The 57671-nt window shown below is 66.8% G+C and carries 47 protein-coding genes (1 of these 47 cut by a window edge); 11 read left to right on the top strand and 36 right to left on the bottom strand.

Annotated features, from left to right (window positions below; translation table 11 throughout):
• Positions 1 to 307: the end of a hypothetical protein gene (locus TX88_RS16895; protein ID WP_044518358.1), read on the top strand. 428 nt of this gene lie to the left of the window's left edge; 307 of the gene's 735 nt are visible here — the last part of the coding sequence; the start codon falls outside the window, past its left edge; the stop codon is at positions 305 to 307.
• A 9-nt stretch (positions 308 to 316) separates the two neighbouring features.
• Here the strand turns inward: TX88_RS16895 and TX88_RS16890 are convergent, their stop codons facing one another.
• A complete protein-coding gene (locus TX88_RS16890) occupies positions 317 to 3499 on the bottom strand; it encodes an MMPL/RND family transporter (RefSeq protein ID WP_084622018.1) in 3183 nt (1060 codons plus the stop codon).
• 283 nt (positions 3500 to 3782) lie between these two features.
• Here TX88_RS16890 and TX88_RS16885 point away from each other — a divergent pair, with 283 nt between their 5' ends.
• Together TX88_RS16885 and TX88_RS16880 are read left to right on the top strand one after the other, a co-directional pair.
• Entirely contained in the window at positions 3783 to 5027 is a 1245-nt protein-coding gene (locus tag TX88_RS16885) for a glycosyltransferase (RefSeq protein ID WP_044519492.1), read from the top strand.
• An 11-nt stretch (positions 5028 to 5038) separates the two neighbouring features.
• The gene (locus TX88_RS16880; protein ID WP_044518356.1) at positions 5039 to 5746 is read left to right on the top strand and encodes a GAP family protein; all 708 of its coding nucleotides are present in this window, start codon (positions 5039 to 5041) and stop codon (positions 5744 to 5746) included.
• 3 nt (positions 5747 to 5749) lie between these two features.
• Here the strand turns inward: TX88_RS16880 and TX88_RS16875 are convergent, their stop codons facing one another.
• The 11 genes from TX88_RS16875 to mutA form a co-directional block, all read right to left on the bottom strand.
• Positions 5750 to 7078 carry a hypothetical protein gene (locus TX88_RS16875; RefSeq protein ID WP_044518353.1) on the bottom strand — a complete coding sequence of 443 codons (1329 nt, stop codon included), beginning with the start codon at positions 7076 to 7078 and terminating at the stop codon, positions 5750 to 5752.
• A 19-nt stretch (positions 7079 to 7097) separates the two neighbouring features.
• Positions 7098 to 8849 carry an AMP-binding protein gene (locus TX88_RS16870; RefSeq protein WP_044518351.1) on the bottom strand — a complete coding sequence of 584 codons (1752 nt, stop codon included), beginning with the start codon at positions 8847 to 8849 and terminating at the stop codon, positions 7098 to 7100.
• Between the two features lie 14 nt (positions 8850 to 8863).
• Positions 8864 to 10255, bottom strand: a complete 1392-nt coding sequence (locus TX88_RS16865) for a WS/DGAT/MGAT family O-acyltransferase (RefSeq protein WP_044518348.1) — start codon at positions 10253 to 10255, stop codon at positions 8864 to 8866.
• A 6-nt stretch (positions 10256 to 10261) separates the two neighbouring features.
• Positions 10262 to 11305, bottom strand: a complete 1044-nt coding sequence (locus tag TX88_RS16860) for a hypothetical protein (protein WP_049925020.1) — start codon at positions 11303 to 11305, stop codon at positions 10262 to 10264.
• Positions 11251 to 12105, bottom strand: a complete 855-nt coding sequence (locus TX88_RS16855) for a condensation domain-containing protein (RefSeq protein WP_110918084.1) — start codon at positions 12103 to 12105, stop codon at positions 11251 to 11253. Before TX88_RS16855 ends, TX88_RS16860 begins: the two co-directional genes overlap by 55 nt.
• Before the next feature lie 91 nt (positions 12106 to 12196).
• Positions 12197 to 18499: a sulfolipid-1 biosynthesis phthioceranic/hydroxyphthioceranic acid synthase gene (gene pks2, locus TX88_RS16850; protein ID WP_044518346.1), complete on the bottom strand. Its 6303-nt coding sequence runs from the start codon at positions 18497 to 18499 to the stop codon at positions 12197 to 12199.
• 971 nt (positions 18500 to 19470) lie between these two features.
• Complete coding sequence (lipL, locus tag TX88_RS16845) at positions 19471 to 20736, bottom strand: esterase/beta-lactamase LipL (protein WP_044518344.1); 1266 nt, start codon at positions 20734 to 20736, stop codon at positions 19471 to 19473.
• Between the two features lie 75 nt (positions 20737 to 20811).
• Positions 20812 to 21153: a DUF4333 domain-containing protein gene (locus TX88_RS16840; RefSeq protein WP_044518342.1), complete on the bottom strand. Its 342-nt coding sequence runs from the start codon at positions 21151 to 21153 to the stop codon at positions 20812 to 20814.
• Positions 21154 to 21219: 66 nt separating this feature from the next.
• Positions 21220 to 22191: a methylmalonyl Co-A mutase-associated GTPase MeaB gene (gene meaB / locus TX88_RS16835; protein WP_044518339.1), complete on the bottom strand. Its 972-nt coding sequence runs from the start codon at positions 22189 to 22191 to the stop codon at positions 21220 to 21222.
• 40 nt (positions 22192 to 22231) lie between these two features.
• A complete protein-coding gene (gene scpA, locus TX88_RS16830; protein WP_044518338.1) occupies positions 22232 to 24499 on the bottom strand; it encodes a methylmalonyl-CoA mutase in 2268 nt (755 codons plus the stop codon).
• Between the two features lies 1 nt (position 24500).
• On the bottom strand, positions 24501 to 26372 hold the full coding sequence (gene mutA / locus TX88_RS16825) for a methylmalonyl-CoA mutase small subunit (RefSeq protein ID WP_167333296.1): 1872 nt from the start codon (positions 26370 to 26372) through the stop codon (positions 24501 to 24503).
• A 138-nt stretch (positions 26373 to 26510) separates the two neighbouring features.
• Here mutA and TX88_RS16820 point away from each other — a divergent pair, with 138 nt between their 5' ends.
• Together TX88_RS16820 and TX88_RS16815 are read left to right on the top strand one after the other, a co-directional pair.
• Positions 26511 to 27266: a TVP38/TMEM64 family protein gene (locus TX88_RS16820; protein WP_044518336.1), complete on the top strand. Its 756-nt coding sequence runs from the start codon at positions 26511 to 26513 to the stop codon at positions 27264 to 27266.
• 22 nt (positions 27267 to 27288) lie between these two features.
• Positions 27289 to 27765, top strand: coding sequence for a nitroreductase family deazaflavin-dependent oxidoreductase (locus TX88_RS16815; RefSeq protein ID WP_044518334.1), 477 nt, complete (start codon positions 27289 to 27291; stop codon positions 27763 to 27765).
• Between the two features lie 10 nt (positions 27766 to 27775).
• Here the strand turns inward: TX88_RS16815 and TX88_RS16810 are convergent, their stop codons facing one another.
• Both TX88_RS16810 and TX88_RS16805 read right to left on the bottom strand, forming a co-directional pair.
• Positions 27776 to 28975, bottom strand: a complete 1200-nt coding sequence (locus TX88_RS16810; RefSeq protein ID WP_044518332.1) for an SPFH domain-containing protein — start codon at positions 28973 to 28975, stop codon at positions 27776 to 27778.
• Positions 28976 to 28993: 18 nt separating this feature from the next.
• Complete coding sequence (locus TX88_RS16805; protein WP_044518330.1) at positions 28994 to 29428, bottom strand: NfeD family protein; 435 nt, start codon at positions 29426 to 29428, stop codon at positions 28994 to 28996.
• A gap of 57 nt (positions 29429 to 29485) precedes the next feature.
• Between TX88_RS16805 and TX88_RS16800 the strand changes: the two genes are divergently transcribed.
• Positions 29486 to 30343, top strand: a complete 858-nt coding sequence (locus tag TX88_RS16800; RefSeq protein ID WP_044518328.1) for an Rv1486c family protein — start codon at positions 29486 to 29488, stop codon at positions 30341 to 30343.
• A 28-nt stretch (positions 30344 to 30371) separates the two neighbouring features.
• On the opposite strand, the gene TX88_RS16795 is transcribed toward TX88_RS16800, so the two are convergent.
• From TX88_RS16795 to TX88_RS16755, 9 genes are all read right to left on the bottom strand, one after another.
• Positions 30372 to 31424 (bottom strand): ferrochelatase, encoded by a 1053-nt coding sequence (locus TX88_RS16795; protein ID WP_044518326.1) that lies wholly within the window; start codon positions 31422 to 31424, stop codon positions 30372 to 30374.
• Positions 31425 to 31549: 125 nt separating this feature from the next.
• The gene (gene inhA / locus TX88_RS16790) at positions 31550 to 32359 is read right to left on the bottom strand and encodes an NADH-dependent enoyl-ACP reductase InhA (protein ID WP_044518324.1); all 810 of its coding nucleotides are present in this window, start codon (positions 32357 to 32359) and stop codon (positions 31550 to 31552) included.
• Positions 32360 to 32421: 62 nt separating this feature from the next.
• The gene (gene fabG1, locus TX88_RS16785) at positions 32422 to 33198 is read right to left on the bottom strand and encodes a 3-oxoacyl-ACP reductase FabG1 (RefSeq protein WP_044518320.1); all 777 of its coding nucleotides are present in this window, start codon (positions 33196 to 33198) and stop codon (positions 32422 to 32424) included.
• Between the two features lie 84 nt (positions 33199 to 33282).
• Positions 33283 to 34290, bottom strand: a complete 1008-nt coding sequence (locus TX88_RS16780; protein ID WP_044518318.1) for a VWA domain-containing protein — start codon at positions 34288 to 34290, stop codon at positions 33283 to 33285.
• A 73-nt stretch (positions 34291 to 34363) separates the two neighbouring features.
• Positions 34364 to 35308 (bottom strand): DUF58 domain-containing protein, encoded by a 945-nt coding sequence (locus TX88_RS16775; RefSeq protein ID WP_044518315.1) that lies wholly within the window; start codon positions 35306 to 35308, stop codon positions 34364 to 34366.
• On the bottom strand, positions 35305 to 36468 hold the full coding sequence (gene moxR1 / locus TX88_RS16770; protein WP_044518312.1) for a chaperone MoxR1: 1164 nt from the start codon (positions 36466 to 36468) through the stop codon (positions 35305 to 35307). Before moxR1 ends, TX88_RS16775 begins: the two co-directional genes overlap by 4 nt.
• Before the next feature lie 136 nt (positions 36469 to 36604).
• Entirely contained in the window at positions 36605 to 37300 is a 696-nt protein-coding gene (gene ripB, locus TX88_RS16765) for an NlpC/P60 family peptidoglycan endopeptidase RipB (protein WP_044518310.1), read from the bottom strand.
• Between the two features lie 10 nt (positions 37301 to 37310).
• On the bottom strand, positions 37311 to 38756 hold the full coding sequence (gene ripA / locus TX88_RS16760; protein ID WP_044518309.1) for an NlpC/P60 family peptidoglycan endopeptidase RipA: 1446 nt from the start codon (positions 38754 to 38756) through the stop codon (positions 37311 to 37313).
• Positions 38757 to 38979: 223 nt separating this feature from the next.
• Positions 38980 to 39564 (bottom strand): Rv1476 family membrane protein, encoded by a 585-nt coding sequence (locus TX88_RS16755; RefSeq protein WP_044519488.1) that lies wholly within the window; start codon positions 39562 to 39564, stop codon positions 38980 to 38982.
• 275 nt (positions 39565 to 39839) lie between these two features.
• Here TX88_RS16755 and acnA point away from each other — a divergent pair, with 275 nt between their 5' ends.
• The gene (gene acnA, locus TX88_RS16750) at positions 39840 to 42668 is read left to right on the top strand and encodes an aconitate hydratase AcnA (RefSeq protein ID WP_044518307.1); all 2829 of its coding nucleotides are present in this window, start codon (positions 39840 to 39842) and stop codon (positions 42666 to 42668) included.
• Between the two features lie 67 nt (positions 42669 to 42735).
• A complete protein-coding gene (locus TX88_RS16745) occupies positions 42736 to 43314 on the top strand; it encodes a TetR/AcrR family transcriptional regulator (protein WP_044518305.1) in 579 nt (192 codons plus the stop codon).
• A 29-nt stretch (positions 43315 to 43343) separates the two neighbouring features.
• On the opposite strand, the gene TX88_RS16740 is transcribed toward TX88_RS16745, so the two are convergent.
• The 13 genes from TX88_RS16740 to TX88_RS16680 form a co-directional block, all read right to left on the bottom strand.
• A complete protein-coding gene (locus TX88_RS16740) occupies positions 43344 to 43538 on the bottom strand; it encodes a helix-turn-helix domain-containing protein (RefSeq protein WP_044519487.1) in 195 nt (64 codons plus the stop codon).
• Between the two features lie 129 nt (positions 43539 to 43667).
• On the bottom strand, positions 43668 to 45296 hold the full coding sequence (locus tag TX88_RS16735; RefSeq protein ID WP_044518303.1) for an ABC-F family ATP-binding cassette domain-containing protein: 1629 nt from the start codon (positions 45294 to 45296) through the stop codon (positions 43668 to 43670).
• A gap of 24 nt (positions 45297 to 45320) precedes the next feature.
• Positions 45321 to 46151 (bottom strand): enoyl-CoA hydratase, encoded by an 831-nt coding sequence (locus tag TX88_RS16730; RefSeq protein WP_044518302.1) that lies wholly within the window; start codon positions 46149 to 46151, stop codon positions 45321 to 45323.
• 18 nt (positions 46152 to 46169) lie between these two features.
• Complete coding sequence (gene trxA / locus TX88_RS16725) at positions 46170 to 46544, bottom strand: thioredoxin (RefSeq protein ID WP_044518301.1); 375 nt, start codon at positions 46542 to 46544, stop codon at positions 46170 to 46172.
• A gap of 123 nt (positions 46545 to 46667) precedes the next feature.
• Positions 46668 to 47354 carry a DUF8548 family protein gene (locus TX88_RS16720; protein WP_044518299.1) on the bottom strand — a complete coding sequence of 229 codons (687 nt, stop codon included), beginning with the start codon at positions 47352 to 47354 and terminating at the stop codon, positions 46668 to 46670.
• A gap of 126 nt (positions 47355 to 47480) precedes the next feature.
• Positions 47481 to 48008, bottom strand: a complete 528-nt coding sequence (locus tag TX88_RS16715) for a hypothetical protein (RefSeq protein ID WP_044518297.1) — start codon at positions 48006 to 48008, stop codon at positions 47481 to 47483.
• 28 nt (positions 48009 to 48036) lie between these two features.
• Complete coding sequence (locus TX88_RS16710; RefSeq protein ID WP_044518296.1) at positions 48037 to 48378, bottom strand: metal-sulfur cluster assembly factor; 342 nt, start codon at positions 48376 to 48378, stop codon at positions 48037 to 48039.
• Positions 48375 to 48827 (bottom strand): Fe-S cluster assembly sulfur transfer protein SufU, encoded by a 453-nt coding sequence (gene sufU, locus TX88_RS16705; RefSeq protein WP_210741441.1) that lies wholly within the window; start codon positions 48825 to 48827, stop codon positions 48375 to 48377. Before sufU ends, TX88_RS16710 begins: the two co-directional genes overlap by 4 nt.
• A gap of 2 nt (positions 48828 to 48829) precedes the next feature.
• Positions 48830 to 50086: a cysteine desulfurase gene (locus tag TX88_RS16700; RefSeq protein WP_044518292.1), complete on the bottom strand. Its 1257-nt coding sequence runs from the start codon at positions 50084 to 50086 to the stop codon at positions 48830 to 48832.
• 1 nt (position 50087) lies between these two features.
• Complete coding sequence (gene sufC, locus TX88_RS16695; RefSeq protein ID WP_044518290.1) at positions 50088 to 50861, bottom strand: Fe-S cluster assembly ATPase SufC; 774 nt, start codon at positions 50859 to 50861, stop codon at positions 50088 to 50090.
• Positions 50861 to 52042, bottom strand: a complete 1182-nt coding sequence (sufD, locus tag TX88_RS16690) for a Fe-S cluster assembly protein SufD (protein ID WP_044518287.1) — start codon at positions 52040 to 52042, stop codon at positions 50861 to 50863. Before sufD ends, sufC begins: the two co-directional genes overlap by 1 nt.
• Positions 52043 to 53473 carry a Fe-S cluster assembly protein SufB gene (gene sufB / locus TX88_RS16685; RefSeq protein WP_044518285.1) on the bottom strand — a complete coding sequence of 477 codons (1431 nt, stop codon included), beginning with the start codon at positions 53471 to 53473 and terminating at the stop codon, positions 52043 to 52045. It abuts the gene before it with no gap.
• Positions 53470 to 54294, bottom strand: coding sequence for a helix-turn-helix transcriptional regulator (locus TX88_RS16680; RefSeq protein ID WP_110917961.1), 825 nt, complete (start codon positions 54292 to 54294; stop codon positions 53470 to 53472). Before TX88_RS16680 ends, sufB begins: the two co-directional genes overlap by 4 nt.
• Positions 54295 to 54410: 116 nt before the next feature.
• On the opposite strand from TX88_RS16680, the gene mptB reads away from it, so the two are divergent.
• From mptB to TX88_RS16665, 3 genes are all read left to right on the top strand, one after another.
• Positions 54411 to 56087 (top strand): polyprenol phosphomannose-dependent alpha 1,6 mannosyltransferase MptB, encoded by a 1677-nt coding sequence (gene mptB, locus TX88_RS16675; protein ID WP_044518283.1) that lies wholly within the window; start codon positions 54411 to 54413, stop codon positions 56085 to 56087.
• Entirely contained in the window at positions 56084 to 57016 is a 933-nt protein-coding gene (locus tag TX88_RS16670) for an ABC transporter ATP-binding protein (RefSeq protein WP_044518281.1), read from the top strand. Before mptB ends, TX88_RS16670 begins: the two co-directional genes overlap by 4 nt.
• The coding region (locus TX88_RS16665) for an ABC transporter permease (protein ID WP_044518279.1) at positions 57013 to 57671 on the top strand (659 nt) is incomplete at its 3' end. The genes TX88_RS16670 and TX88_RS16665, both read left to right, overlap by 4 nt.

Genomic DNA, 57671 nt, shown 5'->3' with positions numbered 1-57671 from the left:
GAGCGCCTACTGGATCCTGCTCTGCGGCACATTGCTCTACCTGTTGGGTTACGGCGCCCGAGCCATGCTGGTGCTGCGCCGGGACCCGAAGTCCCGCCGGATCGCCAACATCTACCTGTTCGCATCGGTCAGCGGGATGCTGGCGTGCACGACCCGGATCATCACGTCCCTGGTACCGGCGCTGCAGCCGATCGAGAACGGTCGCCTGGTGTGGGTTTTCGCCTGTGCCTGCGGCGCCATCTTCGCGCTCGCCTCTGCGCACTCCTGGCGGATAAAGACACGGTGGCTGGCCCCGAGCAATCGGTGACCGGCCGCGTCATCGACCGCGGACACCTGCTGAATCGGTCAGCGGCAGTTCAGAATCGGTGAGGTCGCCGGATGCACAGTCCGGCTTCCTTTCTGCGGCGGCATCGGGTAGATCGGCAGTCTCCGTGTCGTCGGAATGGTCATGACGGTCGCCGCCGGCTTCCCGTCCACCGTGGTCGGACGAGGCGCGCCGGGCATCCGGCGGTTTCAACGGCCACCAGTTGAGCTTCCCGATCAGAACGGCCGCTGCGGGAACGGTGATCGTGCGAACCAGGAACGTGTCGAGCAGTAGTCCGACGCCGATGATGAAACCGATTTCGACGATGCTGGCGATGCTGCTCACCGTCAGCGCCAGCATCGAAGCGGCGAAGATCAGACCGGCCGAGGTGATGACCCCGCCCGTGGCCCCCACCGTCTTGATGACGCCTGACCTGATACCCAGCCGCGATTCGTCCCGGATCCGCGATATGAGCAGCAGGTTGTAATCGGCACCCACGGCGACCAGAACCAGGAAAGCCATTCCCGGCACACTCCACGACAGTTCTCGCCCCAGGATGATCTGGAACAGCAGAACTCCGATTCCGAGCGCGGACAGGTAGGACAACACAACCGAGAGCACCAGATACAGCGGCGCCACCACCGCCCGCAACAGGGTCACCAGGATCAGGAACACCACGATCAACGTGATGCACACGATGTAGCGGATGTCCGCGTTGTAAAAACCGCGGATGTCGCGATTCACCGCCGAGAACCCGACCATCGAGATCTCCGCGTCCGACAACGTCGTGTTCGGCTTCGCACTGTTGGCGGTCGCGATGATCTGATCGATCTGATCCATCGCCTCGCTGCCGAAGGGGTTCAGTGCAGTCTGGACGAGGTAACGCACAGTGTGCCCGTCATCCGAAACGAACAGCTTCGCCGCCTTCTCGAACTCCGTCTGGGTGAGCACTTCCGGTGGAATGTAGAAGCCCGACATCGGCGGATTCGCCGCGTCCCGCTTCATCCCGAGCAGGAAACCTGATGCCTGGTCGAGGCCGCCCCCCATCGTCCGGGTCTGGTCGACGAGCAACTGCACGCCGTCAGCGAGTTGGCGACTCGAATCCGCCAGGAGGTTCGCCCCCTCGACCGCCGTGTTGATCTGCCGCTGCAGTCCCTGCGGATCGTCCATGCCCAACTGCTGAAGTGCGTTGGTTGCCGTGCTCATCGTCGACTCGAGCTGGCGAACCGTGTCGTCGAGGGTGGAGCTGGCGTCCGTCGACTCCAGCTGCCTGCTGAGGTCGGCGATCGTGTTGACCGTGCCGTCGTCATAGGCAGCGACGACGCGCTGGAGATCTGCGCGCGACGACACGCAGGCCGGATCGATGTTGCAGGCGGGACTGACGTTGAGGGCATCGACGGCGGGCTTGGCCCAGTCGTGGATGGCCTTTGCCTGGCTCACGTTCTTCCTCAGCGCATCCCCGAGTGCACGCATGTTGCCGACCAGGCTCGACGTCGAATCGACGTCCGTGAGTTTCTTGGAGCCACCGAAGCGCTTCTGCATCTCCGTCAACGCACCCACAAGCCCGCGAACCGAACCGATCGCCGAGACAACCTGGGTGCGTACCTGGCCCAAAACGTCGGCGAGTTGATGCGCGCCGCCACTCAGCTTGTCGAGGTTGGCGTTGTTGTCCTCGATGAGGTTGGACGCGTCCCGGAGTTTGCCGCCCACCTCGCCGGCCTGATAGGTGGCTTTCGCCTGCTCGAGCACCTCCCCGGTCGGCCTGGTGATGCCACGCACCACGTCGATGTCGGGGAGCTGGCTGACTCGCTGGGCCATCTGCTCCATGTCTGCGAGCGCCTTCGGCGTACGCAGATCCTGCGGAGATTCGATGAGAATGAACTGCTGCAGCGTCTGGCTGATGGGGAAATGCTTGTCCATCGCCTCGTAACCGCGGTTACTGGAGGAATCGGCCGGCAGCGCCTTACGGTCGTCGTAGTTGAACTTCACCATCGCCGCACACCCGGCGAGCGCGACCAGGATCACCAGACTGCCTGCCAGGTGTGCGAACGGCCGCCGCACCACGTGGATGCCCGACCGCCGCCAGAACCTTCCGGTCACGTCACGGCGGGGCTTGATCCAGCCGCGTCGACCAACGAGCGTGATCAGCGACGGAAGCAGCGTGACCGAGGCCAGGAATCCGATGAAGACCGTGACCGCCAGCGCCGGCCCGACCGTCGAGAAGGCCCCCAGCTTGGTGAACATCAAGCCGAGGAACGTGAGCGCGACAGTCGCCGCCGATCCGGCTATCACCTCACCGATCGAGGTCAGCGCGCTGACGATGGCCACGTCGGACTTCATCCCGGCGCGCACCAACTCCTGATAGCGGCTGAAGAGGAACACCGCGTAGTCCGTCCCGGCGCCCATCAGCATGCCGGTCATCAGCACGATCGTCTGCGGCCCGAGCCCGAGTCCCAATTCGCCAAGGGCCGCCACCACCTGTTGGGCGACGACCATTGATATGCCGATGGTGATCAGCGGGATCAGCATCGCGGCCAGGTTCCGGTACACGATGATCAAGATCGTCAGCACCATGACCACGGTGGCGATCTCGATGATGTGCTGATCACGCGCACCGATCTTGTCGATGTCGTCGAACGTTGCCGCAGCGCCGACCACATTCACCGCGAGGGCCGAATTCTGGGTGGCCTCGTTGACGGTTTTGATCGCGCTGCGATAGGCCTCCTGACCCGGTCCGGTCCCCATGGTTCCGGACAGGCTCATCGGCAAGGTCCAGGCTTTCTGGTCCTTGCTCGTCATCGCCTCGCGCAGCTCGGGAATGTCGACGAAGTTCTGCGTGGAGGTCACGCCGCTGTTGGTCTTCAACTGCGCGACCAGGTTCCGGTATGTGTCCTCGTCGGCCGTGGTCAAGCCGTTCTCGTTGCTCAGCACGACAACGGCGAAGTTCCCCGCGTCAGCCTCGTGAAATGCGTCCTTCATCTTCTGGCCCGCCACCAGCACCGGCGCATCGGCCGGCAGGAAATCGGGTGGGTTCCTCTGGGCCACTTCCATCAAGGAGGGAACAGCCAGCCACAATGACAGGGCGAGCAGCACCCAGCTGACGATGATCGTCAACGGACGCCGGACCACCAGCTGACCAAGACCTGCAAATCCCACGCGAGCAAACGCGCCGCGGATCTTGGCGCGGCTCAACATCCCCATAGGCTACACGGCAGATCCACGCAAACAACGGCTACGAACTGCGGTGATGCCGTGCGCCCGTCGAATACTGCGGCGATGGGCAACGGCGCCAAAGCTCAACGCGCCTGTGGCTAAGTCGACAACAGATGTGTTCACCGAGCAACCGGGTGCCCCGGCCTGCGAGCCGCGTTGAGCACGCCGCCAGATGATCTGGGCCTGGCAGGCCACGAACACCGTACAACCGCTAGCGTGTAGCGGAATCAGGGTGTTCGGCGCCCGATCCGACAGCGGGGTGGCAGTGAAGTTTGTCGTGGCAGTCCATGGGACTCGAGGCGATATCGAGCCATGCGCGGCGGTCGGTCTCGCCCTGCGGGAACGTGGCCATGAAGTCCGGATGGCCGTTCCGCCCAATCTGATCGAGTTCGTCGAGAAGGTCGGACTGGCCCCCGCGACCGCCTACGGAGTCGATTCCCAGAAACAACTCGACAACGACGTGTTCCGCAACTTCTGGAAGCCGCAGAACCCGGTGCGAGCCCTGCGAGAGGGCATCGCGTACATCGCCGAGGGCTGGGCGGACATGAACGACGCGCTGGCGCCACTGGCCCGCGGGGCCGATCTGATCCTGACCGGCACCACCTACCAGGAAGTCGCCGCCAATGTCGCCGAACACCACGGCATTCCGTTGGCCGCGCTGCACTACTTCCCTGCCCGCCCCAACAGCCAGATCGTGCCGGCACCGGCGCCGAGATGGGCGATCCGGTCAGGGTTCGCCGGCCTCGAATGGGCGCTGTGGCGACTGTCCAAGAAGGCCGAAGACGCTCAGCGGCGAGAACTGAACCTCCCGCCCGCTCGAGTCCGATCGGTACGGCGCATCGTGGAGAGCGGCGCATTGGAGATTCAGGCCTACGACGAACTCCTCTTCCCCGGCTTGTCAGCGGAGTGGGGCGGCACCCGACCGCTCGTCGGGGCGATCACGATGGGGTTGGGCACCGACAACGATGACGAGGTGGCCGCCTGGATCGCCGCCGGCAAGCCACCGATCTACTTCGGATTCGGCAGCATGCCGGTCGAGAACCCTGCCGCCGCAATCCAATTGATCTCCGAGACGTGCGCCGAACTCGGGCAGCGGGCGTTGATCAGTTCGGGTGTGTGGGACCTGGCCGACAACCGCCACGCCGACCACGTCAAGGTGGTCGGAGCAGTCAACCACGCCGCGGTTTTCCCGCGCTGCCGTGCCGTTGTCCATCACGGCGGCGCGGGCACCACCGCGGCCGGCCTACGGGCCGGGGTGCCCACCCTGATCCTGTGGGTCGCCGCCGATCAACCGATCTTCGCCCGGCAGATCAAGCGGCTCGAAGTCGGTACCTCGCAGCCCTTCTCCAGTGTCACCCCGAAATCGCTCCGAGCGGCGCTACAGACCGTGCTCAGGCCGGAAATCGCCACGCGCGCGGCCGCGATGGGCGCCGCCATGACAACGCCGGACATCAGTGTCTCGACGGCTGCACGCCTGCTCGAAGAGGCCGCCGCCGCGGGACACCGGTAGGGTCGCCTGCTATGTGGACCACCGTTCTGGCACTTGCCATCGCGGTGAATTTCGATCCGACGCGAATCGGTTTCATCCTCGTCGTGCTGAGCCGGCCCCGGCCGATTCTCCAGCTGGCGGCCTACCTGGCCGGCGGTGTCGCGATGAGCTCGGCGGTCGCCGTCCTCGTGGTGTTCGTGGTCCACCGTGGGTTGTTCAGCGTCCCGGAGATCAACGGTGCGACGGTACAGCTCGCGGTCGGGATATTGGCATTGCTGCTCGCGGCAGCCCTGGCCAGCAACATTTCCGTCGGCAGCCGGTCCCGCAGCAAGGTCGCCGCCGGCGGTGTGGATCCTCCTCCCGGGGACGAGGGCACAGGCACCGTCGCCAGGAAAACCGGTTGGTTCCAACGCAAATCGTTCGGCACCGCTCCGTGGGTGTCGGGGGTGATGGGGGTCAGCACCGCCTTGCCGTCGGTCGAATACATGGCGTTGCTGGTCGTGATCGGCGCATCGAGTGTGTCCGCATGGGGGAAGGCCCTGACCCTCGGCATCTATCTTCTGGTCGCCAACATCGTGTCGGCGGTGCCACTGGTCAGCTACGCCCTGGCCCCGGACCGCACGCGCTCGTCGCTCGCCTCGTTCCAGCTCTGGATCCGCGCCCGGCGCCGTCGCGATTTCGCGATGGTGCTCGCCATCGCGGGATGCGTGCTGATCAGTATCGGAATCGCCGGGCGCTGACCGCTATTCGACGATTCCGGACAGCCCGAAATCGGCCAGGCCTGCAGTCACGACCTCACGCAGGGCGTCTTTGGTGTTCGCGGCCCCAACCGTCCATGCGCCAACGCTGATGAAGATCCGCCCGTGCACACGTCCTGACACCAGCGAGAGGTATCCGCCGATCCGGTTCAGCACGCGCGTGGTGATCTGAGGCTCGAGCAGCCGCAGCGAGACGAGATCCGCGTCCGTTCCGTCGGGACGGTTCATCGCCGGGTCGAGTTCGCCGATGTTGGAGCAGCCGATCGGGTTGTCCACAGACACCACCATCGCCTCCAGGCGACGTACCAAGGCCTTCGGGGTGAAGGGCGTGAGCGGCAGCGGAGCCATCAGCCGCGCCGACAGTTCGCCGGACTCCGCAAGCGCCGACTTCATCGCGCTGCGAACCGAATTCAGGTCACTGATCACGATGTCCGGATCGGCCCGCATCTTCGCGGCGATCAGCGCATTGGCGCGGGTGTCGCCGTCGGCGCGATCACTGACCGGCCACGACAGGGTCAGCGACCCGTCGCCGCCGCCGCGGCCCAGCTTCTGCCCCAGTCGGGTGGCCAGCCCCGCGAACAACGAGTTGCTGGTGCCGCCAAGCTGTCTGGCGCGATCGTCCCACTGGTCCAGATCGATGAACACCGCCACCGTCGGCGCCAGCACCGGTATGTCGTCGCCGGTCGGTGGTACCTCGGCCGCCGTCTTGAACGACGTTGCCAGATCCTCACGTTCGGCCCGGGCCACCCGCACCGCCGACACCACGGCCCTGCCGAGCTCGGGCACCGAACGGACCGCGGCTCTGACGTCTTCGGCCAGCACCTGACTGCGCGACCGCGATCCCGGCTCGGGATAACCCAATTCACGGTTGACACCGTTCACCGCGTCGACGATCGCGAGCGTCATGCCCTGGCCGTCGACCACCGAGTGCGAGGCCACCAGGGACACCGCTGCGCCGCCGTCGGTGAACGGCTGCACGCCGAGATGCCATGCCGGGCCATGTTCGGGATCGATCGGCAACCGGATCCGTTCATCGGCCCACCGCCCCACCTCGGCGCGGGCGCACTGCGTGGCGGAGACGGCGACGTCAGCCGGTCCCGACGAGGCCACCCAACGGTCTCGCCCGAACGGCAACGGTGACCGCTCGATCCGGCGACCGAGCAGGCCGTCGGCCAGATTGCGCTGGAATCGGCGGATTCCGTCGAGGTCGACTCCTCGATCGTAGATCCAGGTGTACTGCATCAGCGGCCCGCGCCCCAGCGCCCGGAAGCTGAGAAACGATGCCTGGTCGATATAGGCGAGTCGAGAGTCCACGTGCGTCGGTTACCGAGCGCTACGCCGACTGTAGGCAGTCGTCGAGCCGGTTGAACTCACCGTTGCGATACTGCTCCACGCACGAAGCACGTCGGATCTTGCCGCTGGTGGTGATCGGGATGGCGCCCCGGGGTACCAGCACGAGATCTGCGGCACTGAGCCCGTAAGCCTGCGAGATCGCGGCCGCCACATCACGTTTGATGGTCAGTAGATTCTCGGCAGCCGCTTCTTCGGTATCGCCGCGCTTCTTGACCTCGATGATCGCGACGAGCTGCTCGGTGCGGTCCTCTTCCACCCCGATCGCCGCGACGCGGCCGCCGGTGATCTCCTGAATCGTCGCTTCGATGTCATCGGGATAGTGGTTGCGTCCCCGGACGATCAACAGATCCTTGATCCGCCCGATGATGAACAGCTCGCCGTCGGAGATGAAGCCGAGGTCGCCGGTACGCAGCCACGGTCCTTCCGGCGTACCCGGTGACGGGTCGGCCAGGGTGGCACCGAAGGTGTACTCGGTCTGCTCGGGCTTCTCCCAGTAACCCAGGCAGTTGTTCTCGCCGTGCGACCAGATCTCACCGATACCGCCTGCCGAAACTTCCAGGCGCGTCTCGGGATCCACGATTCGCACCAACGGCGATTCAGGAGTGCCGTATCCGACCAGTTCAGTGCCCGACCCGGCGGCGCACCGCTCGGCGTGCCCGATCGACAGCTTCTCCGTCTCGAAGGCCACCACGCTGGGCGGACCGGGCTGACCGGTCGATACATACAGCGTCGCCTCCGCGAGACCGTAGGACGGTCGCAGTACATCCTCGGAGAAGTTGAACTTGCCGAATCGTTGCGCGAAACGCTTCAGCGTCGCCTCGTGAACCCGCTCGGCTCCGCTCCAAACCGCGATCACATCACCGAGGTCGATACCGGCGAGGTCCTCATCCGAGGTGCGTCCGACAGCCAGCTCGAAGGCGAAGTTCGGTCCGGCGGTGACGACACGCGGGTAGCCGCCCATCATCTGGATCCATCGGGCCGGCCGCGCCAGGAAGGCCAACGGCGTGGTGAAGGCCGTGTGCCAGCCGCCCAGGATCGGTGCCACGACCCCGAGCATGAGGCCCATGTCGTGGTAGAAGGGCAGCCACGACACCACGTTGGTGCCCGGCGGCGGAACCTTGCCGAAGTGCGGGAAGAAGTCGCACATCATCTGTTCGAAGTTGGCCGTCAGGTTGCAATTGGTCACCATCACCCCGGCCGGGGTCCGGGTGGAGCCCGACGTGTACTGCAGGTAGGCGGTCTCCGGACGAGCCTCGCGACTGCTGATCGCCTTCACCCGCGCGTCGAGATCCAGCGTGTCGACCGAGAGCACCACGGGCGCGGCCGAATCACCCTGCTGGACTGCGTAATCGGTGACGGCCGCGCTGGACGGCGAGGTCGTGAGGATCACCGACGGCCGGCAGTCGGTGATCACCGCCGACACCCGCTCGTCGTGGACCCCACCCATCGGCACCGACAGCGGCACTGCGATGAACCCGGCCTCCAGAGATCCCAGGAAGGAGACGACGTACTCCAGCCCCTGCGGCGCGAGGATCACAGCCCGGTCGCCGACTGATCCGTGCTGCCGGAGCTGGTACGCCAATCCGCGTACCTTGCGGTACAGCTGGGCCCAGGTCAGCGCATTCGGAACGCCCTCGGGATCGTGGTCGTAATCCAGGTATGTGTAGGCGATGTCGTCGGGCTGCAGGCTGGCACGCTCCCGCAGCACACCGACCAACGTCGTATCGGTCATCGATTCAGCCTTCCTCAGCTGTTCCAGTCAATTTCGCCGGTGAGATCGAACTCGGCCAGGGTCTTTGCCGTCAACTCGGCCAACCTCGCCTTCGAATTCTGTTCGCCCGCCTGATATCCGGTGATCCCGATGGATACCTTGCCGCCGACTCGCGAAGACACGAGCACCAGCTGCCCGTCGGTGTCCTCCAACTCCTGGCGCGTAGTGCCCTGATCCACGCCACGGAACACGATGTACTCGGCCTCCGTACCGTCCACTCGGGTCACGTCGGATGTCAGGTCGCCCAGATTCGAACACGATACCGGTAGGTCGGCGTTCCCCAGGAAGCCGTCGGCGACCTGCTTGAGCACACGCTTCGGCACGAGAGGGGTCAACGGCAGCAGTTGCAGGGTCTCGTCGGGCACATCGCGCAACGCCTTGAACGCCTGCCGTATCACTCCGCGGGCACCGGACTGATCGGTTGTCACCGACATCGGGTCAACCCGTGCGGTGGCGAGCAACATCGCATTGGCCCGGGTGTCACCGTCGGTCCGGTCGTTCACCGCGATGAGCAGCGTGATGTTGCCGTCCGCAGCGGACCGACTCATCCGCTCCCCCAGTCTGGCCGCGAAGCTGGCCAGCATCGAATAGCTGTTGCCGCCGACGGTTTCGGCGCGCACATTCCAGTCCGCGAGGTCGACGAACACCGAGATCGACGGCAGCACCACCTGTTCGTCGCCGCCCGGCACCGGCCGCCGAGTCGGTGCGGCCGTCTGCGCGGGTGCATCGGGATCTCGCCGGCGCAGCATCTGCACCCCGGTGGCGGCAGTTCGAGCCACCTCCGGCACGGCGGCCAAGGTGTCTCGTACATCCTGGGCGGCCGTGCGTAATCTGCTGCGCGAGTTCGGCATCGGATAGCCGAGGTCGGGCTGCCTGCCGGCGATCGCGTCGGCAATGACCATCACTCCCCCGACACCGTCACCCAGGCAGTGCGAAACCACCACGGTGATCGCGGTCGAGCCATCGGTCACCGGCAGCACACCCATATGCCAGCCGGGGCCGCTTTCCGGGTCGATCGGCAGTTGCGCACGCTCGTCGAGCCAGTCGCCGATCTCGGCCCGCGTACGGGGCTCGGCGATGTCGAGCGGCGCCTGCGGCCCCAACGCGGACACCCAGCGGTAGCGGCCGAAGGGCAACGGCGAACGCTCGATCCGCCGGCCGAACAGTCCGCTGCCGAAATTCTGGTGGAAGCGTCGGATCCCGTCGATGTCGACGGGATGGTCGTAGACCCACGAGCACTGCATGACCTGCACCCGGCCTGTTGCGCGCATCGTGCGCACCGCCGCCTCGTCCCACAACGCAAGTCGGTGTTCCGGCGGTGCTCCGGGCGAGTTGAACAGCTTTGCGAAAGAGAAGGATCTGCTCATCGGTGCCTACTCGATCGTGCCGGTCAGTTCGAAGTCGGCCAGTACCTTGGCGACCTTTTCGTGCAACCACGGCGTGGAGTTCTCCGAACCCGGTTCGTAGCCGACGACGCTGAGCGAAACCTTGTTCTCGACCTGGCAGGCGACCACGGTGAGCAGGCCGCAACGCTGCTCGAGGGCTCCTCGGGTGGCGTACCGATCGATTCCCCGGAAATAGAGATAGTCGGCCTCGGTGCCGTCAGCGAGCGCCACCGCCGATGGGACCACCCCCATGTTGGAGCACGACACCGGAAGGTCGGCCGCGAAACCGAACACCACGTCAGCCATCTTGCGCACCACCCGTTTCGGGATGAACGGAGTCAGCGGAAGCAGCTGCAACGTCTCGTCCGGCACGTCACGGGCGGTGGCCAAGCCCTGTTTGATCGCCGCGCGGGCATCGGACAGGTCGGAGGTCACCCTTGTGGGGTCGATCGCGACATTGACCAGTCGCACCGCGTTGGCTCGGGTGTCCCGCTCCAGGGTGCGATCGTTCTGTGGAATGTTGAGCGTGACCGCACCGTCCTCGGCCCGAACCCGCCCCATCGATTCCGCAAGTCTCGCGGCCAGCCCGGCTACCAGCGAATAACTGTTTCCACCAAGGGTTTTGGCCCTCAGGTCCCAGTCCTCGACGCTGACGTACGCGGTGACCGCCGGCATGTATACCCGGTCGTCGGCGCCGGCGACCACCTTCGGCCGGGCCGCGCCCGAGCGTGAGATGTCGCCGCGCCGCCGCCGCGCGAGTCTGGTCGCGGCCACCACCGTGCGACCCAGTTCGGGAGCGCCCCGCAACGATTCGCGCAGATCCGCCCTGATCGCCCGCCACCGGGTCCTGGACGACGGCGTGGGATGACCGAAATCGGTCTTGTTGCCGTACACCGAATCGAGAATCGTCAGGATCCCGCCACCGCCGTCACCCAGACAGTGCGAACCCACCAGGCAGATCGCGGTCGAACCGTCCGTCATCGGCAGCACACCCATGTGCCAGCCCGGGCCGCGCTCGGGATCCAGTGGCATGGCTGCACGTTCATCCACCCAGCGGCCCAGCTCGCCACGGGCCCGGGGCTCGGCGATGTCCAGTTCCGTCTGGGGTCCGGGTGCCGATACCCAGCGATGCCGCCGTTGGCCTGCAGGAACGAGATCCACTCCCGCACTTCCGGCGAATCCGCATCGAGGCCTGCGGTGTACTCCCGCTGTTGCCGGCAGTATCGGTCGTAGCTGCCGGCCGCGGGCAGTGGCAGCGGTGCCGCACCGTGAACCAGCGCCTGGTACATCATATGGATCTCGACGAAGGCCAGACCCATGAACATCGCGTCGGTGTGGACATGGTCGACGCTGATGTACATGGTGAAATGACTGTCCCGCTGGATGATCCCGAAACGGAAGCAGTCCCACTGCCACGGATCCGGTGTCGCAAGGATGTGTTCGCGCCACTGGACTGCCGACATCTCTCCGTGCTTGGTCGGCACGAACTTGATGTCCCGCGGGTTCTCGACGGTGCGCCGAAGGATCTGCCCGTCGTCGGTGTACTCGAACCAGCTGTGGAACGTGTCGTGCCGACGCAGGTAGGCGTTGACCACATGGGACATCGCACGAAGATCGCAGCGGCCCGGGACATCCCAGGCCGGGATGTTGAGGCGCGCCATGTCGGTGCCCTGTGACGTGTGCTTGCGGAAAGCCAGCAGATGTTGTTCCTGCTGATAGCTCACCGGCACATCGCTGACCGGCGCTTCGGCCATCTTGGCCACCGAAGCCCGCGAGGGGCTCCACGAGACCACTTCGCCGGGTTCACCCGACCAGTCGTGAATCGGCTTCATCGAAACCACTACGCATCTCCTGTCTTGACGACCACGCTGGACGGGATGCACGTCGGCGGGCCGACCGTGGACCACCTCGCGCATGCCGTCATCACGACGGAACCGATACGGGAGAATCCGGTGCCAGGGCCTCGCAGAGTCGTTCGGCCAGGACCCGGATGGTGCTGATATCCGTTGCGCCGATACGGATACCGGTTTCGGCTTCGATCCGGGTACGCACTTCCAGAGTGCCGAGCGAATCGAGACCGTATTCGGCCAGCGGACGGTCGGGATCTACTGATCGGCGCAGGATCATGCTGATCTGCTCGGCGATCATCCGGCGCATCCTGGTCTGCCATTCGGCCTGCGGAAGGGCGCGCAATTCGGAAAGGAACGCGCTGCCCGCCCCACCCCGGCCGTTGCCCGTGGCCGCGAACGCCTCGGCGAATCGGCTGTTCTGCGCGAACGCGTGCAGCCACGGTGTCCCGAGCACCGGTGCATACCCGCTGTACGCGCGGTTGTGGCGCAGCAGGGTCATGAACGCGTACGCGCCCTCTTCGGGCGAGATCGCCGCACCCGAACCCGCGGCCAGACCGGTACCGCGGCCGATCTCCGACCACGGCCCCCAGGCGATCGCCACGGCCGGTAGCCCCTGGCTGCGCCGCCAATGGCTGAACGCGTCCAGCCAGCTGTTGGCCGCGGCGTACGCGCCCTGACCCGGCGAGCCGACCAGCGCCGCCGCCGAGGAGAACGAGCAGAACCAGTCCAGTGACTGCCGCGCCGTGGCGCTGTGCAGATTCCAGGCCCCGTAAACCTTGGGCGCCCAGTCGCTTTCGACCAGATCATCGGTGATGTTGGCCAGCACCGCGTCCTCGACCACGGCAGCACCGTGCAACACGCCGCGCAGCGGCAGCCCCGTTGCGCAGGCCACGTCGACCAGCCGAACGGCCGTGTCCGGTTCGGCAATGTCGCCCAGCTCCACGGCCACCTCGGTTCCGGCGTGCCGGATCCGGTCGATGACCGCCTTCGCCTCGGGCGACGGCGCGGATCGGCCGTTGAGCACGATCCGGCCACAACCGGCGGCCGCGAGCTGCTCGGCGAGGAACAATCCCAGACCGCCCAGGCCTCCGGTCACCACATAGGCGCCGTCCGAGCGGAATGCGGGTGCCTCCTCCGGCGGGACCACAGCGGGGATCTGGCCGCCCTCGGGGATGTCGAGCACCAGCTTGCCGGTGTGCTCGGCCGCCCCCATCACACGGATGGCGGTGGCGCCGTCCTGCAACGGGTAGTGGGTGGTCTGCGGCAGCGGAAGTGTGCCGTCGGCGATCCGCGCGTAGCAGACCTCCAGCAGCCGGCGCACGGTATCCGGCTCGGTCAGCGCGAGCAGCGCCAGGTCCACGGCATAGAACGAGAGGTTGCGGCGGAACGGGAACAGTCCCATCCGGGTGTCGCCATAGATGTCACGCTTGCCGATCTCGACGAACCGGCCGCCGAAGGACAGCAGTTCCAGACCGGCCCGCTGGGCCGCCCCGGTCAGCGAGTTCAGCACGATGTCCACGCCGTAACCATCGGTGTCACGCCGGATCGCCTCGGCGAATCCGGTGCTCCGCGAATCGTAGACATGGTCGATCCCCATGTCCCGCAACAAGTCCCGCCGCGCCTCGCTGCCTGCGGTGGCGAAGATCTCCGCGCCGGCCGCCCGGGCGATGGCGATCGCCGCCTGACCGACACCGCCGGTGGCGGAATGGATCAGCACCTTGTCGCCGGCCGAGATCCTGGCCAGGTCGTGCAGGCCGTACCACGCGGTGGCATGTGCACTGGGCACTGCGGCGGCCCGGTTGACCGGCACGCTCGTCGGCAACGTCACGGCCATGTTGGCATCGCACGTGACGAATGTCGCCCACGCACCGTCGGCCGAGATTCCACCCACCTGATCACCGACCTGATGGCTGACCACCCCCGGCCCCACCGCGGTCACGACACCCGCGAAGTCGGCGCCCAGCTTGGGCAGGCGCCCCTCGAAGCTGGGATACCGCCCGAACGCCACCAGAACATCGGCGAAGTTCAGATTCGACGCCCGGACCGACACCTCGATCTGTCCGGGCCCGGGTGCCGAACGTTCGAAGGCTGCCAACTCCAGGGATTGGATGTCACCGGGTGTGCGGATCTGTAGCCGCATGCCTTCCCGCGCCGGGTTGACCACGGTGGTACGCCGTTCCTCTGGCCGCAACGGGCCCGGGATCAGCCGTGCCACATACCAATTCCCGCCGCGCCAGGCCGTCTCGTCCTCGTCGGAACCGGCCAGCAGTTGCGCCACCACCCGGGCCGGGTCGGTGTAATCGTCGACATCGATCTGGCTGGCCCGCAGCCGCGGGTGCTCGACACCGATCACCCGGATCAGGCCTCGAAGTCCGGCCTCTTCCAAGTTCGCGGTGTCCTCGGCCAACACGGTCTGGGCATTGCGGGTGAGGACATGCAGACGCGGCGGTTCGCCGTGCACTTCGGGCAACTCACGCACGATGTGCACGAGGTGGCGCACGGTGTCGCCGCCGCGGATTCCGGATTGTTCGTCGGTGACGGCGTTGCGTGGCGCGGTCACCACGAGCACATCGCTGAACGGCCGGGCGGCCAGGTATTCGCGCAGCCGCGCGGCATTGGCCGCGTGATCGGACCGCTTCGGCCACGCCATGGTGGTGACGTCGGCCTTGTGGCTCTTCAACGCGTCGGCCAACCTGGTCGCCGTCAGATCAGCCGCATCGGCGGTGCTGATCAGCAGCCAACGCCCCGGCTCGTGGAAGTCGGGTTCCGGCAGTTCCTGCTGGCGCCATTCCACGGCCAGCAGTCGGTCGTTGAGGGTGCGCTCACGCTGCCCGCTCGACGAGATGCCCGTGCCCAACTGCAGTCCGCCGATGCCGAGCATCACGGCGCCCTGCTCGTCGAGGAGGTCGACGTCGACCTCGACGGCCGTCGCGCTGACGTCGGTGACCCGCACCAGGCAGTAGCGAACACCGCGGGTCGAGCCGTAGGCCCGAATCCGTCGCACACCCAGCGGCAGCATCAGCGTGCCGGTGTCATCACCCCGCAGGCCCGGATGAGCCCCGGCCGCCTGGAAGCAGGCATCCAGCAACGCCGGGTGGATTTCGTAGATGCCCTGCTGCGAACGGATGGATCCCGGCAGCGCGACTTCGGCGAGCACGGTGTCGACGGGACCGTCCGATCCGTCGGGCAGATGAGCGGCCACCAGCCCGGCGAATGCCGGGCCGTAGTGGATGCCACGCTCGTCGTAGGCGGCCCGCATCTCGGCACCTTCGATGCGCTGCCGATGCGAGGCGAACAGTGCGTCGAGATCGTAGCCGGGTCGGTCCGCCGTCTCGGCGGCCTCTTGGCGGTGCAGCCGGGCGCCTGCGCGGCGCACCCGCTCGCCCTGTTCGAGCGTCTCCACGGTGAACTCGACACTGTCCGGCCCGGCCACCGTGGCGGCCGTCGAAACCGAGGTCGTCTCTTCGAGCAGAAGCATCTGGTCGAAGGACACATCACGGACCTCGACGTCGTCACCGAGTACCGCGCGTCCCGCCGCCAGGGCCATCTCGCAGTAGGCCGCGCCCGGAAGTGCGGCAACGTTGTGCACCTGGTGATCTCCCAGCCACGGCTGAGTTCCTGTGCCCACATCGGCCTGCCACACGTGGCGTTCGGGTTCCTCGGCGAGCCGCACATGGGCACCCAGCAATGGGTGCACCGCGAGAACGGCCCCACCGGGGGCCAGTTCGTTGGGGTCGCGGACGAGCATCAACTGCTGCCGATTCCAGGTGGGCAATGGCGCATCGACGAGCCGACCGTGCGGGTAGAGCGCTCCGAAGTCGATCTGCGCGCCGGCGCTGTGCAGGTCGGCCACCACCGGAAGCAGGCCGCCCGGGAATTCCTGTTCCCGGCGCAGGGTCGCCAGAACTTCGTGCGGGATGTCGAGTGCGCGGGCCGTCTGGTCCACCGCGTGGGTCAGCAGCGGGTGGGGCGAGAGCTCGGTGAAGACCCGGAAGCCGTCCTCGAGCGCGGCCTGCACCGCCGCGGCGAACCGAACCGTGTGGCGCAGGTTGTCCACCCAGTAGTCCGCGTCCCAGTCGGCCAGATCACGCGGGTCGTACAGGGTCGCCGAGTAATACGGGATCGTGGGTTCCGCCGGGTCCAGGTCCGCGAGCTCGTCGGCGAGCTCGTCCAGGATCGGATCGACCTCCGGGGTGTGGGAAGCGACGTCCACGGCCACCTCGCGGGCCATGATGTCGCGGCTTTCCCAATCGGCGACCAGCGTGCGGATCGACTCCTTGGCCCCACCCACCACGGTTGAGCTGGGTGAGGCGACCACCGCCAGCACAACGTCGTTGACACCGCGCGCGGCCAGCTCGGACAGCACTTGCTGGGCCGGCAGTTGCACCGACGCCATCGCGCCCGCCCCGGCGATCGTCGACATCAGCCGCGACCGGCGGCAGATGACCTTCACACCGTCCTCGAGCGACAGCACGCCGGACACGACCGCGGCGGCGACCTCGCCCATCGAGTGTCCGATCACGGCACCGGGCTTCACTCCGCTGCTCTGCAGACTGGCCGCCAGGGCCACCTGGATCGCGAACACCGTGGGTTGTACCCGGTCGATGCCGGACACCACGTCAGGTGCCGACATCGCCTCGGTCACCGAGAACCCCGATTCACGCGCGATCAGCGGTTCGATCTGCGCGACCGTGGCGGCGAAGGCGGGTTCGGAGGCCAGCAGACCGGCCCCCATCCCCGCCCATTGCGATCCCTGCCCGGAGAACACCCACACCGGTCCGCGGTCGTCCTGGCCGACCGCGGGTTCATGGGGTTGCTCGCCGTCCGCGATCTCGCGCAGTCCCGAAATCAGAGTTCCCCGGTCGTCGGCGAGCACCGCGGTGCGTACCGGTCGGTGTGCCCGGCGGCGCGCCAGCGTGTACGCCAGGTCGGTGAGGTTGACATCGGCGCGGTCGGCCAGCCAATCTGCGAGCCGTCCGGCCGTCCGTCGCAATTCGTCTGCCGACGTCGCCGACAGCACGAACAACGACGAACCCGCGGGCCGGTCGCTCTCGCCGTCGGCGGCCGCTGTGGTGGCGCCGACCGCGACGGCCTGTTCCAGCACAGCGTGCACGTTGGTCCCGGACAACCCGTACGACGACACCGCGGCCCGGCGAGGGTGCGCCCCGACCACCGGCCAGTCCACTGTTTCCTGCGGCACGAACAGGTCGGTCTCGATCTGCGCCATCGCGTCGGGAAACTGGGTGAAATGCAGGTTGGGCGGAACGGTGCCGTGCTGCAACGCGAGCACGGCCTTCATCAAACCGACCGCGCCCGACGCCGACTGGCTGTGCCCGAAGTTGGTCTTGGACGACCCGAGCGCGCACGGCGCGGCTGTCCCGTAGACGGCGGCCAGACTGGCGAATTCGATCGGGTCGCCGACCGGCGTTCCGGTGCCGTGCGCCTCGACGAGTCCGACGGTGGTGGGGTCGATGGCCCCCGCCGCCAGCGCGGCCCGGTAGACGGCCACCTGCGCATCGCGCGACGGGGTGGCGATGTTGACGGTGCGACCGTCCTGATTCGCCGCGGTGCCACGGACGACCGCCAGGACGCGGTCGCCGTCGCGTTCGGCATCGGCCAGACGCTTGAGCAGCAGGACCGCCGATGCCTCGCCGGCCACGAATCCGTCCGCCGCCGCGTCGAACGCGTGGCAGCGCCCCGTGGGCGACAACATTCCCTGCGCCGAACCCGAGGCCAGCTTCCGGGGCTCGAGCACGATGCAGACACCGCCGGCCAGTGCCAGGTCACTCTCGCCGTCATGCAGGCTGCGGCATGCGTTGTGTACGGCCAGCAGGCTCGATGAACAGGCAGAGTCCACCGAATAGGCGGGGCCATGGGCGCCCAGATGGTAGGCGATCCGGCCGGACGCCAGGCTGAAGTTGTTGCCGGTGAAGCCGTACGGCCCCTCGATCGAGTGGGCATCAGCGGCAAGCAGTTGGTAATCGCCGTGAGTCAGACCCATGAAGACGCCGGTCAACGAACCGGACAGCGTCGCCGGGTCGATACCGGCGTGCTCGATGGCTTCCCATGCGGTCTCCAGGAGCAGACGGTGCTGCGGATCGATGGCGGTCGCCTCGCGCTCACTGATCCCGAAAAACCCCGCGTCGAACCCGGCAACGTCATCAAGGAAGGCGCCCCACTTCGACACCGAACGCCCCGGCACGCCCGGCTCGGGATCGTAGAACTCCTCGGCATCCCATCGGGTCGCGGGAACCTCGGTGACCAAGTCGTCACCCTGCAGCAGCGCAGCCCACAACTGGTCGGGGGATTCGATCCCACCCGGGAGCCGGCAGCCCATGCCGATAACGGCAATTGGGGTGGCTGGTGTCTCGGCCAAGTAGGCTCAACCTCTCTCGATGCGATCTTTGAGCAAAGCTCCGATCAACGTACTTAGGACGCGCAAAAGAAAGTGCGCTACGTCGCCATCGACGCACGGTACCGAATCCCCGTATCCGGTTCGAGTCGTTGCCAACGCGGCTTCGTAGCCTAGCGCGTGGCCCAACCTAGATGTTGGAAACATCTGATCGCAAAATTGCTTGCATGTTCGCTGGACTCGCCCATTGTTGAAAAGTAGCAGCGGCAGACGTTTTCCCCAGCGAGACCCCGAGCGGCCCAACCACCACGCCTCAAAAAGCACGAATCTGCTTGCACTACAGACGCTTTCGTCGCCCGATCCGGCGCCACCACTCGGCCGCAGAAATTGTTCCGCTAACTAGTTTTTCGCTAGTATCGCGCGCTGAAACACCTTTTCGCAGGTTGTCCATGATTCGATATCCGTGTTCAATTCACCACTCTCAGTTAATTCATAGGAAGTCTTCAATTAGTTAGCTGGCCACCGCCACGCAAACTATCGAAACCGTAGCTGAACCCAATTCATGTTCCGCTTACGCGCGTACCGAAAATGGTACGATTGTGTACCTGATAGCCGCATTGGCTAATGGGATTAATTGACACTGCAACGGTAGCGACCAGCGCTGATCATGAAGATGGCCCGGTGGCTCGCAACCCCCTGAGGCGGCGCTGGGCGGACGCAGGCCTCGACACGGGCGTATTGAGACTCAGCCCACGCCGTCCGCGATTGCGTGACCAAGCCCACTGGTTGCATTGAAAAGCAAACCGACCGGGGTTAACGACGGAGAAGCGCTGCATGTCCAGTAAGGGTGTCCCATAACTGGGACATTGTGTGATGTATATCACTGCAGCTCGGAGCGTTGTGGCCGCCTCCGCGGGCCCACTTGGACCCCCCGCAACGAATAAAACCGACCTGACGCCATTCGTCAGGTCGGCCTTATGTCGATGAGCGACGAACTAGCCCGCGGCGGGCCTGGGCAACCCGTGCGGTGACGCACCGAGATCCGGTACGGCTACGTATCCCCGCTTGCGGGCGCGGGCGACGTCCTTTCGGATCAGAGCGTTCAGACCGACGAAGGCAGCCATGTCGAGCACCATCGGCGTCAACAGCCGGTTGTGTACGAAGCCGATCGCCAGCCCGCTGGCCGGGTCCGCCCAGCCGACCGACCCACCGAGCCCCACGTGCCCGAATCCGGGCATCACCCCGAACGGGACCGAGTGATATCCGAGGTGGAAGCCGAGTGGCACCCCCAGATTGTGGTCCGGACGCAATCCGGGCGGACCGGCCAGCCCGGCCACCGTGCGCTCGGACAGGTATTCCACGCCGTTGAAGCGGCCCCCGTTGGCGATCGCGCCGTACATCCTGGCCAGGCCGCGGGCAGTAGCCACGCCGTTGACCGCAGGCGCCTCGGAGTCCAGGAACGGAGTGTCGCCCTGAACCAGCGACATCACGCCGGGGAAGTACATCGAGCCGAAGGCCCGGGAGGAGTTCAACGCGGCGACCCTCGGCGCGACGAAGTCGAAGATCTGGTTGGGCCAATGCCGTTGCGGCAGAAGGATTTGCGCCGCCCGGGTGGGAGACCCCACCGGTGGGCGCCCCAGGTGAAGACCGTCTGTCCCCAGCGGTTCCGCCAGCTCGGCACGGAACAGCTCACGCATGCTCCGCCCGGTCACCGCACGAGCCAGACCTGACAACAACCAGCCGTAGGTCAGGGCGTGGTAGGCCGGCTTGCCGAACAGAATCGAGTTGACCGGCGCGGCGGCAACCCGGCCCTCCATCACCAGGTGATCCAGCAGATCGGCTTTGCTGACGCCATTGAGCTGAGACAGCCCGGCCTCGTGCGCCATCACCTGCCGCACCGTGATCGCGGATTTGCCGCTGGCCGCGAATTCAGGCCAGTACGCGCTCACCGGGCTGTCGTATTCGATCAGACCGCGGTCGACGAGGCGATGGATGACTGTCGAGGCCATCCCCTTTGTCGCGGAGAACACCATCGCGGCGGTATCGGCCGTCCAATGTTGTGTACCTTCACGATCCGAGTAGCCGGTCCAGACGTCGACGACGGGCGCTCCGTCCTGCAGAATCACCAGCGCCCCGCCGCCGTACTTCCGGCCTGGGAACAATTTCGAGAACCCGCGGACCGTACAGGAGAAGTTCCTGTCCGCCGCGCCTTGGACGCCGTGTGGGAGCGCCTCGTCGCGCACCCCGTTGTGATCGGTCACACACTCGAATTTACCTGGACCCCCGGCAAATTCCACAAGCGTTACCTACCTGTTAGCCGGAGAACGGCCCCCAGATCACTGCGTCGGCTTGTCGTCCACCTTGAAGTCGATGTTGACGTTGTCGGACTCGACAGTCTTGACCGTAGCCGTAACGCCGTACTTGGTGCCGTCCTTGGCTGTCAGCACACAACGCTGGGTCGCCCCCACCTTGCCGACGATGCCGTCTTCGCAGGTCACAGACTTGGCTTTGCGCTTGGCCGCGGCTTCCAGCTTCTCCTTCGCCAGAGCTTGGAGCTTCGTCTTGGCCACGGTGGGCTGGGTACCGGTCGACCCGCCTCCCCCGCACCCGGTCAACACCACACCGCCGACCATCACAGCGCCCACGAACACACGCAGTTTCGCCTTCACGTCCCTCATCTCCGGCTCAGACCAGCCTTTCGCTTCCGTGTCGCTTGCAACAGCGTAAGTGCGGCAGACGTCCTGTCAGTCGGCAGCGTCGAGAATCTCCTGAGCCGCCAGCGCCGGGGTCAGTTCGCCCTCGCGCACCCGGCGTTCCACCTCGTCGCGGATCTCGCGCACCCCAGGATGCGACATCACCCGGTCCAGCACGGTGTCGCGCACCATCGACCAGGTCCAGTCCACCTGCTGCGCGCGGCGCCTGGCTTCGAACTCGCCCGCCTCGGTGAGCACCTCACGGTGCTTGAGCACTGTCTCCCACAGCTCGGCAAGCCCGTGCCCCTCGATCGCGCTCATCGTGAGAACCGGTGGCCGCCATAGTGTTTCGCGCGGGTAGATCAGACGGATAGCTCCGGTCAGTTCGCGGGCGGCCGCCTTGGCCTCGATCGCGTGCTCGCCGTCGGCCTTGTTGACGACGATGACATCGGCCAGCTCCAGGACACCCTTCTTGATGCCCTGCAACTGGTCGCCGGTGCGGGCCAGGGTGAGAAAGACGAACGTGTCGACCATGTTCGACACCGTGACCTCGGACTGCCCCACTCCAACGGTCTCGACCAGGATGACGTCGTAGCCCGCCGCCTCCAGCAGCACGATGGTCTCCCGGGTGGCCTTTGCCACCCCGCCGAGCGTCCCAGAGGTCGGTGACGGCCGGATGTAGGCGTCCGGATGGACCGCCAGGCGGGCCATCCGGGTCTTGTCGCCCAGGATCGAGCCCCCGGTGCGCGTCGACGACGGGTCAACAGCCAGGACCGCTACCCGGTGACCTGCCTCGATCAGGTACATGCCGAGGGCTTCGATCGTCGTCGACTTGCCGACACCGGGAACCCCGGTGATACCGACATGCTGGGCTTTGCCTGCGTCCGGCATGAGCTCCAGCAGCAACTGCTGGGCCTGGTCACGATGATCGGCCCGGGTGGACTCGACCATCGTGATGGCCCGCGCCAGCGCGGCGCGGTCGCCATTACGGATGGCCGCCGCCAGTTCGCGAGGTGAGTTCATATCCCGGGTCGCTCCGCTCCTGCCCTCCGAACGGAAGCCACTACTCACCCAGCTGGTACCCGAGCCGGTCTGCCAGCTTCTGCAGCAGGCCGATGGCGGCGTCGGCGATCACGGTGCCCGGCGGGAAGATCGCGGTCGCCCCGGCCTCGTACAGCTCGTCGAAATCCCCGGGCGGGATGACCCCGCCGACGACGATCATGATGTCCGGGCGACCCACCTCGCCCAGCGCGTCACGCAGCGCCGGCACCAAGGTGAGATGCCCCGCCGCCAGCGAGGACACTCCGACCACATGTACGTCGTTGTCGGCGGCCTGACGGGCCACCTCCTCCGGGGTGGAGAACAGCGAGCCCACGTCGACGTCGAAGCCGATGTCGGCGAATGCCGTCGCGATCACCTTCTGCCCACGGTCGTGACCGTCCTGGCCCATCTTGGCCACCAGGATGCGGGGCCGACGGCCATCGGCCTCGGCGAACTTGTTCACCAGCTCCGTCGCGGTAGACATTCCGCCGACCTTCCCAGCTCCCCCGATTTCGTCCCGGTAGACGCCCGAAATCGTACGGATCTCGGCCTGGTGGCGCCCGTACACCTTCTCCAGCGCGTCGGAGATCTCGCCGAGGGTGGCCTTGGCGCGGGCGGCATTGATGGCCAGGGCCAGCAGGTTGTTGCCCAGCCCGTCCTCGCCGGCGGACCCGGTGGCCTCGGCCGCACGGGTCAGCTCCGTCAGCGCGGCCTGCGTCGCCGACTCGTCGCGGTCGGCTCGAAGCTGCTGCAGCTTGGCCAGCTGCTCGGCCCGCACCCGGCTGTTCTCAACCTTGAGGACCTCGATCTCCTGGTCCTCTTCGACCTGGTACTTGTTGACGCCGATCAGCGGCTGGGCACCGGAGTCGATACGCGCCTGGGTCCGGGCGGCCGCCTCCTCGATACGCAGCTTCGGAATCCCGTCGCTGATCGCCTGCGCCATGCCGCCGTGCTCGTTCACCTCGTGGATGTGGGCACGTGCCTTGTCCGCAAGCTGATGCGTCAGCCACTCGACGTAGTAGGAACCGCCCCACGGGTCGATCGGCCGGGTGGTCCCCGACTCCTGCTGCAGCAGCAACTGGGTGTTGCGGGCGATCCGTGCCGAGAAGTCGGTGGGCAGCGCCAGGGCCTCGTCCAGGGCGTTGGTGTGCAGCGACTGGGTGTGCCCCTGCGTGGCCGCCATCGCCTCGATGCAGGTTCGGGCGACGTTGTTGAACACGTCCTGTGCGGTCAGGGACCAGCCCGAGGTCTGCGAGTGGGTGCGCAGCGACAACGACTTGTCACTCTTGGGCTCGAACTGGGCCACCAGCTCGCTCCACAGCAGGCGGCCGGCCCGAAGCTTGGCCACCTCCATGAAGAAGTTCATGCCGATGCCCCAGAAGAAGCTCAGTCGCGGTGCGAACTTGTCGATGTCCAGTCCGGCATCCAGTCCGGCCTTGATGTACTCGACACCGTCGGCGAGCGTGTAGGCGAGCTCCAGATCCGCTGTGGCACCGGCCTCTTGGATGTGGTAACCCGAGATCGAGATCGAGTTGAACTTCGGCATCTTGGCGCTGGTGTAGGCGAAGATGTCCGAGATGATCCGCATCGACGGCTTGGGCGGATAGATGTAGGTGTTGCGGACCATGAACTCTTTGAGGATGTCGTTCTGGATGGTCCCGGCCAGCTTCTCCGGCGGCACCCCCTGCTCCTCGGCGGCGACGACGTAGAGCGCCAGGATCGGCAGCACCGCGCCGTTCATCGTCATCGAGACCGACACGGTCGACAGGTCGATGCCGTCGAACAACTGGCGCATGTCGAGGATGGAATCGATGGCCACACCGGCCATTCCGACGTCACCCTGCACTCGCGGATGGTCCGAGTCGTACCCGCGGTGGGTGGCCAGGTCGAAGGCCACCGACAGACCCTTCTGGCCGGCGGCCAGGTTGCGGCGGTAGAACGCGTTGGACTCAGCGGCGGTCGAGAATCCGGCGTACTGGCGGATGGTCCACGGCTGGTTCACGTACATCGTCGGGTACGGCCCGCGCACGAAAGGCGGTGCGCCCGGGAAGCTGTCGAGCGGATAGCCGGCCTCGGCCGCCTCGTCGCGGTCGGCAGCGATGTACACCGGCTTGACGTCGATACCCTCGGGCGTGGCCCAGGTCAGCTGCTCGGGGGCGTAGCCGTGCGCGGCGGCGGCCGCCGCCACATGCTCCTGCACCGCATCGGGGGTGACGGACCGAGCCGGCTCGTCACCGCGCAGCGGTACGTCGGCGAAACTACGGATCTCTGATCCAGTTGTGGCAGTCATCTCAGGCCCCCAGTCCGGTGAGGAGGTTCGACAAGGCTTCGACCGCATCGATCTTCGCGGTCAGATATCCGTCGGGCTTCGAGTCGGCTTCGGCGACAGCCTTTTCCGGGCCGGCGAGCAACACCTGACGGACACCGGCAGCGCGGGCGGCGGCCACCGCTCCGGACGCCTCGGCGCCGTAACGGGCATCGGTTCCGCACAGCACCGCCACCGTCGGGGCACCGGCTTCGGCCACCGCCGCGGCAACCGCGGCTGCGTCCAGGACCCCGGGGTTGATCGCCTCGATTCCGCCGGAAGCCAACAGGTTCGACGCGAACGTGGTGCGGATGTTGTGCTCGGACAGCGGTCCCAGCGGCAGCAACAGAACCTTGGGACGTGCACCGGTCGTTGCCAGGAACGCATCCGAACGGTCGCGCAGCGCCTCGAATCCGGCCGCGTACCGAGCGATCGAGGACGCCGAACCACTTTGTGGGAGCGGCTTTTCGTCGAGGTTGGGGAATTCGTTGACACCGGTGATCGAAGTGCGGCGGTGCGCGATGTCGGCACTGCGCCGGGCGGCGACGTCGGCGATCTGGGCAGCGATGTAGTCGCGGGCCGCGACGAATCCGCCGCGCGCCTCGATGTCCTGGAAATGCGCCCAGGCCTGCTCGGCGAGTTGCGCGGTCAGGTCTTCGACAAACCATGAGCCACCGGCCGGGTCGAGCACCTGACCGATGTGCGACTCCTCGAGCAGCAGCAGCTGGGTGTTGCGGGCGATGCGGCGGGTGAAACTCGTCGACGACCCGTCCAGGCCGTCGGGAATCGCCGCGTCGAACGGGTGCACCTGCACGGTGTCGGCTCCCCCGACGCCCGCGGCGAAGGCGGCCAGAGTGGTGCGCAACATGTTCACCCAGGGATCCCGCTGCGTCATCATCGGCAGCGAGGTCACGGCATGGATTCGGGCGGCGCCGGCATCCGCGGCATTGACCACCTCGGCGACTCGGGCCCAGAGCTGCCGCGCGACCCGCAACTTGGCGATCGTCATGAACTGATCATCATCGGCGGCGTACCGGAAACTGATCTGCCGCAGCGCATCCGGAGCCGCTATTCCGCCGTCGTTCATGATCCGCAGATAGGCGACGGCCGCGGCAACCGAGCCGGCGAGCTCCCACGCCGCGCTGGCGCCCAGGTTGTGGAACGCCGGGCCGTCGACCGTGATCGCCCGCACTCCACCGGCGTGGCCGGTGAGCTTGGCGACGGTGGCCGGCAGGTCGGCGTCATCAGAGGCGGGCTGCCCCGAGAGCGGCGCGGTCAGCGGGTCGACACCCAGGTCGATCGACAACCGCGAGCGCTGGTCGTCGTCAAGATCCTCGAGAAGCGGCAACACTGCGTCGGCGACGGCGGTCAGGTCTGCCGCGGTGTTCGCAACGCCTTCGAAGATCACCGGCACCAGATCCAGGAACACACCGTCCAGCAGGCGGTCCAGCTCACCCAGAGCGATACCGTCCTCGCCGCCGACCCGCACGGCCAGCGCACTGGCACCCTCGGTCAGCGCCACCAGCACCGCGCCGTTGACCGTGCCCACGGCGCTGCCCGCGACAGCGGGGAAGCTCTCGACGACCTTCCAGCCCGACTTCACGTCCCGAAGAGCATCGCCGCCGCGAACGAACGGCCACTGCCCCGGCAGGGCGGTCTCCGGAAGCGCGTCCAGGCTGGTGTAGAGCGGCCGGATGGCGAAACCCTCATAGGTTTGCGAATCCAGTAGGCGCTCCGGCTCGGCCGGCAGATCGGCGACATCCCGCCGGCTGCTCTTGGCCAGCACGCCGGCGACCGCCGTCCGCCACTGCCGACGGTCCGACTCGACCGCACTAGTCCCCTGTAACGACACCCGCATCTCCTGTTATCGCAGCGTGTGACCTACCCACTCGCCCCTCAGGCTAAATGATCGCCATCACGGTGCTGACCGCTGGTCGGTCGACTCACGGCGGCGCCCACCGGTGTTCCGCGCCGGCGGCCCGTACTGTTGTATGACGTGAAACCCGTCGTCAGAACCCTGCGCGTGGTGCGCGCCGCGGTGATCGCGACGGCTTCCCAGCTGCCACCTCGGCGGATCGTGGGCCTGTTGGCCGGCATTGTGATTCTCGTCGCAGTTGCCGTGCTGATTCCGTTGCCGACAGCGATGCAGATGCGGGACTGGGCGACCTCGGTGGGGCCCTGGTTCCCGCTGGCCTTCCTCGGCGCCCACATCGTGGTGACGGTCTTCCCGTTCCCCCGCACCGCCTTCACCCTGGCCGCGGGCCTGCTGTTCGGCCCCGTGCTGGGCGTGGCGATCGCGGTGGCGGCCAGCGCGGTGAGTGCGGTGCTGGCCCTGTTCCTGATCCGCGCGGCCGGCTGGCAGCTCAACCGGCTGCTGCCCCACCCCCGGATCGAATCACTGGACACCCGGCTGCGGCGGCGTGGCTGGCCGGTGGTGCTGTCCATGCGGCTGATTCCGGCGGTGCCCTTCTCGGTACTGAACTACGCGGCCGGCGCGTCCGCCGTGCGGGTGGTGCCCTACACCTTGGCGACGCTGGTGGGGCTGTTCCCCGGCACCGCGGCGGTCGTCATCCTGGGCGACGCGTTGACGGGGAACATCAGCCCGGCGCTGATCCTGGTGTCGCTGAGCACCGCCGCACTCGGTGTGACCGGACTGGTCTACGAGATGCGCCTCCACCACCGCGAGCGTGCGCAGCTGCAGCCCGACACACCGCAACCGGTGGACATCCCGCGCATTTTCACAGAGCCGTGAACGGCGCGAGAGGGGACGACGCATGAGCGCACTGCCCGATTTCGGTGCCCGCCTCCTACGCAACCGCAGACTCGTACGTGCCCCGATCTGGCTCTACCGGATCCGGGCCGGAGCGCTGCTCGGCGCCAGGATGATGATGCTCGAGCACATCGGCCGCACCTCCGGTGAACGCCGCTACGTCGTCCTCGAAGTCGTCGACCGGCCGAGTCCCGACACTGTCGTCGTCGCCTCGGGCTTCGGTACGAAAGCGCAGTGGTTCCGCAACATCGCGGTCAACCCGGCGGTCAGGGTGTGGCTCGGCAGTCACCGGCCGGTGTCCGGCGACGCCCATGTCCTCGACCAGCGCCGCGCCGATCAGGTCCTGACCGACTACCGGGAACGCCACCCGACGACCTGGCAGCAGTTCAAACTCGTCCTCGAAGAGACGCTCGGCCAGCCGATCACCGAGACGGACACACCGCTGCCGATGGTCGAGATCCGACTACGGCCGAATCGCTGACGCGCCGGTGCTACTGCGCCCGGTGCGCGCCACCGTCCAGTTCGTTGGGCAGGGCCTCCGGCGGGGTCTCCAATGACGGCTGCGGCGGCCTGGCACTCAGCGGCGGAGTGGTGGCCCGAGCCTCGGCCTCGGCCTTGGCAACGGCTCGGGCGATCTCGGGATCGGTCTCCGTGTTGAACCATTCGGCGACCTCGTCGCTGTCGTCCTCGGGCTTCGGCAGGTCCTCGTCCACGGGCGACGGTGTGTACCGGAAGACGCCGTCCTCGCCGGGCGCCCCCAGCATCTTGGTGAAACCCTGTAACGCCGAACCGAAGTCGCTCGGGACCAGCCAGACCTTGTTCGCCTCCCCCTTGGCCATCTGCGGCAACGTCTGCAGGTACTGATACGCCAGCATCTCCGGGGTGGGCCGGCCCGCCTTGATCGCGGCGAAGGTCTTCTCGATGGCCTTGGCCTGCCCCTGCGCCTGCAGGTACTGAGCGGCCCGCTCACCCTGGGCCCGCAGCATCCGGGACTGCCGGTCGGCCTCGGCGGCCAGGATCGCGGCCTGCTTGGCACCCTCGGCCGCCAGGATCTGCGACTGCTTCTGGCCCTCGGCCTGCTTGATCGAGGATTCCCGCACACCCTCGGCGGTGAGGATCATGGCCCGCTTGTCACGATCGGCCTTCATCTGCTTTTCCATCGACTCCTGGATGGACGGCGGCGGGTCGATGCTGCGCAGCTCGACCCGGGCGACGCGAAGCCCCCACCGGCCGGTCGCCTCGTCGAGCACACCGCGCAGTTGCTGGTTGATCAAGTCGCGTGAGGTCAGAGTCTGCTCCAGGGTCATCCCACCGACGACGTTGCGCAGCGTGGTGGTGGTCAGCTGTTCCACACCGACGATGTAGTTGCTGATCTCGTAGACGGCGGCCTGCGGGTTCATGACCCGGAAATACACCACCGTGTCGATGGCCAGCGTCAGGTTGTCCTCGGTGATCACCCCCTGTGGTGGGAAGGACACAACCCGCTCGCGCAGGTCCACCCGGGCGCGGATCCGGTCGATGAACGGCACCAGCAGTGTCAGCTGACCGCTGACCGTGCGGCTGTAGCGGCCGAGACGCTCGATCACCGCGGCCTCGGCCTGGGGAATGAGCGCGACCGATTTGGCCACCACGATGATCGCGAACACCACAAGTACGAGCAGTAAGACCAGCCCGACTACAGCACCACCCATAGCGAATCCTCCCTGGTACTACATCGATTTGAAGACCACCGCGGTGGCGCCGTCGATTCGCACGACGGTCACATGATCACCCGGTTCGTACACATCGTGATCGTTGAGCGGGCGCGCCGTCCAGACCTCGCCGTCCAGCTTGACCTGGCCCTCGTGCTCGGCCACCCGCTCGAGCACCAGCGCCGACTTGCCCTCCAGCGCCTTGACCAGGTCCGGCAGCCCACTTCCGGCCTCGAAACGGCGCCGCAACGCGGGCCGGACCAAAACCAGCAACAGCACCGACACCACGAGGAACACCGCGCCGTCAGCCCAGAGCGGCAGGTCGAACAGCCAACTCGATCCGCTCGCGGCCAGTGCACCGCCGGCCAGCATGAGCAGGAACATGTCGCCGGTCAGCGCTTCTGCCCCGGCGAGTCCCAGCGCCAGGATGAGCCAGATCAGCGGTAGGGGCATGCGCCCACCCTAGCGAATCAGGCCTTATCGGCGACCGACAATTACACTGCCAGGATCATGTGGTGTCCAAGTGCAACTCTTTCGATGTGGGCCAACGCCTGGCTTGCCGGCGCGGCCGCGCCTGACGACGTCCTCGACGCGTTATCCCAGTGGGCACCAATGCATTCTGTGACCGCTTATGACTCGCAGGCGGCGGTCCGAACCAGCCTGCCCTGGCCGGAGTTGGAGGACTCCGGTTCGGTGTCGTTGCTGCAGACCCTGCGCACCGCTGTCGGCAGATCCGGGACCAGGCCCTCGATCAGGGTGGCCCTGCCGGTTCCCGGCGACGTCCGCGGTCTGCCCGCGGGTTCGCAGTTCCAGCGGGATGCGCTGGCGGTCGGCGAAGCGGTGCTGGTGACCCACGACGAGCTGGACGGCGTCGGGCTGGTGCCGGAGTTCGAGTATTTCGAATTCGATGACGTGGAAACCGAATCCACGTTGGCGCCCGAACCGCGGGCACTGTCGTGGACGGTGTACTCACTGCCTGTTCTGCCGCCGCCGCAGCACTACGACCTCGGCGAGGCCGAGTACGAGTTGAAGTCGGCGGTGCGCTCGGCCGCCGACACCCTGGTCGCGTTGCGGGCCGGTGTCGGTATCGACATCGACGACCCGCGCGGCATGGTGGAGGACATCCTCGAGGCCGGCCGGATGCACCCGATCCCGGACCATGCCCCGACCCGGGCCGTGCGGGTGCTGGAGAACGCCGCCCACGTGGAAGCGATCATCACGGTGAGCTCGGGGCTGATGCCGATCGGCCTACAGAGTTCCTCGGAGGTCCAGATCGCCGGCGATGCCATGAGGCCTCTGGACCGGGTGGTCCGCTCCGCACGGCTGGCCGCACTCGAGGCCATCCTGCAATCCGCTTGGCGGGACTGAATTTTCCCGGCCTCAGGTGGTTCGCGTACTAGGACGGCATGCCACAGCAGTGCGGTGAGCACAGCGCACCGTTGACGCTGAATCCGTAGCCGGGCACCGGCTCAGGACCGGCCACCCGCTGCGGCTCCGCACCCGTGCGGAGCTCATCGATCAGTCCGGCGGCCAACCGGGCGAAACGCCTGTCGGCATTCGGGGTGCCGGCCCGCGCGAAGGCGATACCGGCTTGCTCGGCCTGCAGTCGCAGCTCGTAGTCCAGATCCCAGACCACTTCGATGTGGTCGGCGACGAACCCGATCGGGCACACGATGACCGCCCGGGTTCCCTTCTGGCCCAATGCGGTCAGGTGATCGGCGACGTCGGGTTCCAGCCACGGGATCCGGGGCGGACCCGACCGCGACTGCCACACCTGGTCGAAGTCCTGGTAGCCCGCGGCGGCGGCCACCAGCCGCGTCGCGTAGCCGACCTGGCGACTGTAGAGCCGCGGCCCGTGCCGCTCATCGGCCGCGATGGGTACCGAGTGCGCGGTGAACACCAACCGGGCCTCGTCGCGCAGCTCGGCAGGCAATGTGGCCGCCGCTGCCGCGATCGCGTCGGCGAACATCTCCACCAGCAGCGGATGGTCGAAGTACTGGCGCAGTTTGACGAGCTCGGGGGCGTTCTCGCCCACCGCGGTCCGGGCCCGGGCGATGTCCTCGACGTACTGGGTGCAGCTGGAATACCCACCCCAGGCCGACGTGGTGAACACTGCCGCCCGCCGAATTCCGTCGTCGCGCATCGCCGTAACGGTGTCTTCGACGAAGGGATCCCAGTTCCGGTTACCGAAATAGACCGGCATACCGGGCAATTCGGCCCGCAACTGCTCGATCAGTGCCCGGTTGATCCCATTGATCGGCGATACCCCACCGAAATGCAGGTAGTGCTCGGCGACTTCGGCCAGCCGCTCGGCAGGGATGCCGCGCCCCCGGGTCACGTTCTCCAGGAACGGCATCACCTGATCCGGCGCCTCCGGTCCCCCGAAGGACAGCAGCAGAACCGCGTCGAAGCTTGATGCCCTTCGCGCAAGCGGCTCATCAATCTCCATCAGGGTGCCTCTCCTTTGAACCGCGAAACCGCACTCCGGCAGGGTTTGTGCGAGTGGCACACCTGCCTGAATGCGGTTTCGGCGAAAAACAAGTCAGAGCCGTCGGCTCCGCGCGCAAGCGCTCATCACAACAGCTGGGTGCTGGCGCCGCCATCGGCGTAGACGATGGTGCCGGTGGTGGCGGGCAGCCAGTCCGACAGCAGCGCACACACCGTCTTGGCGACCGGCTCCGGGTCCTTCATGTTCCAGCCGACCGGCGCGCGCTGATCCCAGCCCTCTTCGAGCAGCCGCATCTGATCCCCGGCCTCGGCACCCAGCGCGCCGCCGACGATGGCGCTCATGGCCAGGGTCCGGATCGGTCCCGCCGCAACAAGGTTGGAGCGGACACCGAACGGGCCGGCCTCACGGGCGACGAACCGGTTGACCGACTCGAGTGCGCTCTTGGCCACCGTCATCCAGTTGTAGGCCGGCATCGCGCGGGTCGGATCGAAGTCCATGCCGACGATGCTGCCGCCTTCGTTCATGATCGGCAGCGTGGCCTTGGCCAGCGATGCGTAGGAGTACGCCGAGATGTGGATGCCCTTGGCGACATCCTCGTAGGGGGCGTCGAAGAAGGGGTTGACGCCCATGCCGGTCTGCGGCATGAAGCCGATCGAGTGCACCACACCGTCGAGCTTGTTGCCCTCACCGATGACCTCGCCGATGCGTCCGGCCAGGCTTGCCAGGTGCTCCTCGTTCTGCACGTCGAGCTCGAGCAGCGGTGCCGGCTTGGGCAGCCGGTCGGCGATGCGCTGGATCAGCTTCATCCGATCGAAACCGGTGAGCACCAGCTCGGCGCCGGCCTCCTGGGCCACCTTGGCGATGTGGAACGCGATCGAGCTGTCCGTGATGATCCCCGTGACGAGGATGCGCTTGCCTTCGAGCAAACCTGCCATTGTCCTGACTCCTACTTCGGTGAAGAGTTATGCGAAAGTTCGTGTTGTCCAGAGCTTTTGGGTCAGTGCCCCATACCCATGCCGCCGTCGACCGGGATCACCGCACCCGCGATGTAGCCGGCATCCTCGGACGCCAGGAAGCTGACCGCACCGGCGACCTCGTCTGCGGTGCCGACCCGCTTGGCCGGGATGAACTCCAGTGCGCCCGCCTGAATCCGCTCGTCGAGGGAACGGGTCATCTCGGTGTCGATGTAGCCGGGGGCCACGACGTTCGCGGTGACACCGGCCTTGGACAGTTCCCGGGAGATCGAGCGGGCCATGCCGATCAGGCCGGCCTTGGCGGCTGCGTAGTTGGCCTGGTTGCCGATCCCCCACATGCCCGAGACCGAGCCGATGAAGATGATCCGGCCGAAACGCTTGCGCTGCATGCTGCGCGAAGCCCGCTGCGCCACCCGGAACGCCCCGGTGAGGTTCGCGTTGATGACGTTCTCGAACCGCTCCTCGGTCATCCGCATCAGGAACGCATCCTGGGAGATCCCGGCGTTGGACACCAGAACCTCGACCGGACCCTGGTGCTCTTCGACCTCTTTGAACGCGCGGTCGACGGCCTCGTTGTCGGTGACGTCGCACACGACGCCGAACAGCCCGTCGGGCGCTCCGGATCCGCGGTGGGTGACGGCCACCTTGTGCCCGTCGGCGGCCAGGCGCTGTGCGATCGCCAGGCCGATCCCCCGGTTTCCACCGGTGACCAGCACGGAGCGGGAGACGAATGCCGGTCGGCCGCCGGATTCTGCGTTGGGGCTTTCGGTGGCATTCTCGGTGGCGACGCTGTCACTCATGCCCGCCAACTTATCTCCTCACCAGCATGGTCTGAAAATCGCATCACCCGTGTCGACCGGCGACCACACGGGCCGGATCGCGTCCTAGCCGGGCAGTCTGCGGTTGATCAACAGGGCCGCCACACCGGCCAGCGCCAGCACCAATGCCCCCAGCCGCAGCCAGCCGAGGCTGGCGTCGCCCTTGATCGTCTCGTAGCCGATCTGCTGCTGCAGCGAGGTGAACACCTGCTTCAGCTGCTCCAGGCTGGACGCGGTGAAGGCGTCTCCGCCGGACAGCTTGGCGATCTTGCCGAGCATCTCGTCGTCGACCGGCACCGGCTGGCGCTGATCGTTGATCTCGACATAGCCGTAGGGCGTACCGAAGGACACCGTGGAGATCGGCACCCCCTGGTCCTTGGCGGTGCGCGCCGCGGTGTAGGCACCCTTGGGGTTGTCCGGGTTGGACGGCACGGTCTCCTTGCCGTCGGACATCAGCACGATGCGCGCGGGCGGTTTCTCGTCACCGCCGCCGATCACCGCACCCACGGTGGCGATCGCCTGCAGCGCCGTGAAGATGCCTTCACCGGTGGCGGTCCGGTCGGCCAGCTGCAGCTTGTCCAGGCCGTTCTTGGTGGCCTCGCGGTTGGTGGTCGGCTGTACCAGCACCGTGGCCGTGCCTGCGTAGGCGATCAGGCCCAGGTTGATCCCCGGGGTGAGCTGATCGGCGAACTGCTTGGCGGCTTCCTGCGCGGCGGCCAGCCGGCTGGGCGCGACGTCGGTGGCACGCATCGACTGCGACACGTCGATCACCAGCATCACCACCGCACGGTTGCGCGGAATCCGCACGTCATGGGTGGGACCGGCCATCGCGACCGTCAGCAGGACGAGTGAGACCGCCAACAGCGCGGCGGGCAGATGCCGCCACCGGGTCGGTTGCTTGGGCGCCACACTTTCGAGCAGCTCCATGTTGGCGAACCGCAGGATCCGCTGCTTCCGCGCGCGCTGCACGATGACGTAGTACGCCAGCAGGCCCAGTACCACGAAGAGGAACAGGAACCACCACGCGTGCGCGAAGCCCGTCAGGCTCATCGGACCGAGAATCGGTAAAGTCATGTGCTAGAAGTCATTTCGGTTGGTTGCTGGTCAAGCTTCGTCTACCTGTGCCCGTCGCTCTTCGCGCAAGCGCTCACCGGCTGGCCAGTGCGCCGCGCCGCCGACTAGCCACAAACCGGACCACATCGGCGATCCAGTCCCGGTCGGTGCGGAGGCTCAGCAGCGGTGCATCGCACCGCCGCAACGTGCGGGCCACTTCCTCACGATGGGCCGCGGCGGCCCGCTCGAAATCGCTGCGCAACTGCTCGTCGATGGTGAACTCGCGGGTGACACCGGTCTCGGTGTCCTGCAGCACCACATCGCCGACAGCAGGCAACTCGACGTCGCGCGGGTCGAGGATCTCGATGCCCAGTACTTCGTGGCGCCCGGCGATCGCCCGCAGCGGGCGCATCCAGTTGATCGGCCCGAGGAAGTCACTGATGATCACGGCCATGCCGCGCCTGCGCTCGGGACGACGGAGAGCATCGATGGCACCGGCCAGGTCGCCCCGCACCCCGGGCGCGGCCTTCGGCGTGGTGGCGATCGCCCGCAGCAGCTCCTGCTCGTGCAGCCGCCCACTCAATGCCGGAACCCGTCGCACGGTCTCCCCGTTGGCGATGATCGCGCCGATCCGGTTGCCGCCACCGCTGTTGAGGAACGCGATCGCGGCCGCGGCCGCCACCGCCAGATCACGCTTCTCGCAGCCGGTAGTACCGAAGTCCATGCTGGCCGACATGTCGACGACCAGCCAGGTCTCCAGTTCGCGGTCGGCGATCATCTGTCGCACGTGGGGCGTCTGTGTCCGCGCCGTCACCGACCAGTCCATCCGGCGCACGTCGTCGCCGGGCTGGTAGATCCGCGAATCCCCCGGCTCTGATCCCGGACCCGGGATCAGACCGAGGTGGTCGCCGTGCAGAACTCCGTCGAGCTTGCGCCGCACCGTCAGCTCAAGCTTGCGCAACGCCGCCGTCAACGCGGGGTCCCGAATCTCCCCGCGCTTCAGAGACGGCAGGTCGACGGTGCGTCGGGAACTGGTCACCGACCACCCGCCGCGCCGGCCGCGGCAGGTACGGCGGGCGGAACGGAATGCCCTTGCTGCGGAAGCGCATTCACCTGAGGCAGGGCAACCGTCTGCAGGATCCGGTTCACCACGGTCTCAGCCGAGACCTCATCGGCCAGCGCGTCGTAGGTCAGCACGAGGCGGTGACGCAGCACATCGGGGATCACCTCGACGACATCCTGCGGGATGACGTAGTCACGGCCGCGCACCAAAGCCAGCGCGCGGGCCGCCGAGATGATGCCGAGCGAGGCACGCGGCGAGGCACCGTAGGCGATCCACGCCTTCGCATCGGGCATGCCGAACTTCTCGGGCTCGCGCGTCGCGGTGACGATCCGCACCACGTAGTCCACCAGCGCGTGGTGCACGAAGGTGTTGGCCGCGAGTTCCTGCAGCCGCAGCAGATCGCCGGTGTTCAGGATCTGCTTGGGCTCCGGGGGCTTGACGCCCATCCGGTAGATGATCTCGCGCTCTTCCTCCGGCGTCGGGTAGTCGACGTTGAGCTTGAACAGGAAGCGGTCACGCTGGGCTTCCGGCAGCGCGTAGACGCCTTCCTGCTCGATCGGGTTCTGGGTCGCCATCACCAGGAACGGGCTGGGCAGCGGGAAGGTCTTGCCGCCGATGGAGATCTTGCGCTCGGCCATCACCTCGAGGAGCGCGGACTGCACCTTGGCCGGCGCACGGTTGATCTCGTCGGCGAGCAGGAAGTTGACCACCACCGGGCCCAGCTCGATGTCGAAGTCTTCTTTGCCCTGCCGGTAGATGCGGGTACCGATGATGTCGGTGGGCACCAGGTCAGGGGTGAACTGGATGCGCGCGAAGGTGCCGCCGACGACCTTGGCGAACGTCTCGACCGCCAGGGTCTTGGCCACACCGGGCACACCTTCGAGCAGGACGTGACCCTTGGCGAGCAGCCCCACGAGCATCCGCTCGACGAGCTGGTCCTGGCCGACGATGATCCGCTTGACCTCGAAGATGGCACGTTCCAGGGTGTGCACCTCGGCCTGCAGGTTGCCGTTGGTCGCGGCCTGCGGGGCAGCCGGCCCGGCGTGGGAGCCGGTCGACCCGGGCGGAAAGCCCGGCGCCGGGCTCGAACCGGGATAACCTCCGGCGCCCTGCGGCGGTCCACTCGGTGACGTCATCAACTTCCTCCCACGGTGTTCGACTACAAAACGCTGGTCATGCAAACATGTTCTATCGGGCAATCGGGTGCCCGTCGTCAACTATTCCAGGCACTTCGAGATCCGTCGACGCTGCCCGGAAGACTTCAGGTTCCCCTCAGGATTCGATGATGCGGGCCGCATAGGGCTGGATGCCCGAGGTGCGGACCGGGCTCACGGTGACTTTTTCCGCGCTGCCCGACGCCTCCAGCATCTTCCCGCCGCCGAGATACATCGCCACGTGCTGGCTACCGCCGGGGCCCCAGAACAGGAGATCACCGCGCTTTGCCTGGGCCACCGGCACCTTGCGGCCGGTGTTGTACTGGTCACCCGAGTACTTCGGAATCTGCACACCCACGCCGGCGAAGGCGTAGCGAGTCAGGCCGGAACAGTCGAAGCCCATCTTCCCGGCGTCGTAGTCCACACCGGGGCCGGGACCGGTCAGGGTGCCACCGCCCCACGAGTAGGGCACGCCCATCTGGGTACCCCCGCGCCGGATCGCGTATTCGATGGCCTGCGGGCCACGGACCCGGCCGCCGGGGAATGACGAGGCCGCCTGCTTCGGGGCCAGCCCGATGCTCTGCAGGAACTGCGAACCGAGGTTCTGCGTGGTCTGCAGCGCGAGCTGGCTGACCTGGAACGACGCGTTGGCGATGGCGACCGGGTCGCCGGGCGCCCCGGAGCTGACGAGCTTCGGAAGAGTGGGATCCCACTGCCCGTCGTCAGGCGCGGCACCGGCCGGCGCCACCAAACTGATCGCCGCGAACGCAGTTGCGGCGATCAGTATCAGGCAACGTAAGACGAAGGAGCGCAAGGTATTCCCATCAGTATTCGATGTAGCGGACGACGTACGGGGTCATCCCGCTGGTCCGGACCGGCGAGATCTTGACGTGCGAACCCGTGTAGGGCGCTTCGAGCATCTGGCCGTTGCCGAGGTAGAGCGTCACGTGCTGGCTGCCACCGGGGCCGTAGAAGATCACGTCACCGCGCCGCATCTGCGAGGACGGGATCTTGCGACCGGCGTTGTACTGCGAGCCCGAGTAGTGCGGCAGCTTGATGCCGACACCGGCGAATGCGTAGAGGATCAGACCCGAACAGTCGAACCCGACCGTGTTGGCACCCGAATCGATGCCACGGCTGGCACCGGCTGCGTTGCCACCGCCCCACGAGTACGGAACCCCCATCTGGGAGCCGGCCCGCTGGATGACGTATTCGGATGCCTGCCTTCCGTATACCCGCGGAATAGCCCCGTTGGTGTAGCCGGTCGGAGTGGGCAGGATGCCGAGCTTCTGCAGGAAGCCGCGGCCCATGTTCTGGGTGACCTGAGCCGAGGTCGACGAGATCCCCAGAACGGTGTTGATGATCGCGATCGGGTCACCGCTGACGAACGCACTGGGAATCGCAGGCAGCGTGGGATCCCATTCGCCGTCCCACTTCTGGCCCGCCTGAGCCGGAGCGCCGGGAGCCCGATCCCAGTCCCCCGCCGCGACCTGCGGTGCCGCGCCCTGCGCCGGCGCGGCGGCGATCGGCGCCGAGGCCTTGTGCACCTGAGCGAGTTGGGCTGCCGCCGTTGCCCGTTCGTCGGTCAACCGCTGCAGCTCACCCTGCTGGGCACTGAACGTCTGCTGCGCCTGCTGCAGTGCTGCGACCGCGGAGTCCTGACTGGTCTGGGCATTGACCGTGGCCTGGTCGGCGTTCTGCTTGGCCAGCCGGGCGGCCGACTCGCGGTTCACCTGCTCGGTGCGGGCCCGCTGCAGATCGGTGATCACCTTGTCCGTGCTGGCCGCCAGGGTCTGGCCGGTCGCCGCGGTGCGTGCGATGTCAGCGGGGTCCGACGCGGTCAGATACGAGCTCGACGGGCCGTTGACGTAAGTGGCCGCGGCGAAGGTGTCGAACCTCTTCTGCGCCTCGGCGATGGCGGCATTGGCGTCGGCGATTCCCTGCTGGCTGGCGTCGACCTCCTGCTGCGCCGTCGCTGCGGCGTCGCGGGCGTCCTGCACGTCGACGATGGCCTTGTTGACGGCTTCCTGCTGGGTCTGGATGGCAGCGCCCAACTCCTGCAGCTTCTGGTCGGCGTTGGCCACCGCGGCGACGAGCGTGGCGACCTGATCGGGCGCCCCGGGATCAGCCGCGGCCGGGACACCGCCCGACATCGCCGTGGTCAACAGCATCGCGACGGTCACCGGCACGGCCCAGAAACGGCCGACCAGCCAGGGTGCAGATGCCCCAACTGTTCCTCGCGTACGCGGGACGCCGACGGTGCGTCTCATTCGACTCAAGTCTCCTATGGCTCAACGCCGGCGTACGGCGTTTGCTCGGGGCCTTTGCACAGAAGTCACATGAAGCACAACTGCAACAATGGGTACCGATTGCACCGTACGTCACATCTGAAGCCAAAGAAACTTTAGTCACAAATTACAGGAATGTAATTGCGAATAGTGTGACCTATTAGTGATATTGGGAGATATTCCGAACTAATGTTCGACGGGTTTTTCAGACCTCCGTCGAAGGGGCGCTCGAGGCCCCTGACCCGGCCAATCGTTTGCTGCGCACCTGCAGAGCGCGAGTCAGTGCGGCCGCCGCGGCAACTCCGAGCGTCAGCACGATCGTGAGTGCGGTCCAGGGAAAGTCGGGGGTCGAAATCTCGCCGACGAAATTCTTCGCCGACAACACCGGATTACCGGTTTTGGCCACATCCTGTCCGGCTTCCAAAGTCACCCGGTCGACAGTCGGGCTGTACGTACCGGCGAAAGACGGACTCAGCGCGAGCACGGTCGCACCCGGATTGGCCTCCCCGACCTCCGAGGCGATGTCACGCAGCGGCGTATCGATGCCGGGGTTCTGCGGCAGCACCACGATCTTGAGGTCGACCCCGCCCTGACGGGCGTCGCTGACCACCTGGCGCAGGGCCTCGACATCGGCGTCCGGTGCACTGACCCCGTCGTCGCGAACGTCCGCCTGCACGGCCGCCATGCACTTGGCCACCCCTTCGGGTTGCGCCGGATCCATCCCGACGGTGTCACACACCTCGACCGGGATGTAGGCCGGCAGGAACGGGATGACATGGGGTCCGGTCACAGACGCACGGTATCCCGAGCCCATCCACCCCTGCGAAGCGACACGGAAATCGTCACCGCATCGACCACCTATCGTCATGCCCGGGTGACGCTCGAGGCAGGCGTTGGGCGGGTGCCGGCCGACGGATCACACGGATCGCCCGGACGGGGTGGCAACGAACACGCGACCAGTGAAGACTGGACCCCGGCCCGCCGGCCATTGCAGGACAAGCGTACTGTTAGGATCAGCACGCCGCCGACACAGCCCGTCGCGGCGAGATCTAACCGGGAGTTGATGTGAGCAGCGAGAATACGGAAAATTCGTCCCTTAACTCATTTGGTGCCCGCGACACTCTGACTGTCGGGGACAAGAGCTACGAGATCTATCGCCTCGACGCGGTACCCGGTACCGAAAAGCTCCCGTACAGCCTCAAGGTGCTCGCGGAGAACCTCCTGCGCACCGAGGACGGCGCCAACATCACCAAAGACCACATCCAGGCCATCGCCAACTGGGATCCCTCGGCCGAGCCGAGCGTCGAGATCCAGTTCACGCCGGCGCGGGTGCTGATGCAGGACTTCACCGGCGTGCCGTGCATCGTCGACCTAGCGACGATGCGCGAGGCTGTCGCGGCCCTGGGTGGGGATCCGGACAAGGTGAACCCGCTCTCGCCGGCAGAGATGGTCATCGACCACTCCGTGATCCTCGACGTGTTCGGCAATGCCGGCGCGTTCGAGCGCAACGTCGAGCTCGAATACGAACGCAACTCCGAGCGCTACCAGTTCCTGCGCTGGGGGCAGGGCGCCTTCGACGACTTCAAGGTCGTCCCCCCGGGCACCGGCATCGTCCATCAGGTCAACATCGAATACCTGGCCCGAGTGGTGTTCGAGCGCGACGGGGTGGCCTACCCCGACACCTGTGTGGGCACCGACAGCCACACCACCATGGAGAACGGTCTCGGTGTGCTGGGCTGGGGCGTCGGCGGTATCGAGGCCGAGGCCGCCATGCTGGGCCAGCCCGTCTCGATGCTCATCCCCCGCGTCGTCGGCTTCAAGCTGACCGGTGAGATCAAGCCCGGCGTGACCGCCACTGACGTGGTGCTCACCGTCACCGACATGCTGCGCAAGCACGGCGTGGTCGGCAAGTTCGTCGAGTTCTACGGCAAGGGCGTCGCCGAGGTGCCGCTGGCCAACCGCGCCACCCTGGGCAACATGAGCCCCGAATTCGGTTCCACCGCAGCGATCTTCCCGATCGACGAAGAGACCATCAACTACCTGCGGCTGACCGGGCGTACCGAGGAGCAGCTGGCACTGGTCGAGGCGTACGCCAAGACGCAGGGCATGTGGCACAACGCCGACCACGAGCCGGCCTTCTCCGAGTACCTCGAGCTCGACCTGTCGACCGTGGTGCCCTCGATCTCCGGCCCGAAGCGCCCGCAGGACCGCATCGAGCTGTCGGACGCCAAGAACGCGTTCCGCAAGGACATCCACAACTACGTCGAGGAAAACCTCCCGACCCCCGAGACCAAGCTCGATGAGGCCGTCGACGAGTCCTTCCCGGCCAGCGACTCTGTCGCGCTGTCCTTCGCCGACGACGGTGCGGTCGACGTCCGCCCGTCGGCCGCCAACGGTTCCGAGGGCCGGCCGTCCAAGCCGGTCACCGTCCGCTCCGAGGAGCGCGGCGACTTCGTGCTCGACCACGGCGCGGTCGTCGTCGCGGGCATCACCTCGTGCACCAACACCTCCAACCCGTCGGTCATGCTCGGCGCGGCCCTGCTGGCCAAGAAGGCCGTCGAGAAGGGCCTGACCAGCAAGCCGTGGGTCAAGACCAACATGGCACCGGGCAGCCAGGTCGTCACCGACTACTACAACAAGGCCAACCTCTGGCCCTACCTGGAGAAGCTGGGCTACTACCTCGGCGGCTACGGCTGCACCACGTGCATCGGCAACACCGGTCCGCTGCCCGACGAGATCAGCAAGGCCATCAACGACAACGACCTTTCGGTGACCGCGGTGCTCTCGGGTAACCGCAACTTCGAGGGCCGCATCTCCCCCGACGTCAAGATGAACTACCTGGCCTCGCCGCCGCTGGTCATCGCCTACGGCATCGCAGGCACCATGGACTTCGACTTCGAGTCCGACCCGCTCGGGCAGGACCAGGACGGCAATGACGTCTTCTTGAAGGACATCTGGCCGTCGGCGGCCGAGATCGAGGAGACCATCGCGTCCTCGATCAACCGGGAGATGTTCACCGACTCCTACGCCGACGTGTTCAAGGGCGATGACCGCTGGCGTTCGCTCTCGACCCCCGAAGGCAACATCTTCGAGTGGGACGACGCCTCCACCTACGTGCGCAAGGCCCCGTACTTCGACGGCATGCCCGCCGAGCCGGAGCCGGTCGGCGACATCAAGGGCGCCAGAGTCCTTGCCCTGCTGGGTGACTCGGTGACCACCGATCACATCAGCCCGGCCGGTTCGATCAAGCCGGGCACCCCGGCCGCGCAGTACCTGGACGCCAACGGCGTTGAGCGCAAGGACTACAACTCGCTGGGGTCGCGACGCGGCAACCACGAGGTGATGATCCGTGGCACCTTCGCCAACATCCGGCTGAAGAACCAGCTGCTCGACGACGTGTCCGGCGGCTACACGCGTGACTTCACCCAGCCCGGCGGCCCGCAGGCGTTCATCTACGACGCGTCGGTCAACTACAAGGAAGCCGGCACCCCGCTGGTCGTGTTGGGCGGCAAGGAATACGGGTCGGGCAGCTCGCGTGACTGGGCGGCCAAGGGCACGGTGCTGCTGGGCGTGAAGGCCGTCATCACCGAGTCCTTCGAGCGCATCCACCGGTCGAACCTGATCGGCATGGGCGTCATCCCGCTGCAGTTCCCGGCAGGTGAGTCGGCCGCCAGCCTCAAGCTGGACGGCACCGAGACCTACGACATCACCGGCATCGAGGAGCTCAACAAGGGCAAGACCCCGAAGACGGTGAAGGTGACCGCCACTAAGGAAGACGGCAGCAAGGTGGAGTTCGACGCGGTGGTCCGCATCGACACCCCCGGCGAGGCCGACTACTACCGCAACGGCGGCATCCTGCAGTACGTGCTGCGCAACATGCTGAAGTCGAAGTAATCCTGAATCCGACAACCGAAGCAGCACAGGCGCGGCGCCGAGCCGCGCTTGGGCGAGGAGTTCTCCAGTGCCCAGGGTGACGGACGATCATCTTGCCGCCCGGCGTCGTCAGATTCTCGACGGCGCCCGGCGCTGCTTCGGTCAGTACGGATATGAGAGCGCGACCGTGCGACGGCTCGAAGAAACCATCGGGCTGTCGCGCGGCGCAATCTTTCACCACTTCAAGGACAAGGACACCTTGTTCTTCGAACTGGCCCGGGAGGACGCCGAGCGGATGGCCGAAGTGGCCGCCCGCGAAGGCCTGATCCAGGTGATGCGGAACATGCTTGCCGCGCCCGAGCAGTTCGACTGGCTGGCCACCCGGCTGGAAATCGCCCGCAAGCTGCGCAACGATCCGGCCTTTCACCAAGGCTGGGCGGAACGGTCCGCCGAGCTGGACGCCGCGATCACCGAGCGCCTGCGCCGCCAGAAACAGGCCGGACGTCTACGTGACGACGTGCCGAGTGCGGTCCTGCACATCTACCTGGATCTGGTTCTCGACGGCCTGGTAGCCCGCATCGCCTCCGGCGAGGACCCGAAGAACCTCACCGCGGTGCTGGACCTGGTCGAGGACAGCGTGCGGCAGCAGACGCCGGCGGATAGCTGAATCCTGCTACCGCACAGCGGTTGTGCTCATCACACCCTGGACCGGGTGCGGTGGTTGGGACCGCCGCGGCTGCGCATCGTCGTTCCCGACTCCCGCAGCAAGCTGTGGATCGAGCCGTAAGATCGTCCGGTCGTCGCCACAAGCGTGCGGATGCTGGCACCCCCTTCGTATGCCCTGCGAAGCTCTGACAGCAGTTCGCCACGATTCTTGTTCATATCCCTCATCGACATCTCCCCGCTTGTGATGTCCCGACGGATACCCACAGTAGAAACCACCCACACACCGAGGGGTCGATTTGTCCAACGTCTTATATTGACGTTCTCGAAGATGTGGTGGTTCTTGAGAATTCGATGTCAGGCGAGCTCGATGAGGTCCCGGTATTCGGTGGACCAGAAGTCCTCGGTGCCATCCGGCAACAGCACCACACGCTGCGGATCCAGGGCCTCGGCCGCACCCGGATCGTGGGTCACCAACACGACTGCACCCTGGTAGCTGCGCAGCGCGTCGAGAACCTGCTCGCGTGACGCGGGGTCGAGGTTGTTGGTCGGCTCGTCCAGCAACAACACGTTGGCCGTCGAAGCGACCAGGCCGGCCAGCGCCAACCGCGTCTTCTCACCGCCGGACAGGGTGCCCGCAGGCTGATCCAGCTGAGGGCCAGTGAACATGAAGGCACCCAACAGACCTCGAAGATCCTGCTCGCCGGTGTCCGGCGCGGCGTGACGGATGTTCTCCCAGACGGTCGCCTCGTTGTCGAGGGTGTCGTGTTCCTGGGCGAAGTATCCGATCTTGCACCCGTGCCCGGGTTCCAGGACTCCGGCGTCGGCGGTCTCGGCGCCGGCGAGCAGCCGCAGCAATGTCGTCTTGCCCGCACCGTTGAGTCCGAGCACCACCACCCGGGATCCGCGGTCGATCGCCAGATCGACACCGGTGAAGATCTCCAGCGACCCGTAGGTCTTGGTCAGCCCCTTGGCCACCAGCGGGGTCTTACCGCACGGCGCCGGCGTGGGGAACTTGATACGGGCCACCTTGTCGGCCACCCGCTCGGCGTCGAGCTCGGCGATCATCCGCTCGGCCCGACGCAACATGTTCTGTGCGGCAACGGCTTTGGTGGCCTTTGCGCCCATCTTGGCGGCCTGGGCCCGCAAGGCGCCCGCCTTCTTCTCGGCGTTGGCACGTTCGCGGCGACGACGCTGTTCGTCGGTCGCGCGCGCGTCGAGGTACTTCTTCCAGCCCATGTTGTAAACATCGGCCTCGCCGCGTACCGCATCGAGGAACCACACCCGGTTGACGACCTCGTCGAGCAGCTCGACATCGTGGCTGATGACCACGAGTCCACCGGTGTGGTTGTGAAGGAAGTCGCGGAGCCAGCCGATCGAGTCGGCGTCGAGGTGGTTGGTGGGCTCGTCGAGTAAGAGAGTGGTGGCAGATCCCGAACCGGTGTCGCTGGCCGCGAACAGGATGCGGGCCAGCTCGACGCGCCGGCGCTGGCCACCGGAGAGCGTGCGCAGCGGCTGCGTCAGCACCCGATCGGGCAGGCCCAGGCTGGCGCAGATCCGGCCGGCCTCGCTCTCGGCGGCGTAACCACCCAGCGCCGAGAACCGCTCCTCCAACTGCCCGTAGCGGCGCACCGCCTTGTCGCGGGCCGCATCGTCGGCCACCTCGGCCATCAAGACCTGCTGCTTCTCCAGGTCCGCCAGCAGCGTGTCGAGACCGCGCGCCGAGAGCACCCGGTCGCGGGCCAGGACGTCGAGGTCGCCTTCTTTGGGGTCCTGGGGCAGGTAACCGACCTCGCCCGTACGCGAGATGCTGCCGGCGTACGGCTCACCTTCCCCTGCCAGGATGCGCATGGTGGTGGTCTTGCCTGCGCCGTTGCGCCCGACCAGTCCGATCCGGTCGCCGGGCTGCACGCGCAGGGCGGAGCCCTCGAAGGACAGCAGCGTGCGCGCGCCGGCGCGGACCTCCAGGTCCGTTGCGGTGATCACGCTGCGTCCTCCTCGGTGTCTGTGTTACTTCTCGTCGGTAAATACGGCGGGGCGCTTCTCCGCGCGCGCGGCAACCGCTTCCTCGAAGTTTGCGGTGAGCAGGCGCACGAAAAGTTGTCCCAGGCCCTCGGCCTGCATGTGCCCCTCCAGGCTAGCGGCGTCCAGTCCACTCCAAAGTGTGCGCTTGGTCAACTCGATACCCGGCCGGGAGAACGCCGCCATGCGGTCCGCCATCGAGTAGCAGGCGTCCAGGAGCGCCTCCTCGGCCACCACGCTGGAGACCAGACCGATGCGCTCTGCCTCCTGCGCGTCGACGTCACGGCCTGTCAGCATGATCTCGAACGCCCGTGACGACCCGATCGCCCGCGGCAGCAGGTAGGACAAGCCCAGCTCACTGGCGGTAAGCCCGTTGTTGATCCCCGCGGCGCGGAAGTAGGCGCCCTCGGCGGCGACCCGAACGTCACACGCCAGCGCCAGGCAGAGGCCGCCCCCGATGGCCGCGCCGTTGACGGCGGCGATCACCGGCTGGTGCAGCCGCCGTAGGGCGAGAATCACATCGTCGAGGATCTCCATCGACCGCAGGGCGTACGTCGGCCTGGTCAGACCGGCGACGTGCGGAACGGAGCCGGCCGACTTGTGATCGGCCCCGGACGAGAAGCCCCGGCCGGCCCCGGTAAGCACCACGACGCGCACGCTGTTGTCGTAGCGGAGGTCTTCGAGGACGCCCTTGAGCGGCACCATGACGTCGAACGCCATCGAGTTCATCCGCTCAGGCCGGTTGAGGGTCACCAGGGCCACGTCCGGTCGCGGACGGTCAACCAGTACGAATTCGTTCTGCGCAGTCACGGACAGCACGCTATCGCGTGCCGTTCATCACACCTGTTCGGCGTCGCCCTCAGCGGCCTGCTCTTTCATGGCCGCGTCGATGTCGAATTCCTTGATCTTCTGAACCAGATCCTCCAGCGCCGCCGGTGGCAGTGCTCCGGCCTGGTTGAAGACCAGCTTGCCCTTCTTGAACGCCATCAGGGTCGGGATCGACCGGATGTCGGCAGCCGCGGCGAGCCCCTGCTCGGCCTCGGTGTCCACCTTGGCGAACACGACGTCAGGGTGCTGCTCCGAGGCGGCCTTGAACGTCGGTGCGAAGGCACGACACGGTCCGCACCACGACGCCCAGAAATCCACCAGCACGATGTCGTTGCCGTTGACGATGTCATTGAACTGATCTGCGGTGATGTCCTGCGTACTCACACTTTTCCTAACGTCGGGGCGTAGCGGCCTGTTCCCACCATATGGGCAATATGAACTGGCAGCAGGCTTTCGGCGGGCGCGCGCCGCCGAAAGCCACCCCCGCGCCCGCCTGGCGTCAGGACGTCAGGCCGGCACTTCCCGTTGATACGGGCGTCCCGACTCGAATCGCCAGATCGCGTGGTGAAGGGCGGCGTTCTCCCAGTCCGCGGATTCCGACGCGGCGCGCAGCAGCGCGGCGGCGGGCGTGGCCGTACCCGCCTCGCGGGCGACGTAGCCCGCCACCGCCCGGTCCACCGTGACGCCGGGGACCTGCGCGAGCGTCACCAGATAACCCCATGTGAAACCTGACTGCTGCCCCGGCACCGCGCACCACGCGGCCTTGGCCGCGGCGCGGCGATCGTCGTCCTGGGCGGCCGTACGGAGGTCCTCGGCCGTCCGGATGCCCAGTTCGACGAGGGCCCCGGCGGCCGCAAGGAGTGCGACCGACCGCAGCGGCGCACCCTTGGCGGTGGAGGTCGGGCGACGGTTGCCGATCTGCGACGCCCACTGCCGCGGTCCGCCGAGGCCGTGGATGCTCGCCAGCAATTCCGGGGCGCCGTCGGAGTCGGCGTCGCCCCCTTGCCCGGCCCGGTGACCGCGATACCGCTCAACGATCCGCTCGACGGTCTGATGACGTGCTCCCGTGACATAGATCGCATCAATGATGCACAGCGCCAACGCGTTTGGATAAGCAGTGGGATCCGGCCAGCCCGCCGGGTCGCCGAGATCGCGTTCGCAGGCCGCGTGCAGTCGTTCAGCTTCGGTGCTCATCGTGGTGCCTTCCGATTACGTGGGAACGCCATCCGTCCCCTTGCGCCGAAAGCTAAAGACGCCGGCCGACAAACCACCCCGGGATCGGCTCAGAATCGGGAGTTATCCACAGGGCTGGTTGTTGCTCTACCGGCACGCTCGGTCGACGTTGGCCAGCAGTTGCGCCTGCCGCCTCGGCCACCAGGAGAGTTCGACCGCCAGCGCCGCCAAGTAGATGACCGACACCACGGCATTGCCGACCGATCCGAATACGGCGTCCCACAACGCGCTTGCCAAGGCGACGACGAGCACCAACGGCAGCAGCCAGCGAAACGGGCGAGCCGTCTCCGCCGCCTCGTGCACTCCGCGGCCGTAGTCGCGGGCGGCGTCAGCCAATCGCGGATCCTCGATGCGCCGACCGGCGCGGGCAGCGCGCACGACGGCCACGCGCTCGGCTCCGGTCAACTGCTTCGACATCGGCCAGTACCGGGCCATCCGGCGCGCCATCCAGATGCCGTAGAACGTGCCGACGATCACGAGGACCAGCACGCCCGAGACCCAGAACCCAGAGTCCAGCCAGGAGAGCGCACCCAGCACCAAGCCCACACCTGCGCCGACGATCAGCGCCCGACCCGCGAAGCCGCTACGCCAGACGAACGCCGGGACCGTGATCACACGGTCATTGTGCGGTGTCTGTCGGGATCTAGACCGTGAAACCGAGAGCGCGTAACTGCTCGCGCCCGTCGTCGGTGATCTTGTCCGGGCCCCACGGCGGGTTCCAGACCCAGTTGATCTTGATCTCGTTGACCAGCCCGGCGCCCACCAACGCGGTACGCGACTGGTCCTCGATCACGTCGGTCAGCGGACAGGCAGCCGAGGTCAGCGTCATGTCGATAAGGGCGACCTTGCCGGCGTCACCTTCCTCGACATTGAGGCCGTACACCAGGCCCAGGTCGACGACGTTGATGCCCAGCTCGGGATCCACGACGTCGCGCATGGCCTCCTCGACGTCGGCCAGCAGTTCGTCAGAAGCGGTCTCGCTCATCGCTTGTCCTCCACGTCGTCGCTGGCCTGCACCAGCGCATCCTTAAAAGCCATCCAACCCAGGAGCGCGCACTTCACCCGCGCCGGGTATTTGGCGACACCGGCGAACGCGATGCCGTCACCGAGTACATCTTCGTCCCCCTCAACGTTGCCGCGTGAGGAAATCATCTCGGTGAACGCCTCGACCGTCTTGAGTGCATCGCCGACGCTCAAGCCGATGACCTGATCGGTGAGCACAGAAGTGGCGGCCTGACTGATCGAGCAGCCCTGCCCGTCGTAGGAGATGTCGGCGACCGTCTCCGCATCGTCGGAGAGTGCGACCCGCAACGTCACCTCGTCTCCGCAGGTCGGGTTGACGTGATGTACCTCGGCAGCGAAGGGCTCCCGCAGTCCGCGGTGATGCGGATGCTTGTAGTGGTCCAGGATCACTTCCTGGTACATCTGTTCCATTTTCACGAGAAGAACTCCACGGCACGCTTGATGCCGGCCACCAGGCGATCCACCTCGTCGAGCGTGTTGTACACCGCGAACGATGCACGAGCCGTCGCGGCGATCCCGAAATGACGATGCAGCGGCCAGGCGCAGTGGTGCCCGACGCGTACCGCGACGCCCTCGTCGTCGAGCACCTGCCCGACATCGTGGGCGTGGATCCCGTCGACCACGAAACTGACCGGCGATCCGCGGTGCTCGGTCGTCGTCGGTCCGATGATGCGGACTTGTGGCAGGCCGGCCAGACCGGTCAGGGCGGCCGCCACCAATTCCGCTTCGTGCGCCTCGACCGCATCCATCCCGATGTCGCTCAAATACCGCGCGGCAGCGGCCAATCCGACCACCTGCGAGGTCATCGGGGTGCCTGCCTCGAAACGCTGCGGGGCCGGCGCGTACGTGGTCTGTTCCATCGTGACGGTCTCGATCATCGAACCGCCCGTGATGAACGGCGGCATCGAGTTCAGCAGCTGCTGCCGGCCGTAGAGCACGCCGATACCCGTGGGCCCCAGCATCTTGTGACCCGAGAAAGCCGCGAAGTCGACGTCGAGGGCATGGAAGTCGACCGGCTGGTGCGGCACCGACTGGCACGCGTCCAGCACGGTCAGTGCACCGACCGCCTTGGCCCGCGACACCAACTCGCCCACCGGGGCAACCGCGCCCGTGACGTTCGAATGATGGCTGAACGCCACCACTTTCACCCGCTCGTCGAGTTCCAGCGAATCGAGATCGATACGGCCGTCGTCGGTGACGCCGTACCAGCGAAGCGTCGCACCGGTGCGCTGGGCCAGTTCCTGCCACGGGATCAGGTTCGCGTGGTGTTCCAGCTCGGTGGTGACGATGACATCGCCAGGGCCGACCGCGTGCTCGAACCGCTTGTCCCCCAGCACATACGACACCAGGTTGATCGACTCGGTGGCGTTCTTGGTGAACACCAGTTCGTCGGGCTCGGCACCGACGAACGCCGCGATATCCGCACGGCCCTGCTCGTAGGCGTCGGTGGCCTCTTCCATCAGCTGGTGTGCGCCACGGTGCACCGCACCGTTGGAGGTGGTGAGGAATTCGCGTTCGGCGTCGAGGACCTGTAGCGGCTTCTGTGACGTCGCACCGGAATCCAGATACGCGAGCTGTTTCCCACCGCGCATCACCCGGCTCAGAATCGGGAAATCAGCTCTGATCCTGGCCAGCCCGGCTTGGTCCAATGTCGTCGCCGAGGTGGTCATGTCAGGCTCCGACGGCTTGGGTGAAGCGCACGTATCCGTTCTCTTCGAGCTCGTCGGCGAGTTCGGGTCCGCCCGATTCCACGATGCGACCGCCCACGAACACATGCACGAACTGCGGCTGGATGTAGCGCAGGATCCGGGTGTAGTGGGTGATCAGCAGGACGCCGCCGTGCTCGGCCTCGGCGTAGCGGTTGACACCCTCGCTCACGATGCGCAGCGCGTCGACGTCCAGGCCCGAGTCGGTCTCGTCGAGGATCGCGATCTTCGGCTTGAGCAGGCCCAGCTGCAGGATCTCGTGGCGCTTCTTCTCACCGCCGGAGAATCCCTCGTTGACGCTGCGCTCGCCGAACGCCGGATCGATCTCCAGCTCGTCCATCGCGCCCTTGACTTCCTTGACCCAGTGGCGCAGCTTCGGCGCCTCGCCCCGAACGGCAGTGGCCGCGGTGCGCAGGAAGTTCGACATCGACACCCCGGGCACCTCGACCGGGTACTGCATCGCCAGGAACAGACCCGCCCGGGCCCGTTCGTCGATGCTCATCTCGAGGACGTCCTGTCCGTCGAGCGTGATCGAACCGGAGGTGACGGTGTACTTGGGGTGCCCGGCGATGGCGTACGACAGCGTCGACTTGCCGGAACCGTTGGGGCCCATGACCGCGTGGGTCTCCCCCGACTTCACGGTGAGGTCGACACCCTTGAGGATCGGGATCTCGGTGTTCTCAGCGCCTTCGGCGGCGTTGACCGAGACGTGCAGGTCCTTGATTTCCAGAGTGGTCATTAGTGCGTAGCTTTCGATTCGGTGATGGCAAGTTCTTTTTCGATGGCTGCGGTCAGGCGCTCACGCACCTCGGGGACAGCGATCTTGGCGATGATCTCGTTGAAGAATCCGCGAACCACCAGGCGTCGAGCCTGATCCTCGGGGATGCCGCGGGCGCGCAGATAGAACAACTGCTCGTCGTCGAAACGCCCGGTGGCACTGGCGTGCCCGGCACCGACGATCTCGCCGGTCTCGATTTCGAGGTTGGGCACCGAATCGGCGCGGGCGCCGTCGGTGAGCACCAGGTTGCGGTTCACCTCGAAGGTGTCGGTACCGGTGGCCTCGGCCCGGATCAGCACGTCGCCGATCCACACCGTGTGCGCGTCGGGCTTGCTGGAATCCGGATCACCCTGCAACGCACCCTTGTAGAGGACGTCGGACTTACAGTGCGGCTGAGCGTGGTCGACCAGCAGCCGCGACTCGAAGAACTGACCGTCGTCGGCGAAGTAGGTGCCGAGCATCTTGGCGTCACCGCCGGGTCCGGTGAACCGCACGGTGGCCGCGGTACGCACCACGTCGCCACCGAGGGTGACGTTGACGTGTCCGAGCACCGCGTCCTTGCCGAGCTTGGCGTGGTGGGCGCTGACATGCACCATGTCGTCGGCCCAGTCGGCGATCCAGATCAATCCGAGGCCGGCCGAATCGCCGACGATGATCTCGACGTTGTCGGCGTAGGTTCCGCTGCCGCGCAGGTCGACAACCACGATCGCGCGGGACAGTTCCTCGACCCGGATCTGCAGGTGTCCGTAGCCCACGGTGTCCACACCGGGTCCGTCCACGACGATCTCGATGGGCTCGGCCACCTCGGTGTCGCGCTCGACCGTCACCACGGTCGCCGTCTCGAACGACGAGAATGCCTGGGCGGCAACACGATCGGTGGGCACGCCACCCTCGCCGAGCCGCTTGTCGTCACGGCCGACGGTCTCCACGGTCACGCCGGGCCGCTCGGTCACGGTGATGCCGGCGTGGGCGTTCGCGACGGCCGAGCCGTCGTGCAGGCCGCGAAGCCGCTTGAGCGGGGTGAACCGCCACAGCTCGTCGCGACCGCCGGGCACCTCGAAGGCGTTGACGTCGAACGATGCGAACAACTCGCCCTTGTTGGCGGCGACCCCTTCGACCGCTTCAGTCAGATTCTGTGTCACTTAACCGACCGCGCCTTCCATTTGCAGCTCGATCAGCCGGTTGAGCTCGAGCGCGTATTCCATGGGCAGTTCCTTGGCGATGGGCTCGACGAAGCCGCGCACCACCATCGCCATCGCCTCGTCCTCGGTCAGGCCGCGGCTCATCAGGTAGAACAGCTGATCCTCGCTGACCTTGGACACGGTGGCCTCGTGACCCATCGTGACGTCGTCCTCACGGATGTCCACGTACGGGTAGGTGTCCGAGCGGCTGATCGTATCGACCAGCAGCGCATCGCATTTCACGCTCGACTTGCTGCCGTGCGCACCCTTGTTGACCTGGACCAGGCCGCGGTAGGACGCGCGGCCACCGCCGCGGGCCACCGACTTGGACACGATGTTGGACGACGTGTGCGGAGCCAGGTGCAGCATCTTGGCCCCGGTGTCCTGGTGCTGGCCCTCACCGGCGAACGCCACCGAGAGCACCTCGCCCTTGGCGTGCTCACCGGTCATCCACACGGCCGGGTACTTCATCGTGACCTTGGAGCCGATGTTGCCGTCGATCCACTCCATGGTGGCGCCGGCCTCGGCCCGGGCCCGCTTGGTGACCAGGTTGTAGACGTTGTTCGACCAATTCTGGATCGTGGTGTAGCGCACCCGGGCTCCGGGCTTGACGACGATCTCGACGACCGCGGAGTGCAGCGAATCGGACTTGTAGATCGGCGCGGTACAACCCTCGACGTAGTGCACGTAAGAGCCCTCGTCGGCGATGATCAGCGTCCGCTCGAACTGGCCCATGTTCTCGGTGTTGATCCGGAAGTAGGCCTGCAGCGGGATGTCGACGTGCACGCCCGGCGGCACGTAGATGAACGAGCCGCCAGACCACACCGCGGTGTTCAGGGCCGAGAACTTGTTGTCGCCGGCCGGGATCACGGTGCCGAAGTACTTCTTGAACAGTTCGGGATGTTCCTTCAGACCGGTGTCGGTGTCCAGGAAGATGACGCCCTGGGCCTCGAGGTCCTCGCGGATCGAGTGGTAGACCACCTCCGACTCGTACTGCGCGGCGACACCGGCGACCAGGCGCTGCTTCTCGGCCTCCGGGATGCCGAGGCGGTCATAGGTGTTCTTGATGTCCTCGGGCAGTTCCTCCCAGGACGCGGCCTGCTTCTCGCTGGACCGCACGAAGTACTTGATGTTGTCGAAGTCGATGCCCTCGAGGTTGGAACCCCAGTGCGGCATGGGCTTCTTGTCGAAGGTGCGCAACGCCTTCAGCCGGACGTCGAGCATCCATTCCGGCTCGCTCTTCTTGGCCGAGATGTCACGCACGACGGCTTCGGACAGGCCGCGCTGCGCACTTGCGCCCGCGACATCCGAGTCCGACCAGCCGTAGCCGTAGTTGCCCAGTGACGCGATGGTCTCTTCCTGGGTCAATGGCGTTTCGGGCGTGATGGTCATGTCGCCGCTCCTTGCTTGCTCGCTGTTTGGCTTGTCACTGCGGTCGTCCGGGCGCGGGCTGTGCTCCGAACTTTCGTAGCGCTGTCTGTACTTGTCTTGGCCTCGACGCTGTCCACATCGAGTGGGACGTGAGTGGTGCAGGCGCAGTCACCGTTGACGATCGTGGCCAGGCGCTGCACGTGGGTGCCCAGGATCTCGGCGAACGCCTCGCTCTCCGTCTCGCACAACTCCGGGAATTCCTCGGCGACGTGCGAAACCGGACAGTGATGCTGACAGATCTGAACCCCGTGGATCGGGCCGTCCACCGGCGTCGTGGTGGTGGCGTACCCGGCCCGGGTCAGCGCGTCGGCGACGCGCTCGGCGGTATCGGCGACTCCGCCGGACCCCTCGGTGACCCCGGCCAGGATGGAGTCCATCCGGCGCCGCGCGAAAGTCCGCACGGCATCCTTGCCGCCGATCTCGCGCAATTGCCGAATCGCGGCGACCGCGAGGTCGTCGTAGGTGTGGCCGAGCTTGGCGCGCCCCGCGGCCGTCAACCGGTACCGCTTGGCCGGGCGGCCCCTGCCGTTGTGCTGCCACGCCGCGGCGGCACTGGCCTGCGCATCGCCGGCTTCGATCAGGGCATCGAGGTGACGACGCACACCGGCAGCCGAAATTCCGAGCCGCTCGCCGATCTGCCCGGCCGTGATGGGGCCTTCGAGCAACAGATGGATGATCGCCCGCCGGGTATGCCCGTCGGAGGCCGGCACCACGTCGTTGACCGGCTTCGGCACACTGACCGAAGCTGGGCTCGAAGCAGAGCCCGCAGCCGTACGACGCATTTTCACAACACCATTGTGACGGAATTCCACGCAGGGTTCTAGCAAGGGCACCCTTACGTGACCTGGGCCACCGTTGCCTGGCGAGGGCCGCCTCCGTCGACGGTTACGCTGCCCTGATGGCAAGCCGCCTGTCGACCTTCAGCTCATCGATCGCCCGGTGGCACGGCGACGAACGGACCGTCGGGTCCCCACTCAACGCCTCCGAGGTCATCGCGCAGCGCCGTACCCGGCTGTTCGGGGCCACCGGAACCGTCCTGATGGCGATCGGCGCCCTCGGTGCGGGAGCCCGCCCCGTCGTGCAGGACCCCACCTTCGGGGTGCGGCTGCTCAACCTGCCCTCCCGCATCCAGACCGTGTCGCTGACGATGACCACCACCGGTGCGGTGATGATGGCGCTGGCCTGGCTCATGCTCGGACGCTTCGCGCTCGGCCCCCGGCGGATGTCGCGCAGTCAGCTCGACCGCACGCTGTTGCTGTGGGCCATCCCCCTGCTGATCGCGCCGCCGATGTACAGCAAGGACGTCTACTCGTACCTGGCCCAGAGCGAGATCGGCTACATCGGTCTCAACCCCTACAAGGTCGGCCCGGCGACCGGCCTCGGCCTCGATCACGTGTTCACGTTGTCGGTGCCCAGCCTGTGGCGCGAGACCCCGGCCCCGTACGGGCCGCTCTTCCTGTGGATCGGCGAGAGCATCTCGGCGCTGACCGGCGAGAACATCGTCGCCGCTGTGCTGTGCCACCGCGTCGTGGTGCTGCTCGGTGTCGGGCTCATCGTGTGGGCGACGCCGCGGCTGGCCCGACGCTGCGGCGTCGCCGAGGTCAGCGCACTGTGGCTGGGCGCCTGTAATCCCCTGCTGTTCATGCACCTGGTGGCGGGGATCCACAACGAGGCCCTGATGCTCGGGCTGATGCTGGCCGGCACGGAGTTCGCGCTGCGCGGCATCGACGCGGCCGCGCCCCTGATCCCGCGGCCGCTGACCTGGCCACATTCCCGCGAGGACTGGGAGCACTGGTATCCCGCGGCGATGCTGCTGCTCGGGACGGTGCTGATCACCCTGTCCTCCCAGGTCAAGCTGCCGTCGCTACTGGCACTGGGATTCGTCGCGATGGCCCTGGCCTGGCGTCTGGGCGGCACGATCAAGGCGTTCTTCGTGGCGAGTGTCCCGCTCGGCGCGGTGTCCCTGGCCGTGATGGCCCTGATCGGCTGGGCCAGCGGGCTGGGATTCGGGTGGCTGGGCACCCTGGGCACCGCCAACGTCGTGCGCAGCTGGATGTCACCACCGACATTGCTGGCCCTGGGCACCGGCCAGGTCGGCATCCTGTTGGGTCTCGGTGACCACACCACCGCGGTCCTCGCCCTGACCCGCGCCATCGGCGTCTTCTTGATCGCGATCCTGGTCAGCTGGCTGCTGCTGGCGGTGATGCGCGGCCGCCTGCATGCCGTGGGTGGCCTGGGCGTCGCCCTCGGCGGCACGATCCTGCTGTTCCCCGTGGTGCAACCGTGGTATCTGCTATGGGCGGTGATCCCGTTGGCCGCGTGGGCAACCCGGCCAGGGTTCCGCGGATCCACGATCGCCATCACCCTGGTCGTCGGCATCTTCGGTCCGACGGCCAACGGCGACCGGTTCACCTTGTTCCAGATCGTGATGGCGACGCTGGCCAGCGCGCTGATCGTGCTGATCCTGATCGGGCTGACGTGGCGCCGGCTACCGTGGCGCGCGTCACGTCAGACGGACACAAGCCCACCGCCGGCACGCACGCAGTCCCCCGACGCCTACGCTGAATCCCCGTGACCTCGCGTTCTGAACATCCGGTGCTGCTCCGCGGCGTCAGCAAGCGCTACGGATCGACAACAGCGGTCGCCAACCTCGACCTCGACGTGCAACGCGCCGAGGTGCTCGCCCTGCTCGGCCCCAACGGCGCGGGCAAGACCACCACCGTCGAGATGTGCGAGGGCTTCATCCGCCCCGACGGCGGCCGGGTCGAGATCCTCGGCCTGGATCCCGTTGCCGACAACGCCCAGTTGCGTGAGCGGATCGGCGTGATGCTGCAGGGCGGCGGCGGGTACCCCGCGGCGAAGGCCGGCGAGATGCTCGATCTGGTCGCCTCCTACGCCGCCGATCCCCTCGATCCGGCCTGGTTGATGGACACCCTCGGCCTGACCGAATCCGCCCGCACCACCTACCGGCGGTTGTCGGGCGGCCAGCAGCAACGACTGGCGCTGGCCTGCGCCGTGGTGGGTCGCCCCGAGTTGGTGTTCCTCGACGAGCCCACCGCCGGGATGGACGCCCACGCCCGAATTGTGGTGTGGGAGTTGATCGATGCGCTGCGCCGTGACGGTGTCACCGTGGTGCTGACCACCCACCATCTCACCGAGGCCGAAGAACTCGCCGACCGGATCGTCATCATCGATCACGGCGTTGCCGTCGCCACCGGCACGCCGGCCGAGCTGACCCGCAGCGGCGCCGAGAACCAGCTGCGATTCAGCGCGCCGCGCAAGCTCGACCTGTCCCTGCTGACCGCCGCCCTGCCGGAGAACTACAAGGCCACCGAGACCGCTCCCGGCGAGTACCTGGTCGAGGGCCACATCGATCCGCAGGTACTGGCCACCGTGACGGCGTGGTGCGCCCGGCTCGACGTGCTCGCCACGGATATGCGGGTGGAGCAGCGCAGCCTCGAAGATGTATTCCTCGACCTGACAGGACGGGAGCTGCGGTCATGACGAGTGCGCCGAACAGATTCGCCCCGGGCACCTTCTCCCCGGACCCCCGCCCGGCCAAGGTGCCTGCCATGCTGGCCGCCCAGTTCGGGCTGGAACTGAAGTTGCTGCTGCGCAACGGCGAACAGCTGCTGCTGACCATGTTCATCCCCATCACGCTGCTGGTCGGGATGACACTGCTGCCGCTGGGCTCGTTCGGTGACAATCGGGCGGCAACCTTCACCCCGGCCATCATGGCGCTGGCCCTGATCTCCACGGCGTTCACCGGGCAGGCCATCGCGGTGGCCTTCGACCGCCGGTACGGCGCCCTCAAACGGCTCGGCGCCACCGCACTCCCGGTGTGGGGCATCATCGCAGGCAAGTCGCTGGCCGTGGTGACCGTCGTGTTCTTGCAGGCGATCCTGTTGGGCGCCATCGGTTTTGCGCTGGGCTGGCGCCCGTCGCCGGCCGGCCTGGCGCTGGGTGCGGTGATCATCGCGCTGGGTACAGCCACGTTCGCCGCGTTGGGGCTGCTGCTCGGCGGCACCCTGAAGGCCGAGATCGTGCTGGCGCTGGCGAACCTGCTGTGGTTCGTGTTCGCCGGCCTCGGCGCACTGACCCTGGAAGGCGGCCCGGTTCCGTCCGCGCTGCGCTGGGCTGCCCGGCTGACGCCATCGGG

Origin of the sequence: Mycolicibacterium septicum DSM 44393 (assembly GCF_000455325.1) — a bacterium.
GTDB classification, from domain to species: Bacteria; Actinomycetota; Actinomycetes; order Mycobacteriales; family Mycobacteriaceae; genus Mycobacterium; species Mycobacterium septicum.
This window is presented reverse-complemented; position numbering and strand designations above follow the sequence as displayed.

What these genes read in the sequence shown, in the direction of transcription:
- TX88_RS16890 (WP_084622018.1), bottom strand. Translation starts at nt 3,499, where the DNA reads ATGTTGAGCCGCGCCAAGATCCGCGGCGCGTTTGCTCGCGTGGGATTT.
- TX88_RS16880 (WP_044518356.1), top strand. Translation starts at nt 5,039, where the DNA reads ATGTGGACCACCGTTCTGGCACTTGCCATCGCGGTGAATTTCGATCCG.
- TX88_RS16870 (WP_044518351.1), bottom strand. Translation starts at nt 8,849, where the DNA reads ATGACCGATACGACGTTGGTCGGTGTGCTGCGGGAGCGTGCCAGCCTG.
- TX88_RS16865 (WP_044518348.1), bottom strand. Translation starts at nt 10,255, where the DNA reads ATGAGCAGATCCTTCTCTTTCGCAAAGCTGTTCAACTCGCCCGGAGCA.
- TX88_RS16860 (WP_049925020.1), bottom strand. Translation starts at nt 11,305, where the DNA reads ATGCCACTGGATCCCGAGCGCGGCCCGGGCTGGCACATGGGTGTGCTG.
- TX88_RS16855 (WP_110918084.1), bottom strand. Translation starts at nt 12,105, where the DNA reads ATGAAGCCGATTCACGACTGGTCGGGTGAACCCGGCGAAGTGGTCTCG.
- TX88_RS16840 (WP_044518342.1), bottom strand. Translation starts at nt 21,153, where the DNA reads ATGAGGGACGTGAAGGCGAAACTGCGTGTGTTCGTGGGCGCTGTGATG.
- meaB (WP_044518339.1), bottom strand. Translation starts at nt 22,191, where the DNA reads ATGAACTCACCTCGCGAACTGGCGGCGGCCATCCGTAATGGCGACCGC.
- scpA (WP_044518338.1), bottom strand. Translation starts at nt 24,499, where the DNA reads ATGACTGCCACAACTGGATCAGAGATCCGTAGTTTCGCCGACGTACCG.
- mutA (WP_167333296.1), bottom strand. Translation starts at nt 26,372, where the DNA reads ATGCGGGTGTCGTTACAGGGGACTAGTGCGGTCGAGTCGGACCGTCGG.
- TX88_RS16815 (WP_044518334.1), top strand. Translation starts at nt 27,289, where the DNA reads ATGAGCGCACTGCCCGATTTCGGTGCCCGCCTCCTACGCAACCGCAGA.
- TX88_RS16810 (WP_044518332.1), bottom strand. Translation starts at nt 28,975, where the DNA reads ATGGGTGGTGCTGTAGTCGGGCTGGTCTTACTGCTCGTACTTGTGGTG.
- TX88_RS16805 (WP_044518330.1), bottom strand. Translation starts at nt 29,428, where the DNA reads ATGCCCCTACCGCTGATCTGGCTCATCCTGGCGCTGGGACTCGCCGGG.
- TX88_RS16800 (WP_044518328.1), top strand. Translation starts at nt 29,486, where the DNA reads ATGTGGTGTCCAAGTGCAACTCTTTCGATGTGGGCCAACGCCTGGCTT.
- TX88_RS16795 (WP_044518326.1), bottom strand. Translation starts at nt 31,424, where the DNA reads ATGGAGATTGATGAGCCGCTTGCGCGAAGGGCATCAAGCTTCGACGCG.
- inhA (WP_044518324.1), bottom strand. Translation starts at nt 32,359, where the DNA reads ATGGCAGGTTTGCTCGAAGGCAAGCGCATCCTCGTCACGGGGATCATC.
- fabG1 (WP_044518320.1), bottom strand. Translation starts at nt 33,198, where the DNA reads ATGAGTGACAGCGTCGCCACCGAGAATGCCACCGAAAGCCCCAACGCA.
- TX88_RS16780 (WP_044518318.1), bottom strand. Translation starts at nt 34,290, where the DNA reads ATGACTTTACCGATTCTCGGTCCGATGAGCCTGACGGGCTTCGCGCAC.
- moxR1 (WP_044518312.1), bottom strand. Translation starts at nt 36,468, where the DNA reads ATGACGTCACCGAGTGGACCGCCGCAGGGCGCCGGAGGTTATCCCGGT.
- ripA (WP_044518309.1), bottom strand. Translation starts at nt 38,756, where the DNA reads ATGAGACGCACCGTCGGCGTCCCGCGTACGCGAGGAACAGTTGGGGCA.
- TX88_RS16740 (WP_044519487.1), bottom strand. Translation starts at nt 43,538, where the DNA reads ATGAGGGATATGAACAAGAATCGTGGCGAACTGCTGTCAGAGCTTCGC.
- TX88_RS16720 (WP_044518299.1), bottom strand. Translation starts at nt 47,354, where the DNA reads ATGAGCACCGAAGCTGAACGACTGCACGCGGCCTGCGAACGCGATCTC.
- TX88_RS16710 (WP_044518296.1), bottom strand. Translation starts at nt 48,378, where the DNA reads ATGAGCGAGACCGCTTCTGACGAACTGCTGGCCGACGTCGAGGAGGCC.
- sufU (WP_210741441.1), bottom strand. Translation starts at nt 48,827, where the DNA reads ATGGAACAGATGTACCAGGAAGTGATCCTGGACCACTACAAGCATCCG.
- TX88_RS16700 (WP_044518292.1), bottom strand. Translation starts at nt 50,086, where the DNA reads ATGACCACCTCGGCGACGACATTGGACCAAGCCGGGCTGGCCAGGATC.
- sufC (WP_044518290.1), bottom strand. Translation starts at nt 50,861, where the DNA reads ATGACCACTCTGGAAATCAAGGACCTGCACGTCTCGGTCAACGCCGCC.
- sufB (WP_044518285.1), bottom strand. Translation starts at nt 53,473, where the DNA reads ATGACCATCACGCCCGAAACGCCATTGACCCAGGAAGAGACCATCGCG.
- TX88_RS16680 (WP_110917961.1), bottom strand. Translation starts at nt 54,294, where the DNA reads ATGCGTCGTACGGCTGCGGGCTCTGCTTCGAGCCCAGCTTCGGTCAGT.
- mptB (WP_044518283.1), top strand. Translation starts at nt 54,411, where the DNA reads ATGGCAAGCCGCCTGTCGACCTTCAGCTCATCGATCGCCCGGTGGCAC.